We start from the raw sequence: 56108 nt of genomic DNA, 5'->3' as shown, positions 1-56108 counted from the left end.
CGCGCTCCATCTACGAGATCCCGGGCGCCAAGGACGTCGCCATCGAGTTCCGCTCCTTCTCCAAGACGGCGGGCTTCACGGGCACGCGCTGCGGCTACACGATTGTCCCGAAGACGGTCACGGGCCGCGCAGCAGATGGCTCGCGCGTGCCGTTCAACAAGCTCTGGAACCGCCGTCACACGACGAAGTTCAACGGCACGGCCTACATCGTCCAGCGCGGCGCTGCGGCCATCTACACGGAAGAGGGCCAGAAGCAGGTCAAAGAACTCGTTTCCTATTATATGGAGAACGCCCGCATCATCCGCGAGGGCCTCAAGGCAGTCGGCATCAAGGCCTACGGCGGCGTCAATGCCCCGTACATCTGGCTCAAGACGCCGGACAACATGAGCTCGTGGGACTTCTTCGACAAGCTCCTGCACGAAGTCAACATCGTCGGCACGCCGGGCGCAGGCTTCGGTCCGTGCGGCGAGGGCTACTTCCGCCTCACGGCCTTCGGCAGCCGCGAGAACACGGAGCGCGCCGTCGCCCGCTTCGCCAAGCTGAAATTCTGATTGGCTTTCCCAAAATAGCAAATCAATCGAAAGATAGGCTAGCCATCAATTGGCTAGCCTATCTTTCACTCCCCAGTTTCCGCTCACTTATAGATAATAGTCCGTCATCGGCATGCAACTGAGGCGGGCTATTCTGCCCACGGATTTTCCGGCGTTGCTTCAAGCTTCCAGCCAGCTTCAGCCATCAAGCTGCTGCCGCCGACATCAGCTTTGCGGATGGGTGCGGAAGCTACTGATTCCCCTTCACCCAACCATCAGCCAAACAACAAAAAGCGAGGTCACATGCACAGCATGTGGCCTCGCTTTTTATCTCTGTGATGTTTCGTGGTTCTCAATTCCCGAAGAGCGCCTTGGCAAAATCCTCGGCGTTGAACGGGCGCAGGTCCTCGACGCCCTCGCCGACGCCGATCCACTTGACCGGCATGGAGAGCTGGCTCTTGATGCCGATGACGACGCCGCCCTTGGCCGTGCCGTCGAGCTTCGTCAGCACGACGCCCGTGATTGGTGCGGCCTTCGTGAAGAGTTCGGCCTGGCTGATGGCGTTCTGGCCCGTCGTCGCATCGAGGACGAGCAGTGTCTCATGCGGCGCGCCCGGGATCTCGCGGCCGATGACGCGGTTGATCTTCTCGAGCTCCTGCATGAGGTTCGACTTCGTCTGCAGACGGCCCGCCGTGTCGATGATCAGCATATCGACCTTGCGTGCGACGGCCGCCTTGACGGCGTCGAAGGCAACGGCCGCCGGATCAGAGCCCTCTTCGTGCTTGATGACGGGCACGCCCGTGCGCTGGCCCCAGACCTCGAGCTGGTCGATTGCCGCCGCGCGGAAGGTGTCGGCCGCGGCGAGCAGGACTGATTTGCCCTGCCCTTTGTAGTAAGCGGCCAGCTTGCCGATTGTCGTCGTCTTGCCCGCACCGTTGACGCCGATGACGAGCAGGACAGTCGGGCCGTTCTCAGCGATGCGCGTCGTGTCCTCGCCGGCTGTCAGAATCTTGACGATCTCGTTCTGCAGGAAGGGCTTGAGGTCCTCCGGCGTGTTGATCTCCTTCTTCTTGATGCCCTTGCGCACGGCCGTCATGAGCTTGTCTGTCGTCTTGACGCCGACATCCGCCATGATGAGCGTCTCCTCAAGCTCGTCGAGCAGGTCCTCGTCGATGTCGGCATAGCCGACGATGATCTTCTCGATCTTGTTGGTCAGGTTCTCGCGGGTCTTGTTGAGCCCCTTCTTGAGGCGGTCAAAAAATCCCATGATGATTCCTCCTATCTCTATGATCTATGATTCATGATTCCTGTTGACGGGCTGCCTCACTTCTCGAGGGAGGCAGTGTCGAGCTCATCGAGCCGCACGGACAGCAGCCGCGAGACGCCCGTCTCCTCGACGGTCACGCCGTACATCGTGTCGGCAACCTCCATCGTCCCCTTGCGGTGTGTGACGACGATGAACTGCGTCTGCTCCGCGAATTCCTGCAGGAAGCGGCCGAAGCGCATGACATTCGCCTCGTCGAGCGGCGCGTCGATCTCGTCGAGCACCGAGAAGGGCGACGGCCGGTAGCGCAGGAAGGCGAAGAGCAGTGCGATGACGGTCAGCGCGCGCTCGCCGCCCGAGAGCGCGGCGAGGCTCTGCCGCTTTTTCTGCGGCAGGGTCACGAGGATGTCGATGCCCGTGTGGAGCACATCGTGCTCATCGAGCATCTTGAGCTCTGCCTTGCCGCCGCCGAAGAGTCGCACGAAGATCTCGCCGAAATAGCGCTGGATGTCCGCAAACGCTTCTTTGAACTGCTTCGTCATGGCTTCATCCATCTCCGCGAGGATGCGCCCGAGGTTTTCCTTTGCCTCGATGAGGTCGGCCGACTGCTTCTTCATGAAGTCGTGACGCTTCTGCAGGTTCTCGTACTCCTCGACGGCATTGGGGTTGACCGGGCCGAGAGCGTCCATCTCTTTCTTCAGGGACTGCATGCGGCTGCGCAGGTCCTGCGGCTCGATATCGAGCGCCTCTTCCAGGGCGCGCTCCGGCGTCAGGCCGAATTCGCGCAGGATGGCCTGCTGGCTGTCCTGCAAGGCCATCTGGATCTTGGCGGCCAGCACGTCGAGCTGGTGGACCTCCTCCTGCTTGCGGCTGCGCCTGCGCGCAAGCTCGCGCCCCTTCGCCTCGAGCTCCTGGCCTGCGGCCATCTTCTCCATGCGCATGCCATAGAGCCCGCGCTGCGCCTTCTGCGCTGCATCGAAGGAATCCTGCCAGTCCTGCGAGGTATGCTCGAGCTCCTGCAGGCGCTTTTGGCTTTCCTCAGCGCGCGCCTCGAGCTGCTGCTCTTCCTGCTCGAGCTCCGCGAGCGACTGCTCGCCGCGCTGCTTCTCCTGGCGGTAGAGCGCCATCTGCTCGGCACTGCGCTTCCACTCCTGCTCGAGCACGGCGCGCTGCAGGGCTTCTTCCTGCATGCACTTGCCGAGCGCTGCGGCGTCCTGCTCGGCATCCTCGAGGTCAAGGCGGCTCTCCTCGGCCTCTTTCTTCGCCGCTTCGAGCGCGTCTGCCAATGCCTTGACCGAGCGCGCCTGCAGGACGCGCTTGTTCTGGTTCTCGGCAAAGGTCGCCTGGCGCTCGGCGTCAGCCGCGAGGAGTTCCTGCACGGACTGCTCCTGCGCAGCGAAGTTCTCCTGCAGCCGCTCAAGGCTCACGCGCAGTTCCGCGCGTTCGACGCTCTTCTGCTGCACGAGGGCAAGTGCGTCTGCCTGGCCCTTCTCCGCCACGGCTGCACGCGCGGCGGCTTTTCTGACGGCCTGTTTCCCATCATCGAGCTCCTGCTGGCAGGCGATGAGCTTCTCGCGCAGAGCCTCGATCTCGCCGCTGCGATTGAGGAAACTCGCCTCTTTGCGCGCGCGGCCGCCGCCCGACAGCGAACCGCCCGGCGCGAGGAATTCGCCCGTCAGCGTCACGATGCGCAGGCGGTAGTCCTGCTTCTTGGCGAGGGCGAGCGCGTGGTCGAGCGTGTCGACGACGAGGATGCGAGCGAGCAGGAAGTCGGCCGCCTTGCGGCAGGAATCGTCGATCTCGACGAGCTCATTGGCCCAGCCGATTGCGCCCTCGCCGTTCTCGGCCTCCTTCTCGCGCTCCTTCGGATACTGCACGGAGAGCGTCGAGAGCGGCAGGAAGGTCACGCGGCCGAGGTGCTTGCGCTTGAGGAAGGCGATGGCTGCCTTAGCCGTCTCCGTGTCCTGCGTCACGATGTTCTGCTGGTTGCCGCCCAGGGCGACCTCGATGGCCGTCATGTAGGGCTGCGGGATCGTCAGGAGCTCCGCGATAGCGCCAGAGATGCCCTCATGCCAGGGCTCCTGGCTCTGCAGCACGGCCTTCGGCGCCTTGCCGAATCCCTCGTACTCCTCCTGCATGTGCTGCAGGAAGTCGATCTTCTCGTGCAGACTGCTCGCGCGCTGCACGCGCTTCTCCTGCTGTTCGCGGAGAGCCGACTGCTTGGCCTGCGCCTGCTGCTGCGCATGGCGCGCAGCCTGCTGGGCTTTGACGGCCGCCTGGAGCTCGCTTTCCTTCTTGGCGAGCGCGGCCGTCATCTCCGACTGCTGCACGCGCAGGGTGGACTGCTTCCGCTGTGCCGCGGCAATGGCCGCCTGGCGCTCCGCCTGCCCCTCGCTGCCCGCTTCGATATCGCGGTCGAGGATGGCGAGCGCCTGCTTGGCCGCGGAGAGCTCTTCCTGCTTCGCCTCGCGCTGCTTGCCGGATGCTTCGGCAGCCTTCTTGCGCTCTGCGACGATGGCCGCAATCTTTGCCGCGCGCTCCTGCTGGCTCTTCTCCCTCGCCTCAGCCTCGCCTAGCTTCCTCTTCTTCTCAGCGGCTTCACCCGAGAGACGGCCGATCTCGCGGACCGACTGCACGAGGGCTTCCTGCAGCTCCGCGCGCCGCGACTGGATGCGCTCCCTCGCCGCACCGCTCTGGCCCTGGCGCTCCTCGAGCGTCGCAATCTCGCGGCTGGCAGCCTCAAGCTTCTGGCGCAGCTTCTCGCTCTCTTCCGCGCCGTCTTTCATGCGCTGCTCGAGCTCGAGGATCTCCTTCTGCAGAGCCTCGCGCGCTGCTCCCGCCTGCTTGGCCGCCGTCTCGAGCGCAAGCGCCTCGTCGCGGGCCTTCCCGAGCTTCTCCTCGTTGGCGGCTTTGCGCTCCGCTTCGCGCTTTGCGCTGCGCGCGAACTTCGTGAGCTGGCAGCGGCGGTACTCCTCGTGCAGGGCATTGTACTGGCGCGTCTTCTCCGCATGGCGCGCGAGCGGCTCGAGCTGCGTCTCGATCTCCTGCATGATGTCCTGCACGCGCAGCAGGTTGTTCTCGGTATCCGTGAGCTTCCTCACCGTCTCGCGCTTGCGGTCGCGGAACTTCGTGATGCCGGCCGTCTCCTCGAAGAAGGCGCGGCGATCCTCCGGACGGCTGTTGAGGATATCCTCCATGCGGTTCTGGCCGATGATGCTCATGCCGTCGTGGCCGATGCCCGTGTCGGCGAAGAGCTGGTAGATATCCTTGAGGCGGCAGCGCGAACGGTTGATGAAGTACTCGCTCTCGCCACTGCGGTAGAGGCGGCGCGTCACCGCCACCTCGCGGAAATCGACGGGCAGCGTGCCGTCGTTGTCGAAGATCAGCGAGACTTCCGCAATGTTGAGCGGGCGCCTCTGCGCCGAGCCCGCGAAGATGATGTCCTCCGAGCGCGTGCCGCGCAGGTTGCGGATGTTCTGCTCGCCGAGCACCCAGCGCACGGCATCCGTGATGTTGCTCTTGCCGCTGCCGTTGGGGCCGACAATCGCCGTGATGCCGTGGTCGAATTCTATCGTGATCTTATCGGCAAAGGACTTGAATCCATATGCCTCAAGGCGTTTTAGCTGCAATCGTCACACCTGCCTGTCTGCGGCACCCGGGTCCTGGAACTTGCCCGCCGCTACATACTGCTTCATGAACGTCAGAAAATCCTTGTCGAGCGAGGAGAATACCTTATGGCTGCTCCAGTAGAGCGCCGTGCGCGCCGTCAGGCGCGGCGTGAGCGGCCGCCTGACGAACGAGTGCTCCCCCTTGAGCACGAAGTCCGGCAGGATGGAAATGCCCGTGCCGTTGGCCACGAGCTGCTTGATCGTCTTGAGCTGCATCGTCGTCAGCATGACGTCCGGCGTGAAGCCTGCCTCGATGCAGCGCGCGAAGATGGCCCGGTACTGGTACGTGCGCGGCTGCTGCAGGATGAAGCGCTCGCGCCGCAGGCTCTCGAAGGCGACTTCTTCCTTCTCCGCGAGCGGATGGCCCTGCGGCAGGCAGAGGCTCATCGCATCGTGCATGATGAGCAACTCATTGGCAAAGGACGTTTCCGGCTTGCCGAAGATCACGCCGAAGTCGAGATCGCCGATCTCCACGTGCTCGCGCACTTCATCGGAGTCGCCGAATTCCTGCACATCGAGCAGCGTATTCGGGAACGCCTCGCGGAACTCCTTGAAGAACTCCGGGAAAAGATACGCCTCGAACATCGGCGGCACGCCGAAGTGGACCGTGCCCGCACTGCCGACGCAGAAGCGCATCATGTCCTGCTTCGCGATCTCTGCGTCCTGCATGATGCGCCGCGCGTGAATCAGGAAGGCGCGGCCCGCATCCGTCAGCGTGACGTGCTTCTGGCTCCGGTCGATCAGCGTGAGCCCGAGCTCCGCCTCGAGGGCCTTGATGGCCTTCGTGACGGAAGGCTGCGAGACGTGTAGCACCTTCGCCGTGCGCGTGAAGTTCTCCAGCTCACTGATCGTACAAAAATATTCCAACTGCCGAAATTCCATTGTGATTCCCCCATCTTTGCAGACGATCCTCTCCTTCTCCTCCATCCCGAAAAGTCTGTGGAGCGGAGAACGCCTCAGGCGCGCTGCACGAGTTCCTGCAAGCGCTGATTCACGAGGTCGATCCACTCGCCGTGGAAGCCGACTTCCGTCAAGAGCTCCTCGAGCGACTCGATGCGCGGCTGGTCGAGGAACATCCGCACGCGGCTCTTCTCGATGCTGCGGTAGATGTAGTAATCCTCGGGGATCATGCCCGGCTTCGGGAAGATGACCGTGTACTCGTGGTACATCTTGTCGTTCATGGACTCGTAGACGCCCGTCGAGCGAGCGGCATACGCCTGCCACGTGTCCGGCAGGGAGGCAAGCAAGGCAGTGACCTCGCCCTTGATGGCTGCGACCGTATCCCCGTAGGCGGCGAGCAGCGCTTCCTCGGCAGACGTGTCCTGCAGCATGACGGCGCAGATGAGGTCGCGGACGGCGTTGAAGTCGCCGAGGCCGTACTGGAGGAATTCATCGGCGCTCTCGATACCCACGAGCCACTTCTTCAACGCCTCTTCCATCGCGGCGCGCGCCTTCGCGACGACGAGCTCATCCTCGCCGTGGAGCTGCAGTGCGAGGTTGCAGACGCGCTGACCGGCCGCATCGTCGTGCAGGATCTCCTTCTCCGCACAGTCGCGGCAGTAGCCGATGGCCTCGTTCGTGAACGGCTGCCCTTCCGCGATTTCCTCCATGGTCGGGAAGCGCTTGCCGAGCTTCTCGTAGATTGCGCGCTGCTCTTTGAGCTTTCCCTTCGAGAAATACGTCAACGGGCGCTCCTGGTAATCGACATGCGTGACCTTGCCACAGCCCGCGCAATGGTATTCCTTGTCCACGAGCTTGACCGCGATGTCGCGCTCCGGGCGCGGCTTGAAGAACTCGTAGGGAACAGTCTCCACGAAGGAATAATTGAAGATGTTGAGCAGATTGTCCGTAATGCGGGATGGTTCATTGGCCATGCAGTGACACTCCTATCTTGATACATGAATATGACATAAACAAAAAGCCTGGAAGGAAACCTTCCAGGCTGCATTTCATCTTGGAGGCGACACCCAGAATCGAACTGGGGATAAAGGTTTTGCAGACCTCGGCCTTACCACTTGGCTATGTCGCCAAAATAAAATGGAGCGGAAAACGAGGCTCGAACTCGCGACCCCCACCTTGGCAAGGTGGTGCTCTACCACTGAGCTATTTCCGCATGATATGAAATTGGAGGCGACACCCAGAATCGAACTGGGGATAGAGGTTTTGCAGACCTCGGCCTTACCACTTGGCTATGTCGCCGGAAAATGGAGCGGAAAACGAGGCTCGAACTCGCGACCCCCACCTTGGCAAGGTGGTGCTCTACCACTGAGCTATTTCCGCATGAATGGCGACCCGAATGGGACTTGAACCCATGACCTCCGCCGTGACAGGGCGGCATTCTAACCAACTAAACTACCGGGCCGTTCTTCTTTTGTGCCGCTGTGTTTCAGCGACATGTATTATTATACGGACGATGCCGCACATTGTCAACACCTTTTTGAAAAAAAGTTTTGGACGGGGAAAATCCCCGCCCATCCCTTTCGTTCTGCCCAAAAGTCACTCCGCCGAGTCGTCCTTCTCCTCGTTGAGGTCATTGTGCACCTCCGAGAATTGCATAGACCTTTGCAGACCTTATTTTATGGTGCAAATGCGTCCCGTCTATCCATATTATACACGAAAATCATAGGCCTGTAACATTTTCAGTACGATTTTAGTACGTTTGTCAGGCCGCCTCCGTCTGCGATACCGTCTTACTGAGTACGAGCTTGACGACGTAGACGCCCCCCTGCATGACAAGCGGCAGCACCACGCCGTCGCGAATCTTGCACCAGCCGGACTCTGACTTGGACTGCTCTTTCGTGGAATCGCAGAAGCTGTCCACCGCATTCTCAATCACGGGCACGACCTCGCTCAGCAGTGTAGATGTCACATGCTGCTTGACGTCTTCTGTCACGTCATCTACATGCAGCGCATTGACTACATTATCCCTCACATCTGTCCATTTCGACATATCAATCATCCTTTCTTTCATCGTCTCGGAAACAACAAAAAGTATACCAGAGCGCCATCATATGCCGCCCGCATCGAGTTTGATGCCCGTCCCAGCGCACAGCACGCGTCAATCCGTACTTGTGTACGCGCAGGACTTCGCCTTCGTCGGGCGACTGCCCCATCCACTCGTGGCGCTTATCCGTCAGCCAGCGGCCAAAAGCAGGTATGTCTTCGATCTTGATGAGACCTCGCCATTCTCCGCGGGCCGCTGAGCGCTCCATCTTCTCGCGCTCTTTTCGCGGAGCCTGCCTGACTCGACTCATGCGAGCGTCTGCTCGTAGTCTGTTACGCCGCGGGCAATCGCGCGGGCAAAGTCGTCCTGGCGGGTCGTGAGAAGTTCCTCATCTCTCTCATTGCTGATGAAGCCAAGCTCGACGAGCACGGCCGGCATCCCCGTATATTTAAGCACGAACAGTTCCGGATTCGCTTTCACGCCGCGGTCTACGCTGTTGAGCGCATCGACAATCTGGTCCTGTATACACGTTGCGAGCTTTTCGCCCTCGCCGCCATCCAGAGCATACGCAAAAGTCTCGGTACCACAAGCATCTTCCGCCTCGGCGCTATTGCAATGGATACTGACAAAAATGTCAGCGTCCCAGTCATTGGCCGTCTCTGTGACCGTAGGGCCCTGCCGATCTGCGTAGCGGCTACGCCCGATACTTGTCGGTGCAAGATTGTCGCTCTGCATCAGCTCGCACGTACAGCCAGCCGCCTCGAGATAATGCTTGACGAGTGCGCCGACGTGAGCTGCAACCTCGCACTCGCGCAGGCCCGTGCGCGGGCTGACTGCGCCGCTGTCGTAGTCGAGATCATGTCCAGGATTGATAAATACCTTCATTATACCCACCTCATTCTACGATCTGCCAGTCTTCTGCGAGCATGTCCGCCTGGGAAGCCAGCCAGCCAAACTGCACCCCGGACGTGCCGACAAATGCGATGGCGTGGTTGCCGATGGCATCATGCTCTGCATTGACTACATCGCCGCGCGTATTTTTATAGCTGATGCACGTAGCGAGTTCAATATACTGCCTCTTTCCGTTCCAGCCAGCTCGAGAACATTTACGCCCGAGCTTCATCGCTTCGATGGCTTCGCCAAAAGACAATCCTACCTTTTTTTCATAAGTCATTTCAATTCATCCTTTCCTATTTTTCCGGCACTCCATCAGAATGTGTGGGGAACTAACTCTTCCCATCCCTTATGACCATTGAAAAAGCATACATTTTCCTGTACGATATTTTCGGCTAAAAAACACATCGTACGGGGGAAATGTATGCTCACCAAAAAGATACTCAAATCAATCCTAAATGTCAAGCATACCGCTATAGATGACATGAAAATTTTGCCAGATGGAACAATTGTCATCAAGGCACATCCTACCAAAGACGAACAATGCCGTTGCGGCATATGTGGCAGAAAATCTGTCCACTATGACAATGGCCGCGGTGGCACCCGTTCTTGGCGGGCTTGCGACTGGAATACCCACAAAGTCTATATTGTAGCAGATATACATCGTGTCATGTGCCCCAAACATGGGGTCGTTACGGCATCTGTTCCTTGGGCAAGGCATAAGTCCCGTTTTACAAAGGAATTTGAGGAGCTGGCCACTTGGCTCTCCTTGTCCTGCACGAAAACCGCTGTTGCCTCTTTGCTCAGGATTTCTTGGAATACCATCGGCTCTATCATTAGCAGGATGCGGGCTGAACTTGATGCAAATCCAGCCGCACACTTCGTGGGACTTGTCCGCATAGGCGTTGACGAAACCAGCTACAAGAAGGGACACAAGTACATAACGGTGGTCATCAATCATGACACAGGTAAGGTTATCTGGGCTCATGAAGGACATGGCAAGACCATTTTCACCAAGTTCTTCAAGCTGCTGAGCAAAGAACAACTGGCCAATATACAGCTTGTATCTGGTGATGGTGCCAAATGGATTCAGGCATGCATCAACGATTTTTGTCCGGTAGCCAAGCGATGCATTGACCCGTTCCACGTTGTACAGTGGGCTACTGAAGCCCTTGACGAGGTGCGTCGTTTAGCATGGCGTGATGCCTTGAGGAATCCAGCAGATAAGACTCCGAAGAAACGCGGTCGTCCCAAGAAAGATACCACAGCCAAAGACTTGAAAGGCTCTCGGTTTGCTCTGGGAAAGGCTCCGGAGCATCTCACCAAGAAACAGCAAGCTCAGCTTGAATTCATTGCCAAGGCTGACAAGCGGCTGTATCGTGCCTATCTGCTAAAAGAGAAACTCCGTCTTGTTTTCCAGTGCGAGAATGTCGCTATCGCCAAGAAAGAACTGGACGGATGGATTAAATGGGCTCAGCACTGTCGCATCAATGTGTTTGTCGAGCTCCAACGGAAAATACGCCGTCACTACGATGCCATACTGGCAACAATGGAGCATCATCTGTCCAACGCCGTACTGGAGGCGACCAATCGGAAAATCAAGCTATCCGTTTACATGGCCTACGGATTTCGTAATATAGACAACATGATTGATATGATTATGCTCCGCTGCTCCGACATTGATGTAAGGTTACCATGGGATTATGAAGCTACTTAGCAGGCTGGGAATTTCTCCACACAAACTGATGATGCCTCATTTTTCCTACGGATTCCTATCTTTTCCTACATGTGGACACGCTGTGTAGGTATCACTTCACGCCTCCTCCATGCTCTACTGCGGTTCGGCCGAGATAGCCGATGAGCCCGCTCCCCAAAGTAGTCTGCAGCTCTGTACTGCCGCCAAAGAGGATGGCAGCGAGCAGGGCGATGACGAGGCCTGTGCCTACAATCATATCCGTTGTTACATGCATACACATCACCTCCCGAGCGCCCAGGTGAGGACGCTTGCAAAGATGCCGACGAGCGTTGTACTCATCCCGATTGTCCAGCAGACGTCTTTCTTAAATTCGTCGATGCGATGATGCGCGGACTTCGTCGAGTCGATTGCTGTAACGACATCCGGCGTCATCACATCAATCTTCTCTTTGAGTTCCTGCACAGACGCGACGAGGGCATCCACCTGCGTCTCGATTTTTGTCAGTCGTTCTAGTAGATTCATGTCCAATCTCCATATTCCTTCCATCTGCTTTTCTCCCGTATCGGCGGGGGCCGTTCCCTCGTGTCCATGCTTACTCCCTATACATCTTCAGCGCATCGCGGGCAACCTTAAGCTGCTGCTTGTTGATCTTGTCGACGGCATCTTGGTCGCCGTTCTGAATGGCCGCCCGCTCTTTCTTGTTGAGGTCGCTCATCTGCTTCTGCGCATGGTTCATGAGCTTGTGGTTGTACTCGGTCTTGGCCGTTGGATGGCCCTTCGTATTCTTCTCCCCGTAGTAATTCGATTCAGCCTTATCCATATGATCATAGAAATCTTGGATGGACTGCGGCGCGCTGTACGGGTCGACTGTCAGGGACTTGAGAGGATTGAGGTTGCGGCCCTTGCGTCCGGCCAGCGCGTCGATGAAGTTGTTGCCCTGTGTCCAGGCACCCGCCGCAAGATTCTGGCCGAGGTTGTCGACCTTGCGCGGCGACAAGCCGAAATGTTCGCCGATAAACTTCGCCACCTCCGACGTTGTCGGCCCATACTGCTGCTCTTCCGGCAGCTTCGCTTCGCGTTGCGGCACGATAGACCGCTCACGGAAGAAGCTGTAGTTCGCCTGCCATTCGTAGACCGCCTGGATGAGCGGCGGCAAGGAGACTGGGTTGAATCCCTCGAGAAAGCCTTTGGCCCATTCCTTCATGCCCTTGCCCGTTTTATCCTTGCCCTTGACCATATCGGCAATGCGCTCCGGCAAAGAGCCGAAGAGGAAGCCGGGACCAAAGGGCTTCGGATAGCGAACCCATCCCGTTTTGGACACCCATTTCGGCACGGGGATATTCCAGAACATATTCTTCTCGTATGGCATCATCTCATCGTACTCGGCGGCCGTTTGGTCGTTCGACTGGATGAGCGCGTAGAGCGCCAGGCTACCCATGATCATCGGCGCGGACCGCTTCATCATGCGCGCCGGATTCTCCCGGAAGCGCTCCATAAAAATGACCGGATCCTGGATAACGGCATTAAAGAAAGGCACGTATCGATTCCACTTGCGCCCCTTGCGCCCTGCACGCCCGAAGTCAAGCGTTGACTCGCGCGCCTCCATCGTTGCCTCGGTGATTGTCGCGCCGTGCTTTCGCGCCCGTCCATAAAGGCCCATGCGCGTACTCTGCTCAATGAACTCAGAGAGTGCAGGCAGGGACACAGCCGGATTGATGGCCTTGAAGATCTTGCTTCGCATTCCCTTCTTGGCATACGCCTTGGCGAGCTCCGGCACCATCGTCCTGCTGTCATGCGTGATGGCCGACATCAGCGCGCCCGACGTCACGAACTCATGGTACATGTCATCCTTGCGCAGGAGGTGCAGCATGCCCTTCGCCATATCATAGAAAGGCTTGTATCCGTACCTGGAATACAGGTATGCCGTCAGCTGGTCGCGCCCGAGGTTCTTCGCGAGAAAGGCAGGGTTGTAGACGACTGCGCCCGAACGCATCACGTTGGCTGGCATCTTCAAAAGAAGATGTGTCAGATTATCCATGCCGTCTGGCTTCAGGCTCTGCATCGCCTGATAGATTTCCGGCGTCGTGTCATACGTGACCTGCTCGCCGTGCTGCCAGACGTTAAAGGACGAGTCCTTCGGCTTTGCACTACCGCTGACTTTCTCGATGACGCCGCCCGTGCCGTAGAGCTCAGAGTGTGCGACGAATTTCTGCGCGACTTTATTGCGCTCGACCGCGATGAGCGACCGTGCGATATTCTGCGGGATGGTCTGCAAAGGATCCTTGACATCGCGCACAGAGCCCTCGTCCGTCAGCTTCTTGAGGTTGTTCGAGACATTGATAAAACCGTCCGACGAGCCGAACCCAAGCGAGGCACTGGCATCATCTTCGAAGGTTCGAGCCAGGCTGACATAATGCTTGTGGTCAGCCAGCAGTTTTGCGTAAAGCTTATCTGAGAGCATCCCTTCGTGGTGCATGATGGCCAGGATATTACGGTTCAGGTCATAGATATCCTGCGCCGCATCCTTGAGCCCCTGCGGCGCGCCATCGACGAATTGCTTATACTCGTCATAGCTGCGCGGCATCTGGTAATTCCTGCGTCCCTTGGCTTTCAGGTCATGCACTTCCATAAAGCGGCGGGCAATCAAGTAAGCACTGAGCGCTTCTTGATAATCCTTGAAGTTGTTCTTCTTCAAGAATTCTTTGTCGGACTTCTCGAGTTTCTGGATTTTCTCGAGTACCATCGGGAAGGTGACCGCCTTCTTGAGTACACCACCATAAATCTTATTGAGTGCCTTCGTCACGGCCTCGGCATCTTCGCCCGTCAGGAGCTGCATAGCTGCGCTGGCACCGCGGTCCTTGGCGATGCGGGCATACGTGTAGGCCGATTCCTCCGGCTGGAGCTTGCGTCCGATAATTCGCTCGACCATCTGCTCCGCTTTCTTGATGCCCCACTTGTCATCGACCCAGTTGATCATGATGTTGTCGATGGCCTTCTGTATCTTCTCGCGGATGGTAGGCGGCTTGTCTCTGTGGATTGTACTGAGGATCTGCGCGCCGAGCGGCTGCTTGTAGTAGACCTCCATCATCTCGCGCATCTCCCGGACGCGGGCGGCGAGATCCTTGTTCCTCCCTACTTCCTTCTCCCAAAAGTCGTAGAACGTCGGGAAGTCCGCCTTTGCCTCCGTGCGGTCATGCATGTATTCCTTGAGGAATTCCGCGATGCCTTCAGGCTGCAGCTCATCGAGACGGTAGTGGTTGAGGAAGCCGTCCGGATACTTGCGGTCCAGCACACGCTTGAATTCTGCATCATACGTATGACCTGCCTTATCCGTGAGGCCGAGCAGCAGGTCAATCTTGTGGCCGATCTCGTGCCACATCGTATCGAATTGACCATACTGCGCTGTGCGAGCCACATCCGCGCCGCGGTCATACTGGCCGTTTAGCCCTCTGCCCGTGCGCCCCGTGCGGATCGTGCCGAAGAGTTCCCGCGCGCGCTCGAAGATTTCCTCGCGCGTCACGCGGTCACCCTTGAAATGACCTGTCGGCTTTTTCGGGCCTAGTGTAGCAGTAGGCAGCCGGCCTTCGCGGTCCGGCACAGGTGCAGGCCGCTCGCCAGGCTTGAGTTTGACCGGCGCATTGGACTCGCCCTGGATGAGCGGATTCTCGTTTACTTCAGCGGACTTTCGTGGTATATTGGAGTTGGAAGATGGCTTTCTCGTTGGAGCCTGGTTCGCGGGTCTTTCCCCATCTTCCAGGGCCATCGAGGGAACGTCCAGGCGCGTTCTTAACTTCGATGGCCTTTCTAATTCCATATCCGTAAGTTCGACCGTATAGAGATGATTTTTATCATCTCTTATTTTGCGTACAGTCAATTTTACGATGCTTCCGTTTTTGCGTATGGCTTGGAATCGTGCGATTCCTTCGATATTTGGCCTGCCACGCCTATCCGCATGTTCCATGAGAAGGGTAGCTTGTTCAAACAGTCTCGGTGCTTCTAGCACAGTCTGGAAATGTTCCTCTGCGCTAAAGCCATTCCGTATAGATTTTGCCAATGCTTTGAAGGACACCATCTTACCGGCATCCCGTTTGCCGAGCACCGCGCGCATTCCTGTTTCTCTATTCTCGAATTCCTGCCCTTTGTACCTGTCGCGGACTTCTCTCCGGATAGCCTTTGCGGTCCCCGTCGTCCAGCCTCTCGGTTTTCTCGTCCGCACCTCGTAGCCATGAATGACCTGATTATCATCCTCGCTGGTATACGTCTTTTCTAAAGGACGTGTTGCTCTTTCCCCAGGACCGATCCTTCTCTCACCCTGCACCAGAGTGCCTGCATCCGCCTGATCCATCGCGCGGTCGAAGCTCTCCTCGGGATGCTCGCGCATGTAGTCGCGCAGGACGCGCATGTGGCTGAGTTCCCGGTCGAGCGTGTCAAACTCCTCGATATCGTGCAGGCGATCCTCTGCGAGGAAGGGCAGGTCGGCCTTTGTCGGCTTGCGGCCCAGCTGCTTGTAGGCATCCTGATACCACTGCGGATTGTTGCTCTGTGCCCAGCGGCCGTTGATGTTGCCGCGGTCATCCGTCGTGTAACCGATGTCCACGCCCTTGCCGCCCGGATTCTCCTGCATGAGGCGGACTTCTTCGTCGATCATGCGCTGGCGCTCTTTCTCGAGCGATGCGATGTAGTTGTCGAGGTCGAGCGCATCCTGCGCAGTTTTGCCCTCGCCCCACTTGATTTTCGCGGGTGCATTGGCGTTCTGCAAGTCTTCCGTCTCAGCCTTCGCGCGGGCGGCCTCAGCTTCGCCTGTGCGTCCCTGCACGCCCTCGTCATCCGTATAGATAGGATTACCCTCGACGTCGCGGAGAGGCCCCTCATCGTCCGGCTCAGCGGCCGAGCTCCTGGAGCTGTCATCGTCATCGAGCCACGACGAATCCTCTGCCGCACTGCTGCGTCCGCGGCGGATATTGGAGAGCGGCGTGCCGTCGTCCGAAATGTGGAAGTTGTAGCCCGTCGTGTTCTCCGTCCAGTTCGAGCGGTCGAATTCGTCGTAAGTCTTGAAGCCGAGCTCGTGGCATTTCTCCGTGAACTTCGCGCGGAAGTCCGGATCCGTCAGGCGGTCGTTGACGATGTCCGCCGCCTTGCCTGCCGCATGGTTCGGGTCGCTGTGCGTGCCGTCACGCATCGACGAGATATCGAGATGCTCACCGCCCGTCTGCTCGGCATACCACTTATCGAGCAGGCGAAGCTTGGCTTCCGTGCCCTCGTCAAATCCCTCGTGATTGACCCCGGGCTCGAGCGTATACTCTGCCGTCTCCGGCACGACGTAGCCGCCATCGCCGCCGCGGCCTGGCTGATAGTCCGGCTGGCCCATGACGTGTTCCAGATATTGCGGATCACCGCCGCCATTGTAGTCGCGGATGGCCGCATTGTAGTCGCCGCCGTCCTGATCCAGCATCGTGCGCAGGTACTTGGCCCCAGCATAGATGGACTGGCGCGGGTCGCTCACATCGTCATAGCCCATTGCCCGGCCCGTGCTGTCAAGTACCTGCATGACATTGGAGTCCAGCTCGCCGTGGTGGCTCTCCTGCTGGGCCATCTTGTGCAGGATGACAGGGTCGAGGTCATACTGCGCCGCCGCATCGTCAATCCAGGCATCAATGTCCCCGTGGCCTGTATCGATGCGGGCCGCACCGCCGCCATCATAGCCGCCCGACTCAGCCGCCGCATCGTCTGCTTCCTGGACAATGTCCTCAGCTGACTCGACGGGTGGCGGCGTCGTATCGACATCCTCATCCGCTGTCTCCCAGACATTCTTCACGCGGTTCTTCAGGCTTTCGGCACCGCGACCCACGGCACGTGCACCGTGATAGCCGCCCTCGGCCAGTGTGGCTGGCATGAGCACACGGTCCCAGAGATTAGCCGGATGCGCCTTGATGTCCTCGATGAGCTGCCCCGGATTGCTGACATCCGTGATGAGCTGATTGAGCGGCTGCACAACCATACCCTGCACGACCGCGCCAAGGCCGCCCTCGCCCTGACCGCCGTCCTCGCCTGTGCCGTGACCGAGGTACATGTCGGCCGTGTCAGAGATCATCTTCGGCGCAAAGACGGCACCGGCGATGGCCCGGATGGGTGCAGGCACGAGCGGCGTCATGGCCACCATGCCGGCAGGCCGCGCGACATCGCTGTAGACATCCCAGAGATTCTGCCCGGCCTTGTCATCGAGCTGCTGGAGCTGCTGCAGGCTCGTAGCCGTAAGCTCGTCATAGACCGTGCCTGCCAGCTTCGTGACATCCTGATAGAGTCCCTGCCCCCATTCATCGACATCCCGGCGCAAGTTCGCCTGGAAGGTATCCTGCGGCTGATTGTTCAGATCATACGACGGGTCATTGAGTCGCGCAAGAATCGCATCTTCATTCGTCTGCAGAGCATCTGCGGCGCTGTTATCGCCATTCTCCGCCTGTGCCGCCGACTCCGGCGTAATGTTGCCATCGTCGTCCGTTACATTGTTGAGAATCTCATGGTACGTTGTGTTGTTGTAGTGGTCGGCAATGGCATCACCGATATCCCCGACCGTCTGTGATTCGCCTTTTGCATAGTCCATCTGCATCTGACTCTGGTCCTGCTGCACACCGCCGACAAGTGTCAGGATGTCATGCAGGTCCTGGCCCAGGCCAGCCATAACACCAGCCACTGCATCAGCCGTGCTACCCGAATCATCCGCATCATCTGAGCCGCTGAGGTCCATGTCGGCAGAATCCGGCACGTCCTTCGTCGATTTCAAGAAGCCACGGACTGATGGATCGCTGTCCGTCCCGAGAAAATTATTGACTGCTTCATCTGCCATAGTTCAATCTCCTATCATTCGGGAGCGTCATCGCCCCAAACATTGTGGTAGTATTCGATGGCCGAGGGCGGCAGGTAGGCGTCTGCCTGCTCCTCGCTCATACCGGCGTTCAAGAGCTGCTCTTTGACCTGCGTAGGCGTCTGCCCCTGTGCCAGCATATCCGTTACCTTCGACTCGACCTTCTTCGAGTTGAAGTTCGCGCCGCCGGACTTTGACGATCCTCTACCACCGCCACTACTGCTCCGTGTCGGCCGATTCTCCGTTGCGACGTTATGCCGGTGCGTTTCACCTTCTGTGACGCCATTATGGCGGATACGTTCAAGGATATCTGCCTCCTTAAGATTAACGTCCTGCTGTTCCTTCCAGGTCGGTGTCTTGACCTCTTTCATGATCGGCACCGCATAGATAGGCTTGCCGTTCTCGTCGACGCCGAAGCTGCCGCCATTCTTTTTGACAGCTACCCAGCTCGTGTAGCCGCCCTGGTTCGATTTCGTGACCGACACCTCGCCCATCTTCTGGAGCTGCGTCAGGAGCGACGTGTCGAATTCTGGCTGGCCCATCTGCTTGGCGGCGATATTGTAGTCCGTCATCATGCGGCCCGCCTGCATAAAGACCTTCGGGTCGTTGAGGTTGTCCGCGTTCTGCGCAAGGAAATTGTCGATGGGCACGCGGGCCTGTGCCATTGTCGCACCGCAGAACGCATTGAGACGGTCCTGGATAGCCGAGTCGATGAGCCCTTCGGCCATCTGCGCCCCGCGGACGCCGTAGCGGCGCAGCGCCGCCTGCATGGCCTTTGCCTTGAGATCCGCCGCGCGCTCCTTGACCTCCTGAAAAGACGCGGCCCGCGCTTTGCCCGTGTAGCCGTACTGCTCGAGCCCCGTCTTGAAGCGCCCTGTGCGCGCGCTGTAAGCGTTATCCGCTTCTGCGCGGCCCTGCGCGTAGTCGAGGTTGGCCTTGACGCGCGCCTTCTCATCGCCGCCCGTGTAGGTATTGCCCGCGAACCACTCCGGATGCTCCTTCTGGTTCTTGGCAAATTCATCATACTGCGACTGGAGCTTCGCCTTCGTCGCCGCGGATGGCTGCTGTGCCGCGTTCGTCAGATTCGTCGCCGCCTGGATAAGCGACTGGCTCCCCGGGGCCATCTTCTGGATGGGCGTCAGCTCGAAGGCCGGCGTGTTCTTGTGGAGCCAGTCCGGGTTCGGCAGCTGTCCGCTGACCTGCATCGACTGGACCGCTCCCCGCATCGCCTTATCGCCATACTGCTCCGGCGGCACGTCGACCTTCTCATAGACCGGCTCCGTCATCTTGTCGAGGCCCTGCTTCATCTCCGGCGACGAAGCATAGCCGATGGCCCCCTCATACGCCTGCTTCTGCCAGTACGCCCCGAGAATATCCGCGAGCGCCTGCACCGGGCCGTAGTTGCCGCCGTTCATCTGCGCGCCAATCGTGCCAGGCATGCCCCGCATGAAGTTCTGACTCCCGTCGGCCCAGCCGCCCGTCCAGTAGTTGTTTCCTGTCCCTGCCATCACTTCATCGCCCCCTTCATCCAGTACGAGCCGAGGACCTGCGCCAGCGCGCCGAGCGGCGAGCCGTTATTTTGCGCGAGACCCTGCTCCGCCATGAGGTACGGCAGCGCCTTGAGGTAGCCAGGCTGCATTTGCGGATTAGCCTGCTGGTTCGCCGCGGCAGGATTCTGCACCATATTCTGCGCCGCCTGCAGGAGCGAGAGCGGTGCCTGCTGATTGAACATCGATACCATTTAATCACCCATCCCTTCTGCCGCCACATCATTGGCAAAGAAGATATTGCACTCCGCCGGGCCCTCGAGCGTCAGATCATACACGAGCTCCTTGCGTCCTGTGTCCATCTCTACGCCAAGTACCTCAACCGGATTGCCCTGGAAGACGACCGCCCGCGGATGATGCGCGCTGTCGATGCTGGCGAAGTGCTTGCCGTCATAGTAGCGCTGTCTCGCCGTCGTGTGCCATACCGTGCCGTCGCCGAAGTACACATCCACAATATCGCGCAGATGGCCGCCCGTGACCGAGGCCACACGCTTCGGTACCACATCGCCCTCCGTATCAAGAGAGAGGACCATATCGCCGGGCTGTATGTCGCGGATTGCCGTGTATCCCTCTGGCGTCGTGACGAGCGTCTCGCCCGTGAAGCAGAGGATAAACGCCGTGCCGAGCGTGCCAATCGTCGACCAGATGCCGCTCGAGCCGTTGCTCGTCGTCGTAGACGTACTGCCCGTGCCCATGCGGCCCGAGTACATCGTGTTGTACATATTGCCGGCAGGATTGGCCAGCGCCGCCGCATAGTCAAAGAGGCTGTTCGTCGGCGTCTCCGAAGCCTGCTGGGCGAGCTGATTGCCTGCCAGGATCTGATTGGCATTGGACGCCGTACTGCCGAGCAGGCCCGAGTACGTGCCGAGATCCGACGTGTACGACTTGGCCAGCTGACTCGCCGCATCCTCCGAGATATCATCGAGTGCCTTGCTCATGACCGAGCTGTTGATCACACCGCGCCCCGCCAGATTGTTGACCGAGCTGCCGACCGTCGCCTGCAGGTCATCATTGAGCGCCTTGCGCCGCGCCTCAGCAAACTGGCTCGGCAGGTTGCCGGCCAGCAGGTCATTGTAACCGCCCGACACGCGGCCCATCGTGCCGTTGTAGTCTCCCGCCAGCCTCGTCCAGTCTGGGTTGTACTGGCGGTCAATCGACTGTAGTGCCCTGCTCATGATACCGCCAGCGCCATTTAGGCCACTCTTCGCATAATTCATGAGCCCGTTCTCGAGGTACGATTCATTCCACGTTTGCCCCGGGATCACGCGGCTTGTCGTCGTCTTACTGCCGCCGCCACCTTTTTTCATACGCGGGCGGCCCTTCATCAAGATCGGATTGATGGGCATGCCGAAGCAGTCAAGTTCGATTCCCTTCCACATCATTCAAAACCTCCGTAAACGCCCAGTACCACTTTCCATTGGCCCCGCGCGTGCTGTACTTCAAATCCAGATGCGCCTTCGAGAGCCGAGCATAAGCCTTCGCCGGATGGAACGTCTGCGTCGTCACCTCATGGCACCCCATACGCCGCGCTATCTCCCGCGCCCGACGAAAGAGATACTGGTAGTCATCCGTGGCAAAGTGGTCAATGTACAGCACCCCGCCGGGGAATACCTTGTAATAGAAGAACCCATGCTCCGGCTCGAAGTAAAGCGACGCCCCCTCGATGGGGTCCGCAGGTTCAGCGTGCGCTTCGTACCATGATTTCCATTCATCAAAAGTTTGCATATCATCACCTGAAAATTTGTGTCACCTTCTTATTTTATTTACTCTCTTTATCTATTACTTGGACAATCTATAAATTTAGAAAATCCCGCAATATATGTTGTTACATTACTCATTGTTCCCCATCTATTGATTTGTACTACCCCGCCTGCTGCGTCTACCACATTTATTAGTGTTGATATATTAGCAGCAGATACTGAAAACGACGAGAATATTGAGGACTGTTTTACTACCAGTGCTTTCCCTGTATCATGAATGTTTAGACGATCTATACATACATTAGAAGCTAACATTAATATCCCTCTTGTGTTTGCTGTGTATGTAATAGGACTACCATTATATTCACAGTTTCCAATATAGCCTTGGGAATTTTCAATCCTTATACTAATATCTTTTAAGGCATTTATTGTTACTTTAGTAACCTTGAAATGAGTATTATAAAATTCTAAATCTCTACTTATAAAATTTGTAATACCTATTTCGACATATTTAAAATTATAAAATTGAGCTGTCCCAATCGTTACATTTTCCCCTACAATCCTTATTGGATTATTTCTTCCAGAACTATAAATAAAATATTCATAAGTTCCATCCGCTAAATGAAAAACTGGCAGAATATTTTTGTGGTCAGGAATGGCACATAAAGCATGACGTAATGTCTTAAAAGGCTTACTTTGTGTACCATCGGGTTTTTTTTCCGTTGTTGCCGGGTCTACATAAACATCCACTGTTGTTGGGGTAAATGAATTTTGCGGTTCATATATACTAACATCAGAACAATCATTTAATCCCACCCCATCAGAAATGTATTTTGCATTTCCCTTCATTAGATAGCCAATTTTACAGCCTAGAGCTGCTAACTGCGTTTGTACGCCCCCTTTACTAAGATAATCCCCACCGTTTAAACTAACACCATGTTCAAAACACAAATTACATAATGCAATTTGTGGAGATATTTTTTTTAGGTAATAAAAATTTCCACTTCCTTCTGCCGACACCCCGTGATGTGGAACTTTTAATAAATCTATTTTTTCGTATTTTCCAATACTATAAAGATAATGTTCTGTACCATATCCGTCCCCAGTATACAAAACTTTTACATTTCCATGCCTAACTAACGCATATACACTTCTGTTATTTAGATCATTACCGTGATACTTTTGGTCGGCAGGTGACATATTATATAATTCGATCAAAACATTTCTATCTAATTCAAAAGTCATATTATCATTTATCTCAAATGTTTTTGCATTTTCCAACCACGATTTTACTAATGCATATCCAGATTCTGATTCTGCTATTGTCTTTGGTGGAATCATCCATATAGTTTTAGAGAAATCAACATTTGACTGATTGATAAATTGCTGAATATTTGCGTAATGATCCTCGTGATAATGTGTAAGTAAAAATATGTCTATTTGTTTAATTCCATTTTCTATGCAATATTCTAGTATTACATTTGCATCATCTACATTCCCCGCATCAATCATCATGGTTTTATGAGTAGTTTTTATTAATTCACAATCTCCATGATGTTCATAACTCTCTGTCCTTGGAAACAGAAATTCAACATTTCCTGACATATTCCATCTTCTAATATCCCATTCAAAACCATTCGCCGCATTAGCCGCAATAGTGACATTGCAAACGCTAATCCCACCTGTCGGCAACGCTGGCACTACAGGAGTAGCACTAGCCGTACCTGTAACCTTTGCCACCGCACCAGTAGAATCAATATAGACAAGGTCAATGCGCGGATTTGTGCCGTCTGCATTATTCAGTGTGATATTCGTTGCAGACATCTCTTTGCGCGTTCCGTCAGATAAATGCACCACGCCTGCGCCGACTGTTACTGTAAGTCCGCTAATGCTAGGTTCACAGCCACTTACTATGCCGTAGCCGGTGGATTCGGCGAGGGCTTTGGTGAGGCTGGACTTCTGGATGTCGATGGCTTTCATCTCGTCGCCATTGTACTCGCCGAGCATCTTGTCGCCGTCCATGATCATGAGGTTCTTGCCCGTGCCGACGGTGCCCTTGTTCTCGGCATGCCAAGTACCATCGCTCGTGCGGTAGACGGGAATCTGGCCGTCCTGCAGGTCTTCTGGAGCAAAGGTCTTGCCGGCCATCTTGCGGGCGTTGCCGAGGATATCGGCGTTGAGCTTGCCATTGACATCGGCGCGGATGAGCTTGCCTGCCGTGCCGTTATCGGCTACGTCCGACTCCGTGAGGAAGGCATCGTCCGTGCTGCTGCGGAAGCCGAGATTCTGCTTCAGGTCGCCAAGCAGGACCCAGCCCGTCGTCGCGTCCTTGCGTGCATAGATCTTATCGCCGTCCACCTTGAACTGGCGCGGGCAATTCGTGATTGTATCCGTATCTTTGTCATAGACGAGGCGGTCCTCATCCGCAAGGTCGAGCCCCATCTGGATGGCCTTGTCCGCAATCTTCGCCGCATTGCCGAGGATATCCGCATTGAGTTTGCCGCTGGCGTCCGCGCGGATGAGCTTGCCCGCCGTGCCGCTGTCCGCCACATCCGATTCATGCATGAAGGCATCCGAGGCAGACGTGCGGAAACCGAAGTTCTCCTGGACATCGCCGAGCAGGATCCAGTCCGTGTTGGCCTGATTGCGGATGTAGAGCTTATTGTCATCGACCTTGAGCTGGTACGCCTCCGGGTTCTGCGTCAGCGTGCCGCCCGTCGGAGAGCGAAGCTCATTGAGCGCCGAGAAGATATAGGCCACCGTCTTCATGTACTTCTGCGCAAAATCGTCCACTGTATCACCGCCATAGCGGTAGTCCAGCTGGGTAGGGTCTTCATATTTACTCATCGTCTTATACCTCCGAGATATCGAAAGAAATGCCATTGAAAAGCGTCATGCCGCCCGCGCCATACCCGCCGACCTTAACACTACGCAAGCGGTTGACACAGCGCGTCTCAGCGCGATAGCAGTTGAGGCTCTTGATGTAAGTATCATTCTTGTAGATATAATCCCAGTCCTCAAAAATCTCGTCGCTGTTGATGTAGAGCCGCTTGCCGCGCGGCCGTGCGATTGGGACGCGGCTATGGTAGATCTGGCCATAGTTGTGCCAGACGTAGCGCGACGAGTCCGGCAGCATGCCGAAGAGCGTCACACCGCCGACGCGAAATCGTTCCTCTGCGTAGTACGAGAAGTATGGCGTGATGTCCGCCCGCACGCGTTTGATCAGGTAATCGTTCTGCGGGACGAGCGTCCGCCCCTGGAACGACCACTTCATCTCCTCGCCGTCATCCGTCATGTGCGTGCCGTTGAGCCGGTAGACGCCATGCTCCTTGAGGATGTAGACTTCGTCGCCGACGTACTGGGCATCCATCACGACAGAATTGTACTGCCGTTCAAAGAAGCCCCCTCCATTTGCATCCAAGAAATAGAAGGAGAGCAGCTTGCCGTTGAGCATCCAGACCTGGTTCAGCGGCGCAATGTACCGGAGCCGTATCGCCCCCATCGCCCGCACATCGCCCGATATCTTGCGCGACACCTCGGTAGCCATCATATCGCCATAGCTGTCCGTCACAGTGATGGACTGGAGCATGTTGAGCCCCAGTGCGAGAACCGTATTGCCGAGCGACACACAGCAGCCCTCTCCCTTGCAGCCAATCGTCCGGCCAATCTCCGAGAGCACCCAGTTCGGGAACTTCCCTGCGAGATGGTAGGCGTGCTGGTTGCTCTTGAAAATGATCGTATCTGACGACAGTGTGCAGACGCCCGTGATCTTGCCGCCATCCTTGTAGCCGACCTGCAGCCACTGCGAACTGCTGTTATCGTCACTCGTCTGCGTCCAGCCGTGCTCATCGCCGACCGCCGAGCAGTGAAGCTCATCTTCATAGTAGACCCAGACACGCCCATCCTTGACGAAGACGCCATGACATTCGGCCGGCGTCTTGTCGCTTGCATTGGACTCATCGCGCGCAATCGTCTCCAACGTGCCGCTGTGGTAATACTGCAAAGGGCCGCCGCTGGCAATCAGCACGCCATCCTCCCAGGCCGCATGTGAGACGGCATCCTTGCCCGTCAGCACACCGACCTGTGCCACCGTCTTGCCGTCCGTCGTCATGCTGTAGACCTTCTGTTCCGCATCCGTCAGAAGGAAGATGCCCTCGATGGCATCATAGATGAGGTACTGGAAAGACTTCGCGTCATCCGCGTAGACCTTATCCGTGCCGCAGCATGTCTTGAGTAGCCCCGTACTCTTGTCGATCTCGACATTGACCGCCCGGGCAAGCTCATTCATCGCAATCCTCTCGGCCGCATTCGTCGTGTTGAGGCCGCCCGAGAAGTCGCGGTATTCGATTGTCTGGACATTCGCGTGTTTGTTGCTCAGCCGCATCTACATCACCCCGCCCATCCGCTCGAGAGCGCCTGCTGGATCTCCGTCTGGATACCCGTATCCTGCGAGATATCGAACTCATTCTCATCCGACAGCATCTTGGCCGCAATCTTGAGCGTCAGCCTATTGAGCAGACTCAGCCGGAACGGCATCACACCGCCCAGCACTACATCCTTCGGCAGCACATAATAGCGAAGATACTGCACATCCTGACCGCTCAGCATATGGACCATGCCGCCCGTGACGCGGACCGGATACAGCCCCGCCGTTTTGAAGAATCCCTCCGGCACCGCATCGCCTTCGCGGAAGTCCCCTTCCTCAATCAGGCCCGGATAGTGGCCAGCAATGAGTGTAGTGGCCAGCTCATGCGCCGCAAGATTGATGGCAAACACACAGTCCGCATCGTCATAGTCCTCGGTCACATCGTGCGTCATCGCACGGATGCGCCAGATTGCTTCCTTCACCTGCACCTATACCACCTCCGCCCAGCTGTGTGCATCGGGAATCTGCGAGTAGGCCATGTTGCCAACAAGCTTCAAGACGCCGTCCGAGATAAGCTGCAGGACATCCGTGTCCTGCTGGCTGCCCGCCTGCAAGAGCAGAACGACCGCCTTCTTGATGAGAGTCTTGAAGAAGGGCGGCAGGTCCATTTCCTGCTCGAGGTCGTCCATCGTGAGCTCCGCGAAGAAGGGCTTATAGTCCATCGTGACGGCCTTGCTCTTTGTGTATAGCTTCGAGCCGACAATCCGATACGTATGCTCTGTGAGGTCCTGCCCTTTCGCCCGTGCCCGCATGACGCGCCCGTCCGCATCGTAGGCATTCATAAGCTGCAAGAAATCCACCGGCAAAAGGTATCCATCATCTGTGCCCGCCCTCTGCAGCTCCGCCCGCTTATCAAGCAGGCTGCTCGTCTGCTCGGCGAGGATGCTGTAAATATAAGCCGCCGTCTCATTGAGGGCCTGCAGGATGTCGTAGTCGCTATAGTGCGCAGCATCCATGTCCTTGATTTCTGGAGCCATGCGGACTGCCAGGATAATATCGTTTGGCGTCATCTCAAACACCTCCCGAGCATGCCTTGAAGAGATCCGGGTAACGCCGGATCATGCGGTCGCGGGCGGCTGCGTCATGCACATCGAGGTAAGCCCTGGCATCCGCATCGTGCTGGATATCGGCCAGAATGCGCACCGTGCCCATGTCGATATGCGCTACACGGCGGAAGCAGCGCGTCGGGTCAAAGCCGTCCGTCTTGCGGTCCTCATAATTCTGCCGCAGGACATCGTCATCGCATCCCGTCTTGATGATATGGTCCCGCCCATCCCGCCGGACAAAGTACGTCTTCTCCGTGTCGCCGGCATCTGTGAGGTCATATACCTTCTCACTCATCCTGCTCACCTCCTAAAAAGAGGGCGGTTCCCCCACCCTCTTGGACTATCCTTACGCACCGATTGTGATGATGGCCTGGCCGGACTCGCCGCGCAGTTCCAGCGTCATCTCGCCCGTGATCACGCCAGCCTTGCCGTCGCTGTCATCCGGCAGCATCTTCTTTACGAAGGGGCGCAGCCAAGCGACCGCAAGATAAGACGGGTCCAGGACAAACATCGTCTTGTCATCGAGGAAGCGCGAGGCGACAATCTCAATGCGGCCGAAGTCCGTGTCGACGACATCGATGGCCTCGACGACCTTCTTCTTCGCCGCGTCAATGTTCTTCGTGTTCGACGTCGTGAGCGCCGAGACGGCGCGCTTATTCGTGCCCGACACGATGAGCTTCGACGGCGTGCCGCCATGCTCCCAAGCGGCCTGCAGCGCGTCCGTGATGACCTTCATCGTGACCTTGGTATCCGTCTCGACATTCGTCGTGACGAGACCAGGAATGCCCGCAAACGTGCGCGCCACAGTCTTGGAGCCCGCCGCATCTGTCTTCTGCGTCGTGATGGCAAGCTCCAGGTCCTTGCCGAGTTCCTTTATCGCCTTGAGCATCTGATAGGCCAGCTCATCCGATACGCCCGCCTTGTCGACGGCCTGCTGCGTCGCCGTGACCGAGTAGCCGCGCTTCATGATCTGCGTGTGATTGCCCTTGCGCGTGCGCGCCGGAGCATCCGTAGCCACATCCTTCTCGCCCTCGATGTGGGCGTTCACAGCGGCCGCCGCCAGCTCATCCTCTGGGAATTCGTGGTACGTTGCCTTCGCCTTCGTCTTGCCGATCATCGTCGTGATAGGCGTGTCCGACGGCGAAATATTGGTGATGACGTCCGTGAGGTCCTCGCGGTTCGTCGGCTCATCATATGTATATCTAGCCATTGTCTTTTCTCCTTACATGAATCCCGCCCGCCTGAGAGCGGCAATCTGTGATTTCGTATCAAGGCCCCGGAGCTTGCGCGCATTGAATGGCTCACGCGTCTTGCCCGCAGCCTGGCCAGGCGTCTCCGTCTTCGGTGGCTCTGGCTTCGTAGTCGGCGTGGTTGGCGTCGCCGATGCCGGGGCCTTTGCCTTCATCAGCTCGGATCGCACGTAGTCCCAATGCTCCCGCAGGATCTTCGTATCGGCCGTCGTGGCCTGATTGTTGTAGAAACGCTGCTTCGCCTGGGCGATGGCCATCGCCTTCTGTGCGCCCTCTGGAGAGGACTGCCCGAGCTTGAACAGATAAACATCGTAGTTGTTGTCGATTTCTGGCGTCATCGGGTCGGCCTGCGCCTTCGCTACGAAGTTACGCACCTCTTCGATGACCGCACTCTGGGTGGCCTGCTGAGAGGCCTGCTGCTGAGAATTGCGGACGATGACACGCTGCAGAGCAAAGTTGTGTTCCGGGTCGAACTGGTTGAACTCGCCCGGCGCGATACCGAGATCCTTCTCTGCCTGTGCGACGGCGGCCTTGTAGTCACTTGAGACGCCTTGCTCCGGATTGGCCTTTTCGGCTTCCGGCTCCTGCGTCCCCTGCTTGACCTTGAGGGCGGCCATCATGGCATCGACCTGCCGACGCTCATCGGCCAAGGCCTGCGTCTTACGCGTATAATCCGCCTGCCTCTGGTATCCGTTCTTGAGTTCCGACAGCTTGACCTTGACCGGCTCGCCATCCACAGTGATCTCATACTCCGGGTCGTCCTCGACAGGGGCCTCTTTGGCCTGTCCTGCCTGCTCGCCCTTCTGCTTCTGTTCAGGCTTCTCGTCATGATCAAGGTAGCCACGCTGGCGCAAGTACGCCAGCTGGTCGCCAGCAGACATCTCGCCGAGCGACTGGAAATCAAGTTCGCTGTCCTCGTGGGCTGCAGCGTCCTCAGCTTTTTCCTGCGCTCCCTGCTCCGTCTGCGCATCCTGCTTCTCATCGGTCGCCGTTTCCTGCGCCTGCTGTGTCTCGTCCATCGTGGGTGTGGTGGACTGTTCGATGACTTGGTCCATGCTCTCCATGCTCATTCTCCTTTATTGTCTACATCTTCCGGCTCTGCCGCGGGTTCTTTCTGTACACCCGCAAGCTTCTCGAGTTCCCGGATTCTTTCTTCGAGCTTCCCGACTCTATCCTCGAGCTTCCTGCGGTCTTTCTGGACGACCTTCATTTCCTCACTCATGCCCTCAAGGGCCTGATTCGTGAGAGCCAGCTGCTCACTCAGTACCGTGATGAGCGTGCGCTTATTGCCGTCCAGCACCTCGCAGAGCTTGAATCCTTTCCAAAGTCCCATGATCATTCTCCTTCTTCCGCCCGCTGATGCTCCGCGATGCGCCCTGCCTGGACGTCACGGACAAATTCATCTTCAATAGCTTGATACGCCTGGAGCTCCGCCACCAGCTTGCGCTCCATTTCCGTATTGCTGGGCTTGCTGAGCCGCTCCAAAGCCTGCTCCCGCTTGCGCTTGAGCATCGGGCGGAGACATGCCAGGGCGGCCTCCGCTTCCCTGCCCACCGCGATCAGGCGGCTGCGCTCCAATCCTTGCTCCATTCCATCGTCCTCCTCTGCTTGCATCGGCCTTGGCCTGTGCATCGGCGGCACCGCTCAGGACCTTCTGCGCCGTCTGCTCCGTGAACATATCCGGCGTGACTTCGAAGCCGAGCTTCTGCCAGAACTGCATCTGTACCTGCCACGGCGCATCCGTGATGGCCGAGCGGATCGTCGTCTTGCTGTCCTCGCCCGCAGTCTCCTGCTCGCCCTGCTGCGGCATCTGCGCCGCCATCTGCGATGGGTCGATGAGGAAGTCGTCGACATTCTTGAAGCCGACCTCCTCGATGATGCGCTTGGCGAGATTGTACCACTGCTGTGGCCCCGAGAGCCCGACCTCCGCCAGCTGCGTCGAGAGTTCTCGAACAAGCTGCAAGTTCTGCAGATTCGTCTGCTTGGCACCCGCGCCCATGCCCGCATTGACGAGCAGGTCGAAGGAGCCATCAAGGTCGCTCGGGTCGATAGTCAGTGGGCCATTTGTCAAGCGGATGACCGTCTCCTGATTGACGAAGAGCTGATTCAGCTTGATCAGGAAGCGGAAGAGCTCCGTCATGCCCGTCTCCGCGAAGATACGGGCGATGAGTTCGAGGCGCTGATTGCTCTGCTGGGTGATGATGCTGATGCCCGTCGCCGTCTTGTTGAGGCTGTTGCTGTCGAGACCCTGATTGTACTTCGTGATGCCCGTGCGGTTCTCTTTGACCGTGTCAAGATACTCGAGCATGTTGAAGGTCCAGGGCTGCAGCTGGGCAGCAGGCAAGGGCTGAACAGCCTCATTGACATTGCCCTTGACGCGGATGAACTGCGCATTGTCGAGCACATCATTGATATCGACAAGAGCTGCTGGGTCGATGGCCATCTTGCTGTCATTGCCCTGCGCCAGATTGTAGATCATCTGCCGGATGATGGCTGTCTTGCTGTGTTGCACCTGCGCTATGAGGTCCGTGAATCCGGACTCTGGCCAGATGTGATGTGGGTCAACGCGCGGCGAAAGCACGAAGAACGGATTGCGCTCGTAGGTATTCTCTTCGATGCGCAGGATGATGCCATTCGACACCGTCACAATCATCGGCACAAGACGCGCATCCGGGTCGTCGCTCATATTGAGCCTCACATAACACTCATAGAGCTCGACCTTCTGCCGCCCGCTGTCCGTTTTGTTCGGTTGCTCGTCGATGTCGTCATTGTTCTGGATATCCAGATTCGTGTAGTGCGGAGTGACGGCCTTCTCGGCCAGCTCCTCCACATGATCATAGAGCCCCGCCTCAGCCTGCATGCGCAAGTAGTCCAGCGAGACGATCTTGCGATGGGCCACAAAATCGGCATCCTCGAGCCGGGTCGCGTCGGGCGAGAAGCGGAACTCGCTCGCCAGGACATTCATAATGCGCGGCTGATTCTTGGCGAGTTCCCTGCTCCGGTATGTCACATCGATGCCGCCCGTCGGGCTTGCCTCCACCTTCTCCACCTGGATTCCCATTTGCTCCGCCTGCGGGCGGTACGTCGCATAGGCCTCTGCGTCCATTGTGACCGTCTTCTCGGCGTCTTTATACTCGCGGTCCCAGTCCACCTTGATAATGCCAAGGTTCGTGATCAGCGCATCCTTGGCCCAGCGGTAGAACGTCATGAAAAACTTGTTTTGCTGCAGCTCGTAATTGATGAGCTCCTGCATGGCCTCCGCCCGCTTATCATCCGCATCCGTGCCATCAGCGCCCTGGACTGTCACGACGTCCGTACTGCCGAAGAATGTCTTCATCAGCACCGGCATCGTACTCTCGATCGTGTCCTGCACATCCGTGCTGACAATCTCACAGCGCTGAGAGAGCCGCGGGAACATCGTGCGATAGTATCCCTTGTCCGCCTTAAAGATGGCATAGCGCTCCATCACAGCGGGCTCGACCGTATCCTCGTAGTAGGCATTGGCCGCATCGATATCCTGCTTGAGCTTGCTGACGATGCTGTCGCGTTTCGCTTCTGTTATCTTCAATCCCTCTCACCTCACATAGCGCCCGCCAAGGGCATCTTCACACGACTGCCGGCTGACGCATGCCAGCCCATCTCGCGGAACAAGGAATAGCGCAGAGCATCGATTAGATGGTTGTCACGGTCGACCGGCCGCGGCAGCACATTGCCATCCTTGTCCTCATCCCACTTGTAGACCGTCAGCTCATTGACAAGCTCCGGCAGATTCTCATTGACGACGATGCGGAGCTTCTGCAGCCATTGGATGCCGAAGTTCACGCTATCCCTGCCCTTCTCCGTCGGGATGGCCGTCACACCGTACTGGCGCAGCTCCGCGATGCTCTTCGGCTCCGCAGAGTCACAGACCACGACTTCCTGCCCGCATAGATTCACGACCTCCGCCGCCAGCAGGTCATTCGTCAGCCCGCGCAGATACCGCGCATCGATGATGTAGAGCGTGTTCGCCCGCTCATCATAGTGGCTGCGGATGAGGGCGGCAGGATCATCCGCAAAGCCGAAGTCCAGGCCATTTTGGAATGTGTCGAACCGCGAAGCATCGATGGGCTCCACATGCCAGTTCTTGAAGATGACCTTACCGAGTACGCCCCAGTTACCGTTCGTATAGACATCGCGGAAATACGGGTCGCGCTCCTGCTCCAGCTCGCGCCGGTCGCCATCTGTCAGGAAGATATTGTCGCGGTACGTCGTCTTGAGGATGGATAGCACATCGCTCTTGTAGCTCGTCCTGCTCCCATCCCAGCGCCCTTCGAAGTATTCCTTGTAGATCCAGTGCGTCTGGTAGACCGGATTGAACGAGAGGATGATGCGCTTCTCGACGATGGAGATACCACGCAGGCGCTTGCGGAGCTGCTTGATATCCCCATAGTCCGCCTCCGTCGCTTCCTCAATCCAGATGTCCGTAATGACGCCCTTGGCCGGCGTGATGGACTTGACCTTCTCCACATCATCGAGGCCAGCGAACATAATCTGAAAGCCGTTCGGCCCCGTGATAACCATCTCACTCTTATTCTCATGAAAGAGCTTCCCCGCCTTGAAGAAGTGGATGGCCTTCGTGATCTCGTTGTAGACCGACTTGCGGACCGTCCTCGCGACCTTGCGGACAATCAAGTAGTTATGCCCACCGTGGAGCATATCCCAGATGCACCGCTGTGCAAGGAAGTAACTCTTGCCCGAAGACGAGCCGCCGTAGAAGATCTGCAAGTACGTCGTATCATCGAGGTAAGGCAGATAAACAGGATTGAAGCACTTCGAACTGACCTTGACATTAATCTTCATCGAGCTTCACCTCGATCATCAGCCCATCGCCGCCCGCGCCAGTTTCACCGATGGCCGTTTTGGCAACCGCCTGCAGGTCCTTGAGCGCCCTGGCAAGAGTCGCAAGATCAGACGGACGCGAGGCATCTGCCAGCATAGCCTTCGCCTTCGCGATACCGTCGCGCGAAATATTGAAACATTCAAGGTCATACCGTGCCGATTCATCGGACAATGTCTCAGCTTTTTTGCTTTCGCGTTTTTTGCCCACCTTGTTGGCAAACCTTTCGCGCTTTACCGGCCACTGTCCACGGCTGCACTGACGGCCGACCGTCGACAGCGAGAAACCGTACTTCGCAACCAAGTCATTGAGAGACGGGTACTCGATATCGCCCTTCTCGCCGACAACGCCCTCGATATACTCCTGAGCAATCTTTCTCCAATCATACTTCGACACAGTATCACCTACCTTTCTTTCACCCGGCCCGGAGAGGAGGAAGCCCCGGACCGGTCTAATTAAGCCACACTCCCCGAAAAACCAGACAAAAAAGAGAGAGGGCTCGGGGAACCTTCCTACAAAAAAGGCCCCGCCATACGGCGAGGTCTTCGGCAGTAGAAAGTGCGATGTTGTCTCGCTATACTCAGTATAACGAAAAAGCACGCGAAAAATTTGCTGCAAATTTACAGAATGCGCAAAATCCCGAGTTGCACAGCGGCCAGCGCCGTCGACATCCGGAAATCATCGAGTAGTGCATAGTAGCTGCGCTCGCTGATGTTGAGAGCCATCGATGTCTTGATGTAGCGCTCGCAAGCTTTATAGCGACGATCCACCAGCGTCCGGCGCAGCTCATCACTCGACGAGTAGGACGCCAAGATGGCCCGCAGCCACTTCTCCGGATGCGGAACCGTATAGCCATCCCTGCAGGTCAGGCTCTCCATTTCCTTAGCGCTCATCCCTTCCTGCGCATGGTAGTCAAGTACGCCCTTATCAATCTCCGGCCAATGGCGCAGTACTTTGTCGACCTTGGCAATCATCTCCTGCTGTTTCATATCCCTAAGCCCTTCTATTATCCTATCATCACTGCGCCCCGATATCACGCATAAACTAAAAATCAAGAACGCCACCGAGCCTCCAGCAAAGAGGCCCGCCACAAAAATCAATACCATCATGCCTCGGCTGCCCTCTCTTTCTTGAGTGCCTCCAGCACGATCAGCAGCGCACAGTCAAGCTTCTCGTCCGTATCGACCTTCACCGGACAACCCAGACAAGCGCACTCCGTATACTTCTGGCAGTACCGCCTCGTCAGCTCGATATATTTCTCAGTGTCCATCTTTCTGCGCTCCCTTCTTCTTTGCATCCAGCGCCCTGAATGCCCGATCAATCGATTTGGTCATGCTCCAGCCAATCTCTTCTTCGATGGCGTCATTGATGTCAGATGACCGGACCTTGCCGTCGTGCAAGCCGTCCTGATACGCGACGAACTGCTCAACAAAGCGCTCGAGGCGCGTGGCTCCAAACGGCTTGCCGAGGCCGCCATCTCTCAGAAAGCCGATGACGGACGCGAATGCATCGGCAACGCCAGTTGCATACGCTTCGGATGGCTTCTGGATGTCCCGCCGCAGCTTCTTGTAGATCCTGTCGGCAGTCTGCTCCTCAGCCGCCACCTGCATGGCCGTGAGTGTCTTCTGTATCGTCTCGACGTCTGCTCCCGGCAACGCCCGGTTCAGCTTCCGCCTCATTTTCCTTGCTGTACTCATTTTTACTCCCTACCTATATCCTTGTATGCGTTTTGCTATAGATGCCTGCTCTAGCGTGTCTCAGGCGCTCAGAACGGCACTTCCTCATCTGGAATATACTGCCCGCCCGGATTGGAATTGGCGAACAGGTTCAGCTCTTGGCCGATGTCATCCGCGATCAGGCGATGCTTGTAGTATTTCTTGCCATCCTTCTCCCACTTGTCCAACGTGATATGGCCGGTCACGATGACCTTGTCCTTGTCATGCAGCTGGCCGTCCCATGCCTGCGCCAGACGGTCGAAAGCCGTCACATCGATGCCGCCATACGTCGCCTTGCCATCCTTACCATTGCCCTGGTAGTACGACAGGCGGAACGTCAGCACCGCCATGCCAGACTTCGCCACACGGCTCTCCGGCTGGAAGACCGTGCCTGTCAACGTCACATGATTCATGATTCCTTACTCCTTCCTGCTTCCCACTCGCGGAAAAGCTCAAACCAATCGGCTGCATCCATCGTGATCTTCCAGCGCGTGTGGTTACGTCGATGGGCCACGATGGGCAGGCTGCCGTCATGCTTCGCCTCGGCATCGCGCCGAGCCTGGTCGAGAGCATCGTCGATATTCAGGTGCTCGACGCGCTTGACCTCGATGTGGATGCCAGGCAGGCCGACACAGTCCGCCGCGTCACCTGTATTCCCACAATACTGCGCCGTCCGACGCACTTCGAAGCCATTCGCCCGGCAAAGCCTAGCAAACTCTAGTTCCCCGGCCTTGCCCTTGGCCCTGCTGTTGGTCATGCTCTCACCTTCCTCTGGCTGGATCCGCTAAATATCAAGCACTGCGAGGTGTTGCGCAGCCGGTCCATGATGCGGCCGGAGTATGTTCCGGCCAGTTCTTCCTTGCTGAGGTTCGTCGTCACGATGATCGGCAGCATCTTGTTGTAACGCTCGGTGATGATGCTGTCGACTTTGCTGAGTACCCAGCCTTGGTCGATATTCTCACTGCCGAGGTCATCGAGGATCAGTAGAGGCGTCGAGCGGATGCGGCGCTCATACCGTGCCCATTCCTCTTTGTTGAGGGCTCTCATCGTGAAGAGGTTATCGATGAGCGAGCACATCGGCACCATGAGGCAGCCCCCGTCCTGCACGCGCATCCAGTGTCGCATCACGGCCACGGCCATCGTCGTCTTGAGCGTGCCATAGTTGCCCGCGAGGATGAGGCCATAGCCGCGCTTGACGTTCTGCTTGATGTCATCGGCGTAGGCCTTCACGGCCTTGTAGTTCTGCCGGATATCCCAATCGGGCGGCAGGCCACGGCGCTCGATGCTCTCGAACGTGATGTCCTGATAGCGCTTGCCGATGCCCGCAAACTCAAGCGCCTTGATGTGCTTCTCCTGCTCGCGTGTATCAATCCCAGCCTGACTTCTCGTTGGCCCACTTGCGTCGCTCGGCCTCTGGGTCAAAGCGGAGCGCTTTCTTGCGATGTCGACCAGTAGTCTTTGCAGGTCTGGGTCCATCTGCTTTTCCATGTCCATGTTCCTCCTCCGGATCGTCATATCCGTTCTGCTCCCAGCTCTTCAGGATGCCCTCGATATACCCCATGCTGCGGCGGCCTCGATAATCCGCCCGGTCGATGGCCTTAAGCAGGGCATCTTTGCCGTAGTGGTCTAGGCAGTCCGAAAGGCGCTCCAGATCTGCCGGGCTCGGTACGGGTCGGATGCTCTTCTCGTAGACCTCGACCACCTGCCGGAAGGTCTCCTCTTGGGGTGGCGCTGTAGTAGAAGAGATATGTTTACTGTTTATACTGTTTATGTAGGGTTCAAAATTTGTACCCTTGGAGCCCTCTATAGGTTCATTTTTTGTACCCATAGGGTTCAAATTTTGTACCCTTGTATCAGCTATGGGTTCAAATTTTGTACCCTTGGAGGGTTCTATGGGTTCATTTTTTGTACCCTTGGCATCGTCCTCGTAAAGCTTCGGGAGGTGATACCGCATCTTTCTCTTGTGGCCTAAGTCGATTGATTCGATAAAGCCTTTGCTTTCCAGTGACCGCCTTGTGCTGATGATTGTCACCTTGCTCTTGATACCAGCCTCGCGCATAATCTGGGAATTGGCTACCTCGAACCAATCCGGCCATTTGAGTTGATTTGCGACGAAGAACAAGCAAAGATACATCGCCTGTTCCCTCGCATTCAGAACGCCCACCCGCCTCACACCAAATGCGTTCAACTGCTTGACATAATTCATAAGAATCACCTCTTGAACTTCAGCCGCTTGCAAAGGGCTTCGTCCAATTTGACTTTTTCAAGATGATATTTCGCGATGAACTCGCTCTCCGGCATGGCATGCAGCTCCGTGTGATGCACGCGGCACAGCGGCAGAACTTCGCGTCCAAGCTGGTGGACCTTCGTGCGATCCACGCCCGCGCCGATGCGCGAGCCCTCGCAGTGATGGATATCAGCAGGCTTGCCGCACACGGCGCACTTGCGATGCATCGTACAAGCGTACATGTACTTGCTGACATCCTCGCACTGCTCAATCAGCGGCACTTTTGTCGGGATATCGTTCGCGATAACGAACGACACCAGATAGTCTATAAAAGCCCGCGCAGTCGTAACGGAACAATCTGAGAGGGAAAACAACCGGCGCTCCATCGACTCCATCCGTTTGAGCATGAAGTCCATTTTCATTGTCGCCTTCATCTCTTCCAGTGCATCGCCATCGCGATAGCCGTTGACATACTCGGATATCTCTCCGAGGATTGCATACACCTTCCGGCGTTGCTCTGGCGAGATTCGCCGCCCGTCTGGCAGGATGATCTCAACACGCTTATATTGGCGTAGCAGAGCGCGGTCGAGGTCGGGCAGGCCAGCCGTGATGACTGCCGTCCCGTCCTCTCTCACGTCCTGTATCTCGCCGAGGACATGCTCCTGAATCATTTGCCGCCGCCCATCTGTTCAGCAATCCACGCTTCGAGGTTCGCTGCCAGCTTACTGAGTTCGCCGGTCGAGAGGTCGCGACTGTTCGTTTTACCGAACTTCACGCCGCAGAGCGCAGAGACTTCCTCGCCCGACGCGCCGACGCGCTGCATCTCTTTCGAGAGTGCGTGCATAGCTTTGCTTCTAAGGTCATCATTTGCCGAACCCTTAGAAGGATATGCGTTGCGCGTTGAACGCGCTCTTGCGGCGTTCTGCGAAGTCTCAGCAGCATATCCGCGCCGAGCATACTTGCTATCGCTCGCGCCGTTACCGATGAGACCGCGATAAACGTCAGCCGCGAGGCCAATCATTTTTGCCGCCGTGCCGAGCGCGTCCGTCGTTGCCATCTTGAACGCCTCGTCGTTGCCATGAATACCATTCTTGTCCTTCTTGACGAGATAGTCGCCGCCCCATCCCGGAATTGGTGCGCTCCACTCGTCGCCGTGCTTGATGTAGAGGTTGACGAGGACGAACACCATCGTCTCGCCGGTGCTGACTGACTGTGTCTTCGTGTCAGCAATCTCGAACCGCCAGCCGCAGCCGCAAGGCCCGAGCGCCGCCGTAAGCGCCTCGTAGCGCCACTGCGGATTGATGTCGCTCTTGCCTTTAAGTGCGCCGTACATGATAGGTTTCAGTGCATCATTAGGTGGTGTCTGCAACTGCTCGTACAAATCCATGTTTGCCATAACAATCACCTCACATGTTACTTGATCTGGATGTTCTGCTTCTCGACAATGGTCACGCCGTCGATGACGGCACCACCCTTGAGCGCCTTCTTGAGCCCAACTTTATCAATCTTCGGTGCCTGCTCCACAAGGAACTCGTCTGGCACGGACGCCCCTTCGGCGACTTCCACCGCCTCGCTCTTTCTGTAGCTGATTGCCACCTTCGGCGTGCTGAACTTGCGTCCTGCGAGGTAGTCGCCGAGATACTTCGTGAGGCCGTTCGCCTTGTTCTCGCGAACCTTGCGGCGCTGTGCCAGTGCCTTTTCTTCGGCCTTGATTGCCTCAGCCTCGGCCTTGGATTCTTTGATGCCCATTGCAATGCCCTCGATCGCTTCGTCGCGGTACTCTTCGAGATACGCTTTCAGTTCTGCGTCGATGACGTTGCCGTCCTCGTCCATGCACGTCTCGATTGCTTTGTCGTAGTCAAACAGATTACTCATGATGATTTTCTCCTTCTCAATCAGAACAAAAGTTTCTCGTAATTCGCGAGCCGGAAGTTGGACTTTACAGCCCTGCGTGTGTTATCATATTCAACAGAGATGGTTATGCGCTTCGGAGCTTCTTGCTTGGTCGGCTGACGCCTCGTGCCGCGCATCCATTTCCCTTCTTCTGCCGTACTCATGTCGTTGCAAACGCAATCCTCATGAGTACAGCGGAAGCAATCTAGCGGGGATTTAGCCCCGCAGGACAACACCCTCATACAATCATCTCCTTACGCCGTCCGGGCATCCCGGGCGGCTTTTGCTTTTACCTCGTCAACCATTGCGAGCTTCTTCCGCATGTTTTCGGGGTTAAATCCACTGAGCATGAACTTGAATCCGCCTTCATACGGGATGATTTCCCCCGTCTGGTTGTCGACTTTGAAACTCCATGTGTCGACGAACCCAAACATATCGATGAACATGAGTTCGTGATAAGTCACATCATTGAACTCCTGAACATCATCCCCGGCGTATTGCAGATCGTCGGGAAAGTAATTTTTAAACGCCCCATTTTTCCTAGCGAACTCAACAACGTCAACTTCTTTCATTTTCGCTCCTCCTCTCTCACGGTCTAGGGGCAATGGCGCCGATCATGACGCCGAAGAACTGAATGAGAAGGGTGACCGTGCCGATGCCCATGAACGCCATGAGGACGGCCTCGCCGAACTTCTCGAACTTCTCTTTGAGTTTCTTCGTAGAGCGTCCAGCTTTGATACAGCGGCCATCCTCGTCATACTTTGCAATCATCATTCATGCACCATACCTTTCCTCGAAATATCTGCGGCTGATTCTGCCGCGGATGAACAAGAACCCCTTCTTCTCAAGTTCCCGGTTAAGCTCTGCAATGATCTGGTACGCTTTCGACCGCGAGCAGTTGAAGAGCTTCATGACATCCGCGACGTACAAGAACGTTGGCTCACTTCTCGCCATCTCGCTCACCACCTCCCCTTTTAAACCATCACGCGCGTCAGGCCCTTCTCGACGGCCCACCGCGCGAGCTCGTCCTCGGCCTCCTGTTTATTCGCAAACCAAGGCAGGACGTGCGCCTGGTGCCATCTCTCACCCGGCTTGCGGCGCATCACGATGAACACGTAGTCTCCTAACCCCGACCGGACGGCGTATTGCCAGCCGCGCTTGCTGCTGTATACCTTCATACTCTCTCACCTCAATTCAGCACCTTTACCATTCTTTTCATTCTATGCTTGATCATGCTGGCGACGTGACGGAGCACTTCTCCCGGCTCATCGCCCATAAGCTCGGCCTCGCGAATGATGGCTTCTGCCACCATGGCGAAGACTGCGCTAGGCGATGCGTTCGTGTCGACAATGAAGTGCTTCGCATAGCGCTCACCGTGCTCTACTGAAGCTGCCGCAACGAAGTACTCGTGGTACTTCTTGCCCGCCAACGTCTTGAGAATTGCAGCCGCTTCATGGACGGATTTCTCGGTGTCTTCGTATCTTTTCATGATAATCACCTCATACCATCCAGACATTTCTCGCCCGCATGATTTTTCGTGCTCTTGCAATCATGCGCAGGCGACCAGCGATAAACGCAGTACCCGTATCCCATTCCACCCAGTCGAAGAATCTGTCGATTGCAGGACCGTTCTCTTTCCAGAAGGTGCCGTTATATCTCCTCCATGCTTTCATCAATGCTCACCTCTACATATAGTGCTTTGTTTGATTTATAAAACAAGATATAGTATAATGAAATCATCTTGTGTAGAAAGAAGGTGATTTCATGCCGAAGTCCAATGCCAGCAAAGTGACCTCTGCTCGTGCCGCAAGCGCAGCCTCGAAAACCTTGCGCAGTGGCCGTAGCAGTAAGGCCGCGAAGACGGCGGCCGCCAGTGCCCTTTCCCAGCGTCCTTCTCGCAAGGGCCGCAAGTAGTTCTTACACATCAACCCTCTAAATAGGATGTTCGCAGCATCCTATTTTTTTGTTGCGAAAAAGATGCGGCTGACGTCGTCCATCGTCAAGGGGATGTACTCCATCATCTTGTGGATCTGCGAGATGGTGAAGTCTCCGTCCTTCATGTGAAGATAAAACGTAGAGCGAACCATGCCGAGAGCTCGGCTCACGTCTTCCTGCGTCCGGTTGTGGTACTTCATGCAGGCCCGGAGCATCTGCATATCGGTCTTCATGCCACTCACCTCAGTTCAGCGCCTTGCGCAGGAATTTATTGACGAAGTAAATCTGCCCCTTACCGGTGACCTTTGGCGTCTTGCTGACTGTCGTGTGGCCGTCTGCGTGAGTGACAACCGTTTCTTTCACGCGGAACAGCTTCATTTCCATGGCTTTCTGCGTCGGCATATTCCAGTCAAGTCCCTTGCGCTTAATGAGATATCCTTTCTCGCGCAGCCATGCGAAGAGGCGTTTCTGCCCGATATCATGCCCGTTCTGCTTGATGAGCTTCGCGAGGTCGCCGATGAGGATATCCGTTTTGCTGACGCTCACTGCATCCGCAAAGATTTCCTTCGGGCGCATCTCCTCGATGCGCTTGTCCTTCTCGGCAAGCAGCTTCTGCGCGGCGAGAAGCCCCTGTGCCATCTGCTCAGCCGGAGACTGCGGGACGTGGTAGCCGCCCGTCTTGCGGATTGCCGGGATGACCTCGTGCGTGATCCAGCGCTTGAACGCCTTCGCCTCTGGCTTGCGGCTGCCGAGCACCAACGAATAGAGGCCCGGCTCGTTGACACCGTTGACCGGCTTGCCATTGCTGGCACCCTCGATTGAAACGAGGGTGCGCTCATCGTCATCAAGTCTGTTGAGCGCGTCACTAGGATTGCCAATATCAAGAGCGTGACAAACATCTGCCGCCACAAACCACGGTTCTCCATCGATGACGGTCGTGCGTACCCGACCGAACTCAGGATTTTCGAAAATCTTCACATCGTTCATGAATGTTCCTCCTCTTTACATTTCACTTGTATTTCCGTCATTTTTCTTTAAAAAATTGAGGTTGATGCTAAGCAGCTTGGCAAGTTTCGACATGAGCTTCAAGCTGGGATTGTAACGCCCGCGTTCTACATCGGCATAGTATGCACGAGATACGCCAACACTTTTGGCAACCTCAGTCTGGGTCAAGCGCTTGCTCTTCCTAGCGTCGCGAAGAGTTTCCGCGATTTTATCCATTATGTCGCCTCCCTTCGTTAAAGTTTCAGCAAACTTCTACTGGTATTTCCGTCTGCTCTTATAATATACAGTATTTCCGTCACCATGTCAACAGTATTTCCGTCATTTTTGTATAGTTTTTCCGTCAAGATACTATTATAATGTAAGTATCGACGGAATTACCATACAATAGTAAGGAGGGATACTGATGACTAGTATTGGAATGAAGATTCGCAATGCAAGGAAAGATGCGGGACTGACACAAGCGGAGCTTGCAAAGAAAACCAGCCTGTCACGGTCTTACATAGGAGACATTGAAAAAGACCGCTACAATCCAAGCGTCGCGACGCTACGGGCTATAGCAGATGCTACTGGCGTACCTGTCGAGTCCATCTTAGGGAACGCCGTTCAGCCGCCCGCGCATCCTGTCGTGCAAGGCGACCCGGTCAGCGAGCTCTTCGACAATCCGGAGATCCGCAGCCTTGCCCGCCGCAACTTCAAGGGCTTAAGCCCCGAAGAAGCAAAGGCAAAGCAGAAGGATGTCATGCGTGTAGTGAGGGCCCTTTTCGATGATGAAGACTAAACGTAAACGAAACCTACCCGCCAAGCCAGACTGGTACTTTGTTGATGCGCGCGTCGAAGACTTCTGGGCCGCCGTGGACTTCGAGCCGCCACTCAACCTGCTGGACATCTTCCGCGCAGGCGGTTGCACCGTCAAGACCTACCAAGAACTTTCGCAAAAATTAGATATTTCCGTGGACGAAGTCGCGGCGCGCTTCGGATCAGATGATGGCTGCCTCTTCTACGACGCGCGTCATGACCGCTATCGCCTTGCTTATGATTGCAGTACACGTCCACGCACGCGCTGGACGCTCGCGCACGAGCTCGGCCACATCGTTCTCAGACACCTCGAGGACTTCCCGGAGACCAGCATCACAAGGACGCAGTCGCCCGTGCTCCTGGACATCCTCGACAAAGAGGCCGACAAATTCGCCGGTGATATCCTCGCCCCCGCTCCCCTGCTGATTGGACTGGCCGAGAGCTCACACCTGCACACGAAAGAATTCTACTATGCCCTTTCGCGCGACCTCTTCGGTCTGAGCATCCAGGCTGCACACTACCGTGCGCGCTTCATCTACCGCTACCGCGACAAGATCACCAAGCATTGGACAGACGCCAAGCCCGCCGTCTACCAAAAACACATGAACAAATTCCTCGCCCTGTACGGCGGCCTCGGCCCCGATACCCTCGCCGGACGCTACTGGATGGAGAAGTATATCAAAGAGTATCAGCGCTACGAAGAGCCAGAGCGATGCCCAGCCGCATCAGGGGAATGAAAAAAGGAGATAGCCATCGTCATGACTCATTCATCAAAAATTATCCTCATCCTTTCTGTCGCTCTTGTCGCGCTTAGCTTCATGCTATACCGACAACAGGAACAGATTGATACCATGCAGGCAAGAATCTTGCAGCTACAAGATTCTACGACCCACATGCAGGACAAGCTGGAAGAGTTGCAAGATCAAATTGACGAGCTGGATGATGAGTTTCATCCAGATTCAGCAGTCCAGAAATTTCTAAACAACATGAACTGAGACTTGCCCATAGATGCGCTGAAAAACTGGGAGTGGATGAATATGTATAAACAGGTTCTAGCCAGCATACTGCTTTGCGTCAGCATCATATTCGCCACACCTGTCACACTGGCAGATGATACGAATCTAGGCAGTAGTACTCCTTCTCTTTCAGGCAACATAGTTCAAGAGAATATATCCGAAAACAACACTACTATCCATGGCGAAAATAATGATTCATCGGGCAATACTTTCGTTCCAGGGCATGGTAACGTCAGTATGGGAAACACCTATATAGGTGGCAGCAACAACACATCACACGGAAATACCTACATACAGGGAGATAACAATGTAAGCATTGGTAATACTCATATAGCCGGCTCCAATAACGTAGCCGAGGGAAACACCTATGTGGGTGGTAGTAACAACACGCATATCGGTGAAACCACGGTCGGAGCGGATAACAAGTATTCATCCAACAGGACCTATCATGGTGCCTCGAATCGGTCTTACAATTCAAGCCAACCATCTTTATCTGACATAATCGTCAAGATCATCTGTGCTCTTTTCCTCTTGATGATGCTTGCCCCCATCGTAATAAATGTCGGTTCATTTATAATCGACGCCATGCGAGCACTGGCCAGGTATGCCATCGATAAATATGAGGGGTACCGAGAAAGAAAAAAGTATACTCCTCTTGAAGGTGAGCCGAGCAAAAAGGAAACTGCGCCTCCACCTGCCGAGCCACCAGCTCCGCCTGCTGAGCCAGCACCGCCCCAACCTGTTCCACCTTCATCGTCTCCGCCCCCAAAGTTCCACGAAGGGATATTTGTTTCCGTAGAATTCCGAAAGGGCGGCAAAGCATACGACTACTTCCTGGGAAGGCACACGAACGTGAACATAGGAGATAAGGTAGAGGTGTACGTACATGACCGAAGATCTCATCGCTTGAAAAAGAAAAAAGCGCGTGTAGTCTATATAAGCGAGCCGGGAGAAATATCGCCCTACGCACGTTCGGAAATCAGTAGAAAACTTTGATGCAATCTGTTGTGGAAGAAGTCCATACCATAACCATAGTCTAGAAGGGAGCTGTATCAGCATGAAAAAAGTATATCTTACCCTGTGTCTGCTTGTACTGATGGTTCTTTCTGTTGGTTGTACACCCGCTTTTGCAGCGAGCTGGTATTATGTTGGGAATAGTAACAATGGAACAGAATCCGTCTACATCGATAATTCATCTGTCATAAAAAATAATCGCAAGGCTATCGTTTGGGTTAAATGGATTACTTCAGAAAACAAGAAGTCCTTGCAAAGAGTGTATTATACGCGCAGACCAAAAACATTCACCATATTATCTTTTACAACTTATGATGCCGATGGGAATGTAATAGATAATGTAGATATTCCTTCTTACGCACAAAGAAGTAGGGCCATTCGCCCCGGTACCATGGGTGAATCAATCTGGTATTGTATCTGGCCATACTGACAATAAAAAAAAAGAGCAGGGCGCCTTCTCATGACTCCTGCTCTTTCTGCCGCATCAGCCGTGGCCGCTCCTGCTCTTCATCTGCGCGATGGATGCGCGCATGGCGTGAGCAGGTACACCGTTTTGGATAACTGTATGCTTTTATTATACCACATCGTGAACGCCCACGGAATGGGGAAAGGACGTGACTTCTATGCCCGCCTACAAGAATGGCGCAGGCCGCTGGTACTGCGCCTTCTACTATAAAGACTGGACCGGCAAACGCCGGAAGAAGAAAAAAGAGAGCTTCGCCACGAAGCGTGAGGCGCTTGAGTGGGAGCGGGAATTTTTGGATAAGTACGCTGGCACGCCAGAGATAACATTCACCGTGCTTGCCAATGCATACCTCGAGAGCGCCAAGCTGCGCCTCAAGCCGCAGACGTACTACACGAAGCGCAATATCACCCGCAACCATCTTCTCCCCTTCTTCGGCGACATGATCATCGGCACTATCGACCGCCGCGTCATCAACCGCTGGCGCGAGGAGCTGCTGCGTGCCGGTTACAAGACGACCTACCTGCGCACGATCCACGCGCAGCTCTCGAGCATCCTCAACTACGCGATGGAATACTACGGCCTGCCCAGCAACCCGTCCGAAGATGTCGGCGGTTTCTCGAAGCACACCATCGAGAAGATGGATTTCTGGACACTCGAGGAATTTCAGCGCTTCGCCATGTCCGCCCTGCAGCTTCCCCATCACATCATGGCCTTCTACTTGCTTTTCTGGACAGGCATGCGCGTCGGCGAGATGCTGGCGCTCACCTGGGATGACGTCGACTTTAAGACCAATTCTATCTCGATCACCAAGACTCTGTACCGCCTGCAGAAAACATCCTACGTCAGTACGACGAAGACCATCTCCGGCGACCGCACCATCATCATGCCGCGCTTCATCGCCGAGATGCTGCAGGACTACCGGCACCTGTCCGCCTATACGAGCGAAGAGCACATCATCCCCATCACCCGCGCCGCTCTACTCAAGAAGCTCCATGAAGGCGCAAGAAAGGCTGGCGTGAAAGAGATCCGCATCCATGATCTGCGTCACTCTCACGCCAGCCTTCTCATCAAAGCCCATTGCACGCCAGTCGAAGTAGCCGACCGGCTTGGCCACAAGGACCCATCCATCACCCTCAAGATCTACAGCCACATGTATGCAGCCCAGAGGACGAAGATTGCCGATATGCTCGATGATATGCGGAAGTAGTACGGTTTTAGTACGCTTCCGCCATCACCATCGTCACAAAGCCTTATTCTACAGGGCCTTTGTCCAAATCATCATGTACCTCGCTGAAGTAGATGACTGTCACCGTATCCTCCATGAGGATGCGGCGCTTGTAGATGCGCTCGAAGTCGGCGATGAGCTCTTCGCGCGAATTGATCTCGGGGTTCTGGTGGCCGAGGTCGGCGCTCGTCAGCGTGCCCATCGTCTTGACGCGGACCTTGTCGAGGTAGGCCGTGTAGATACGGTGCTTCGGCTCGCCCTTCTTGCCCGAGGTGATCCAGACAATGGAGCCCTCCGGATAGAGCTTGCTGACATCGCCGAGGCGCACGGTGCAGTTCTTCGTGCGCTCCATGATCATCTTCTTGTGCTTGGCCGCCTGGAAATTCAACGCCATCATGATAAAGCATCTCCTATCTGAAATTCTCATCTATAATACATTATACACATCATATGCATTTACCTTGCTTTCTATATTCTCCCCTCTGCCCCGATAATCCTGCTGCTATTTGCGAAAAAACAGAAAGCACACACTCCTCCGCGCCGCTGCAGTCCACGATTCACGGACATTCCCGCGAATTTTCATGCGCCAGCGTGGAAAATGTGCTAGAATAGAGCCATCTTTACCAAATGATTGGAGGTTTCACCATGAAAAAAACAGTTCACATCCTCACGCTCGTCTGCGCGCTCTTCCTGATGAGCTGCAGCGCAGCCTTTGCCGCACCGCAGCAGGAAACGCCGCGCCCGACGCTCTCGGTCGACGGCCAGGGCACGGGCACGGCGGCGCCGGACATGGCGACCGTCACGATTGGCGTGACGACGCAGGGCAAGGATGCAGCCAAGGCGCAGAACGACAATGCCTGGGTGTCGAACCAGATCCAGGCCGCCGTCCGCGGCCTCGGCATCGCAGAGAAGGACATCCAGACGCGCAACTACTCCTTCTACCCGAACTACAGCACGGACAAAGACCGCCGCAATGAAGTCACGGGCTACACGGTCAACAACTCCGTCATTGTCGTCGTGCGCGACATCAAGCTGACGGGCAAGGTCATCGACGCTGCCCTGAATAACGGTGCCAACGAGATCAACTCGCTCGACTTCTCAGCAAGCGACACGAAGGCTGTCCGCAAGGTCGCCCTGCTGAACGCCGTCCAGGATGCGCGCGACAAAGCGGACATCATCGCCAAGGGCCTCGGCAAGCGCATCGTCGGCATCCAGAATGTCAGCGAGAGCACGGGCTACATCGAGACGCGCCGCTTCGGGGCCAACATGCTCATGGCCGATGCGAAGAGCGCCGCCACCCCGATCGCACCGGGCAGCCTTTCTCTGACGGCCAACGTCCACGTCGATTTCATCCTCGGCGACTGACAGCGGCCCGCGCGGCATGAAGACTCATGAAGACTAAGGATCAAAAGGAGTTTTTTTCGTTTGAACGAGCAAGAATCCACGGCAGCAGCTCCCGTAAAGAAGCGGAAGCCTCGCCTGCCTGCCATCGAATACATCCGCGGCATCGCCATGATGGGGGTCATCGCCATCCATGTCGGTTCACAGTACCTCATGAACCAGACGGCCAACATCCACCTGATCGCCCTGCTGGAAGTGGCCTCGCGCTTCAGCGTGCCCATTTTCTTCTTCATCTCGGCCTTCGGGCTCTTCTACAACCTCAACATCGATGAACCGCTCGATTACAGGGCCTTCATGAAGAAGCGCTTCCGCACGGTCCTCGTGCCGTACCTCGTCTGGTCCGCCTTCTACCTCCTGCACGATGGCCTCTTCTACGGCGTCGGCTTCCCCGACCCGCTGCACCTCCTGAGCATCCTGTTCTTCGGCACGGCGAAATACCAGCTCTACTTCCTCGTGATTCTGATCTGGTTCTACCTGCTCATGCCGCTCTGGATTGCCATCGTGCGGCGCGCAGGCAAGGTCAGCCTGATCCTGCTCTTCGCCGCGCAGCTGGGCTTTGACTACTGGTCGAGCTTCTCTGTCGCGTTCAACACATTCGTCTACGCGCTGCCCGACCATTCCTTTCTCAAGCCGTTCCTCATGTACCGCCTGAACTACTGGGTCGTGCACTACGTCTTCATCTTCGTGCTCGGCGGCTATCTCGCGGTGCACATCAAAGGATTCCAACGCTTCATGCAGGATAACAGGCGCGCCATCACGGTGTTCTTCTGGGCATCGCTCATCTGGCTCCTGGCCTACTACTACCAGCTGATCGTCGAGACGGGCTACACGCCGCTCGAGGCCATCAACACGGCCCATCAGCTGAGCCCGGCGGGCCTCTTCTACACACTGGCCAGTTCGGTCTTCTTCTTCACGATCTTCACGTACCAGAAGTACCCCTCCTGGCTCAATCCTGTCCTGCACCAGCTCGGACGCCACTCCTACTTCGCCTACCTCGTCCACCCGCTCTTCATCACCTACGCAGCCACGCTGCTCCAGAAGAGCGGCCACCTCATGACGGCCCCTGTCGCGATCCTCTTCTACTTCGCGATCCTCGGGCTCTCCATTGCGGCAGCGGCCATCTGCCGCAAGCTCGGCGAGCGCCTGCCCATCCTCAACGAATGGACCATCGGCGTCTACCCGCGCAAGAAATGACAAGCAAGCAAAAAATCCTGTCCACACCGCAAGCCGCGATGTGGGCAGGATTTTTCTATCTGGATACTGCTTCAGGCGCGGACCTTCTTGAAGAACTGGCTGTCCGCCGTGTCGGTCAAGCGCAGGTCGTAGCCGAGTGCGACCATCTCGCGCATCTTGATGAGCATGAGGTTGATGTTGCAGCGCAGTCGCTTCGAGATGGTCTCCATATCCTCGCCCGCGCGCACGAGACGGTATACCTCGTCGTTGTCGAGCAGGAGATGCGAGGCAAAGGCATTCGCCTCGTACTCCGTGCGGCTGCTCATGCGGAAGAGCTCGAATTCCTGCAGGCCCGTCTTCGCGAGCTCACGGTGCAGCTGGTCATGGCCGATCTCATGCGCGAGCACCATCGGCAGCCAGTCCTCGTCAAGGCGGCTGTTGAGGAAGATGAAACGGTGGTGCCAGCGGTTGAAGTACATGCCGAGCAGGTCCTTGTAATCATCGGCGAATTCGACATGGATGCCGAGCTCCTGCGCGAGCGCCATCATCGCGTGGCTGGCACTCGGCTGGATGCGCCGCACGGCCTCATAGAGCTGTATCGAATCCATCCCATCACTTCCTGTACTTCTTCGGCGTGTATTTCTGGTTGTCTTCCTTGGCCAGCCAGTAGGCCTTCTCGAGCGAGCGCATGACGGCCTCGCGGTCCTGGTCAGAGAGCTCGCCGCCCGCGAACATGCCCGCCAGCTGGCTCACAAGTTCCTGTGCCTGCGCCATGCCGCGGCTGCCGTACTGCTCGTGCGCCGCATCGAGGAACATCTCCCGGTCCGTATAGAGATATGCGACATCGACCTCGAAGAAGTCCGCGAGGACCTGGTACATCTCCTTCTTCTTTGGGTAGCGCTCCCCCGACTCATAGCCGCTGTACGTCTGGCGCGTGATGCCGCAGGCCGCTGCCACATCCTTCTGCGTGAGCTTGCGCGCCCGGCGCAGCTGCAGCAGTCTATCACAGAATTTCACGATCGTTCCCTCTCTTTTCCATCGTATCATCGTAAATCGTCATCTTCATTTTAACATCGGTCCGTTTTGCGGGCAAGCGCAGCGCTCAGCAAAAGCCTTCTCAGGCAATGTGGCGATGCGCTTCAGACCAGCGGACAGTGACCGGCTCCTGATCGCGCTCCACCGGCCGATGGTCGGCATAGCGGCTGGCCGGACACACCGCGCGCTCCCTGACCGTCAGGTAGACGAGTGTCAGAAGGTTCACGAGCGGCAGGCACTGGCCGATGAGCAGCAGCCTGCTCGCGCGGCAGTCGTTGCAGCGCCAGAGCGTGACGAGCAGCAAGAGGAGCGCAAACGGCGCCGTGAACTCCAGGGAGTCCAGCACGCCAATCTGGTGGCCAAAGCAGAACGGGATGCCGCTGCCGAGTATGGCAAAAAGCCCCATGATGAGCCCCGTCGGTTCCATGACGTACGGCGAGACAGTCTCATACTCCCAGGCCGCATAGTAGAGCGGCACCGAAAGGTAGAGCAGGATACTCACCAGGACAAAGGGCAGGCGCCCGATCCTTCTGGATAAGATATGCATGAAGAAGACCCCCTATCGACAGGCAGTGCGCACAAGACGCCCCGCCTTTATCTTTGACAAATGTAAAACTCATGTTTCAATATTAACATATGTAAGCGTTTTTGTCAAAGTCAGAGCGGATATGTCAAAGATAATAGAAAACAGGCCTGCGCAAGCACAGACCTGTCTGTCAGAAGAGACGGGGGCTCAGAGGTTCTCGAGCAGCCGGATCTCGTTCTTCATGATGTAGTTCTTCTTGTCCGGCATCCTGCCGTTGACGAGATACTCAAAGGCGATGTTGATGGCCATGCGCCCCTGGCGCGTCGGATGCTGGTAGAGGATAGCCTTGACGATGCCCTTGCGCATCATCTCGACCGTCGAGGGCACACTATCGAAGGCAATCGTCAGGGGACGCTCCTGCTCCGGCAGCTGCATGATGGCGCGGCAGGCGCCGTAGACGCCGCCCGCGAGCAGGAACATTGCCGAGATCTCTCGGTGGTCGTCGAGCAGGTGCTTCGTCCGCTCGTACGAGCAGATCTCATCATCGCCGTTCTCGATGATGTCCACGATCGAGAAGCCCGGGGTCTTTTCCATGCGGTGCTGGAAGCCCTCCAGCCTCTCGCAGTGACCGAGGACCTGGCGGCTGCCCATGACGATGCCGACTTTCGCCTTGCCGCCAAGCAGAGCGTCTAGCAAGGCGCAGGCTGTCTCGCCGCCGTTGAAGTAATCGCTGCCGACGTAGCAGTGGCGCTTGGAACTCTTGATGTCGTTGACGATCGTCACGACGAAGATGCCCGCATCGACGAGTTCATCGATGGCCTTGGCGATGCGCACATCGTCGATGGGGCTGATGATCAGCGCATTGACCTTTCCCTTCATCTGCTCCATAAGGTGCAGCTGCTTGTCGACATCGTAGCCCTTCATCGGGTAATAGCGGACGGTCAGGCCGTAGATGGCATACGAAGATGCCGCGCGGTCCATGCCATGAATGACATCGTTGAAGAAGGCATTGCCCTCCGACGGCAGCAGAACGCCGATGACGGGGTGATTCTTGCGCGCCGCCAGCGCCTTGCCCGCAGGATTCGGCTCGTAGCCGAGCTGCTCCGCCATCTTCTTGATCATCGCCGCCGTCTCCGCATTGACTCTGCCGCGGCCATTCAAGGCGCGGTCTACCGTCCCGCGCGAGACACCGCAGAGTTCTGCTATCTTTTTCATGGTAACCATGTTTTTTCCTCCAATAATTCACTTCCTCTATTGTAGCAGATTTACACATGGATGGCGATGGTACCAGACAAAAAGAAAAGCCGCATCGCCATGCGATGCAGCTTCCCGGGGTTCATTCAACCATTCTGTACCGTTCTGTAGAGGATCAGAGCGTGAGATTCTCGCCCTTTAGGCCGATGAAGGCGCCGTCCTTATCGAGGCCACTCTCTTCGTGAGCGATCAGCCACTTGTTGACCGCGAACAGCAGGCGGTCCTCCCCCTCTTTGGCAATGGGGTTCTTGAGTGCCTCATTCGTGCCGCGCGGCAGGGCGACACCGCAGCGGAACTCCTGGCCATCGATGCCGCACGGAGCGAAGTGGAGCGTCGTCGCGTAGAGCTCGACAGCTGTGCCAGCCGGCACAAAGAAACACTCGACCTTGCTCGTCTCATACGTCAGCGTCTCCGGGTCAATATCCTGCTGGCGGCCGACCATCAGCACGAGATCCGTCGCCGCGATGTCGATCTCCGACGAGCGATGATACTCGAGCGCATTGAGGGCCTCGTTGTGGCCGCTGCAGTGACCAAGTTCCGTCGGCATCTCGCCGTACGTCTTTTCCGTCAGCTCCTTGAAGAGCGGCAGCGCCTCGAACGATGCGACAGATGGCTCGTAGACCGCCCCCTCTGCCGGGATCTCAATCTTCTTCAGTGCCTCGCAGAACTCCTCCGTCTCAAGCGGCAGGACGCGTCCATACGGGCGGAATGCTTCTTCCGTTACAGATTTCATCGTATCTCTCTCCTTTGAATGTATCTACTAGACCGTATCGTCACATCATTCATTTTATAGAATGATGCAGCGTCGAAAAAGGACATCTGTCCCAATCCCATCAGCCAATCAGCAGCCGATGTCGCGCAGCTTCTTGCCGGACATGAGGTTCTTCTCAATCTGCTCGAGCGTGACGTTCTTCGTCTCCGGGACAAAGGCCATCGTCAGCACGATGAAGAAGCCGTTGAGGAAGGCGTAGAGCCAGAAGGTATGTGCCGAGCCGAGCGTATCGACGAGCGAGAGGAACGTCGCACCGACGATAGCGCAGGTGATCCAGTTCGTCATCGTCGAGCAGGCAATGCCGAACTCGCGGCTCTTGAGCGGCTGGATTTCCGAGCAGAGGACCCAGACAATCGGGCCTGCGCTCATGCCGAAACCTGCAATGCTGACCATCGTCATGACGGCAGCGAAGTACGATACCCAAGCCGGTGCCGTGCCGGATTCCAGCATGGACATGCAGACACCGACAGCAGCCATCGAGAGTGCCATGACACCAAAGCCAATCTTCAACGCCGGCTTGCGGCCGGATTTATCGACCATGCCGATGGCGATGAACGTGGAGAGCGTGAAGACGATACCGTTGAGGACCGTGCCGATCATCTGGTCTTCCGTGCTCGAGAAGCCCGCAAGGCTCAGGATCTTCGGCGAATAGTACATGATGACATTGAAGCCTGTGAACTGCTGCATGGCCTGCAGGAGTACGCCGAGGAAGACGGCGCGGCGGACGTTCTTGTTGGTCTTGAAGAGATGCCAACCAGCCTGCTTGACCTTGAGGGCATCCTTGATGTCAGCGAGTTCTTCTTCGGCAATCTTGGCACTGGCGTGCAGGGAATTGAGTACTTTCGAAGCTTCTGCGAAGCGGCCTTTCGTCGCGAGCCAGCGCGGGCTGTCCGGCAGGCGCGAGACCGTCAGGATGAGGATGATGGCCGGAATGGCGATGACCGTCAGCATCATGCGCCAGTCGCCCGTGTAGCTGAAGGCCGTATCCGAGAGGAAGGCGGCCAGGATGCCGACCGTGACCATGAGCTGATAGCCCGAGATGACCTTGCCGCGCGCATCCTTATCCGACATCTCCGCGAGGTACAGCGGTGCCGTGTAGGAGGCGATGCCGACCGAGAGGCCGAGGATCAGACGGAAGCCGATGAGCATCGAGGCATTTGCCGCCATGCCAGAGCCGATGCAGCCGACGATGAACAGAGAAGCGCCGATGATCAGGCTCTTCTTGCGGCCGATGCCGCGGGCAAGGAACGAAGCAATGATTGCACCTGTCGCAGCGCCGACCATCATCGAGCTGACGACCCATTCCTGTTCCTGGCTCGAGAGCCCCCATTCCTGGCTGATGAACGGCAGTGCGCCCGAGATGACGCCTTGGTCAAGGCCGAAGAGCAGGCCGGCCATGCCAGCCGCGAAGTAAATGCATTTGCGAACCCATGATGCGCGCTTCTGTGCATCAGTTTCCATCTTGTTATCCATGATTCCCTCCGTCATTCTATACACTCCTTTATCCTATACACCATCTATCTCATAGAGCAGCCAAATCCTCGTAGCAATCCTTGAGCTTCTGATAGAGCTTCTGATAGAGCGCGTGACCCGTCTCGTAGTAGGCATGCGCTGCGGCATCGGGCTGGCACCAGGTGTCCTGCTCGATGAACTCTTTGCAGGCTGTCTGCACATCGGGGAAGATGCCTGCGCCTACGCCTGCGAGGATGGCAACGCCGAGGGCTGGGCCTTCCTGCGCCTTGATCGTCTTGACTTCGCAGCCGTACATATCCGCGAGCATCTGGCGCCAGACGCGGCTCTTGCCGCCGCCGCCGCAGGCCATCATCTCCTTGACATTGACCTTCATCTCGCGCAGGATGTCGAAGCAGTCGAGCAGCGAGTAACTGACGCCTTCCATGACGGCGCGCAGCATGTCGGCCTTCGTGTGGATGGCCGAGAGGCCGAAGAAGACGCCGCGGCAGTTCGGGTTGAGGTGCGGCGTGCGCTCGCCCATCAGGTACGGCAGGTAGATCAGGCGGCGGCTGCCGATTGGCACCTTCTCGACATCCTGGTTGATGAGGTCGTAGGAGTCGCAGCCGAGGCGCACGGCCTTGTCTTTGTAACCTTCCGCGAGGTTGTCGCGAAACCAGCGCAACGAGAGGCCCGCCGCCTGCGTGACGCCCATGACGTGCCAGCAGCCCGGCACGGCGCAGCAGAAGGTGTGCACACGGCCCTGCGGGTCGATGCGCGGCTCGCTCGTATGCGCGAAGACGACGCCGCTCGTGCCGATTGTCGTGAAGGCCCGCCCGTCAAAGACGATGCCCGTGCCGACAGCTGCCGCTGCGTTGTCACCGGCACCGCCGACAACGACAGTATCTACTGACAAGCCCGTCTTTTCCGAAAATTCTTTGCTGATCGTACCCGTAACCTCCGGGGACTCATAGACTTTCGGCAGCAGCGCCTTGTCGATCTCGAGCTTCTCGAGCACTTCATCCGACCAGCAGCGATGTGGGATATCGAGGAGCTGCATGCCGCTCGCGTCGGAGACCTCCGTCGCGTACTCGCCCGTCATGCGGAAGCGGATGTAATCCTTCGGCAAGAGGATGTGACGGCAGCGGCGGTAGTTCTCCGCCTCGTGGTTGCGGACCCAGAGAATCTTCGAGGCCGTGAAACCCGTCAACGCCGGATTCGCCGTGATCTCGATGAGGCGCTTGCGGCCGACGCGCTCCGTGATTTCCTCGCATTCCTTGCCCGTGCGCTGGTCGCACCATATGATGGACGGGCGGATGACCTCGTTCTTCTCGTCGAGCATGACGAGGCCATGCATCTGCCCCGAGAGGCCGATGCCCTTGATGTCCTCCGGCGCAACACCTGAGTCCTTGACGACCTTGCGGATCGTCACCAACACCGCATTGTACCAGTCGAGCGGCTCCTGCTCTGCCCAGCCATTCTGTGGCTGGTAGAGTGGATATTCCTGAGAAGCCGACGTGACGACATGACACCGTTCATCAAATAAGACCGTCTTCGTCGCCGAAGTGCCGATGTCAATACCGATCAGATAACGCATGATTCCTTCCTCCTTGGTGCCCGCCTTTGTTTTGCGTGCACATGAACGCTTTTCACGTACTCAATATAGCACAATAAAAACCACTCGTCAATACGATAATTCAATTTTTATTTCATCGCAATGTGTGTAATTTCCTCGCATATCCATTCGTTATACCTCTCAAATTCATGATTTCACCGCTCTATATTGGCGCTTATATGGAAGAAAAACGCATTTCAGCTGCAAACCTGGCAAAAATAAAATAAAAATCGAATCAAACAATTGACAAGCCAGAAAAGAGGTGCTATTCTAATAACCGTGATGAGCGTGCACATGCACGCCAATAAAACGACAAGCAACGGCGCGGGGCACTCCCCAGAGCCACCGCAGCCCAATCTGTATCAAAGGAGCGTTTCACCATGAACATGAGCAACATCCCGGATCTCAAATGCGGCATCATCTCGGTCAGCCGCGACTGCTTCATCATCTCCCTCTCGGAGAACCGCCGTCAGGCCATCGTCTCGGCCTACGAGAAGAAATACGGCAACCTCTATGAAGTGAAGAAGACCGTCGAGAACGAGAAGGACATGCTGGCCGCTGTCAAAGAAGCAAAGGACGCCGGCTGCAATGCCCTCGTCGTCTTCCTCGGCAACTTCGGTCCGGAGACGCCGGAGACGCTGATCGCGCGCGAGTTCGACGGCCCGGTCATGTATGTGGCCGCAGCTGAAGAGACGGGCAAGAACCTCATCAACGGCCGCGGCGATGCTTACTGCGGCATGCTCAACTGCTCCTACAACCTCGGCCTGCGCCACCTCAAGGCATTCATCCCCGAGTATCCGGTCGGCACGGCGGAAGAGCTCGCCGATATGATCGCCGAGTTCCAGCCGGTCGCACGCACGCTGCTCGGCCTCAAGGACCTCAAGATCAT

General features: G+C 56.6%; 64 protein-coding genes and 5 tRNA genes (2 of these 69 cut by a window edge). 11 read left to right on the top strand and 58 right to left on the bottom strand.

What is annotated here, in order from left to right; all coding sequences use genetic code 11:
- Nucleotides 1-551, top strand: the end of a protein-coding gene (locus QDI87_RS00855) for an LL-diaminopimelate aminotransferase (protein WP_036375371.1). 682 nt of this gene lie to the left of the window's left edge; the window shows 551 of its 1233 coding nt (coding positions 683-1233); its start codon lies beyond the left edge, outside the window; the stop codon is at nt 549-551.
- Between the two features lie 331 nt (nt 552-882).
- On the opposite strand, the gene ftsY is transcribed toward QDI87_RS00855, so the two are convergent.
- The 13 genes from ftsY to QDI87_RS00790 all read right to left on the bottom strand — a co-directional run bounded on the left by ftsY (nt 883) and on the right by QDI87_RS00790 (nt 9580).
- Entirely contained in the window at nt 883-1797 is a 915-nt protein-coding gene (ftsY, locus tag QDI87_RS00850) for a signal recognition particle-docking protein FtsY (protein ID WP_036375368.1), read from the bottom strand.
- A gap of 56 nt (nt 1798-1853) precedes the next feature.
- Nucleotides 1854-5423: a chromosome segregation protein SMC gene (gene smc / locus QDI87_RS00845; protein WP_036375365.1), complete on the bottom strand. Its 3570-nt coding sequence runs from the start codon at nt 5421-5423 to the stop codon at nt 1854-1856.
- Between the two features lie 3 nt (nt 5424-5426).
- The gene (locus QDI87_RS00840) at nt 5427-6344 is read right to left on the bottom strand and encodes a LysR family transcriptional regulator (RefSeq protein ID WP_036375361.1); all 918 of its coding nucleotides are present in this window, start codon (nt 6342-6344) and stop codon (nt 5427-5429) included.
- Between the two features lie 74 nt (nt 6345-6418).
- Nucleotides 6419-7336 (bottom strand): hypothetical protein, encoded by a 918-nt coding sequence (locus QDI87_RS00835; RefSeq protein ID WP_036375358.1) that lies wholly within the window; start codon nt 7334-7336, stop codon nt 6419-6421.
- A gap of 81 nt (nt 7337-7417) precedes the next feature.
- Nucleotides 7418-7491, bottom strand: a tRNA-Cys gene (locus QDI87_RS00830).
- Nucleotides 7492-7500: 9 nt separating this feature from the next.
- A tRNA-Gly gene (locus QDI87_RS00825) sits at nt 7501-7575 on the bottom strand.
- Between the two features lie 12 nt (nt 7576-7587).
- A tRNA-Cys gene (locus QDI87_RS00820) sits at nt 7588-7661 on the bottom strand.
- A gap of 6 nt (nt 7662-7667) precedes the next feature.
- Nucleotides 7668-7742 (bottom strand) — tRNA-Gly (locus QDI87_RS00815).
- A 5-nt stretch (nt 7743-7747) separates the two neighbouring features.
- Nucleotides 7748-7824 (bottom strand) — tRNA-Asp (locus QDI87_RS00810).
- A gap of 300 nt (nt 7825-8124) precedes the next feature.
- Nucleotides 8125-8412: a hypothetical protein gene (locus tag QDI87_RS00805; RefSeq protein WP_278741984.1), complete on the bottom strand. Its 288-nt coding sequence runs from the start codon at nt 8410-8412 to the stop codon at nt 8125-8127.
- A gap of 1 nt (nt 8413) precedes the next feature.
- Nucleotides 8414-8716, bottom strand: coding sequence for a hypothetical protein (locus tag QDI87_RS00800; RefSeq protein WP_278741983.1), 303 nt, complete (start codon nt 8714-8716; stop codon nt 8414-8416).
- Nucleotides 8713-9291 carry an N-acetylmuramoyl-L-alanine amidase family protein gene (locus QDI87_RS00795; RefSeq protein WP_278741982.1) on the bottom strand — a complete coding sequence of 193 codons (579 nt, stop codon included), beginning with the start codon at nt 9289-9291 and terminating at the stop codon, nt 8713-8715. Before QDI87_RS00795 ends, QDI87_RS00800 begins: the two co-directional genes overlap by 4 nt.
- Nucleotides 9292-9301: 10 nt before the next feature.
- Nucleotides 9302-9580 carry a DUF2829 domain-containing protein gene (locus QDI87_RS00790; protein ID WP_278741981.1) on the bottom strand — a complete coding sequence of 93 codons (279 nt, stop codon included), beginning with the start codon at nt 9578-9580 and terminating at the stop codon, nt 9302-9304.
- A gap of 144 nt (nt 9581-9724) precedes the next feature.
- Here QDI87_RS00790 and QDI87_RS00785 point away from each other — a divergent pair, with 144 nt between their 5' ends.
- Nucleotides 9725-11017, top strand: coding sequence for an ISL3 family transposase (locus QDI87_RS00785; RefSeq protein WP_072003553.1), 1293 nt, complete (start codon nt 9725-9727; stop codon nt 11015-11017).
- 91 nt (nt 11018-11108) lie between these two features.
- Here the strand turns inward: QDI87_RS00785 and QDI87_RS00780 are convergent, their stop codons facing one another.
- The 37 genes from QDI87_RS00780 to QDI87_RS00600 form a co-directional block, all read right to left on the bottom strand.
- Nucleotides 11109-11270 (bottom strand): hypothetical protein, encoded by a 162-nt coding sequence (locus QDI87_RS00780; protein WP_278741980.1) that lies wholly within the window; start codon nt 11268-11270, stop codon nt 11109-11111.
- A 5-nt stretch (nt 11271-11275) separates the two neighbouring features.
- The gene (locus QDI87_RS00775) at nt 11276-11518 is read right to left on the bottom strand and encodes a hypothetical protein (RefSeq protein WP_278741979.1); all 243 of its coding nucleotides are present in this window, start codon (nt 11516-11518) and stop codon (nt 11276-11278) included.
- A 70-nt stretch (nt 11519-11588) separates the two neighbouring features.
- Nucleotides 11589-17840 carry an LPD38 domain-containing protein gene (locus QDI87_RS00770; protein ID WP_278741978.1) on the bottom strand — a complete coding sequence of 2084 codons (6252 nt, stop codon included), beginning with the start codon at nt 17838-17840 and terminating at the stop codon, nt 11589-11591.
- A 14-nt stretch (nt 17841-17854) separates the two neighbouring features.
- Nucleotides 17855-19366 (bottom strand): hypothetical protein, encoded by a 1512-nt coding sequence (locus tag QDI87_RS00765; RefSeq protein WP_278741977.1) that lies wholly within the window; start codon nt 19364-19366, stop codon nt 17855-17857.
- Nucleotides 19366-19599 (bottom strand): hypothetical protein, encoded by a 234-nt coding sequence (locus QDI87_RS00760; protein WP_278741976.1) that lies wholly within the window; start codon nt 19597-19599, stop codon nt 19366-19368. Before QDI87_RS00760 ends, QDI87_RS00765 begins: the two co-directional genes overlap by 1 nt.
- Nucleotides 19600-20787, bottom strand: a complete 1188-nt coding sequence (locus QDI87_RS00755; RefSeq protein ID WP_278741975.1) for a Hint domain-containing protein — start codon at nt 20785-20787, stop codon at nt 19600-19602.
- Nucleotides 20762-21130: a hypothetical protein gene (locus QDI87_RS00750; protein ID WP_278741974.1), complete on the bottom strand. Its 369-nt coding sequence runs from the start codon at nt 21128-21130 to the stop codon at nt 20762-20764. The genes QDI87_RS00755 and QDI87_RS00750 overlap by 26 nt, the downstream gene beginning before the upstream one ends.
- 47 nt (nt 21131-21177) lie before the next feature.
- Nucleotides 21178-23952 carry a ComEC/Rec2 family competence protein gene (locus QDI87_RS00745; protein ID WP_278741973.1) on the bottom strand — a complete coding sequence of 925 codons (2775 nt, stop codon included), beginning with the start codon at nt 23950-23952 and terminating at the stop codon, nt 21178-21180.
- 4 nt (nt 23953-23956) lie between these two features.
- Nucleotides 23957-25489 (bottom strand): hypothetical protein, encoded by a 1533-nt coding sequence (locus QDI87_RS00740; protein WP_278741972.1) that lies wholly within the window; start codon nt 25487-25489, stop codon nt 23957-23959.
- Nucleotides 25490-25494: 5 nt separating this feature from the next.
- Nucleotides 25495-25959, bottom strand: coding sequence for a hypothetical protein (locus QDI87_RS00735; protein WP_278741971.1), 465 nt, complete (start codon nt 25957-25959; stop codon nt 25495-25497).
- Entirely contained in the window at nt 25960-26541 is a 582-nt protein-coding gene (locus QDI87_RS00730) for a hypothetical protein (protein ID WP_278741970.1), read from the bottom strand.
- A gap of 1 nt (nt 26542) precedes the next feature.
- Nucleotides 26543-26872, bottom strand: a complete 330-nt coding sequence (locus QDI87_RS00725; protein ID WP_278741969.1) for a hypothetical protein — start codon at nt 26870-26872, stop codon at nt 26543-26545.
- A gap of 51 nt (nt 26873-26923) precedes the next feature.
- Complete coding sequence (locus QDI87_RS00720) at nt 26924-27787, bottom strand: SU10 major capsid protein (RefSeq protein ID WP_278741968.1); 864 nt, start codon at nt 27785-27787, stop codon at nt 26924-26926.
- A 12-nt stretch (nt 27788-27799) separates the two neighbouring features.
- Entirely contained in the window at nt 27800-28891 is a 1092-nt protein-coding gene (locus QDI87_RS00715) for a hypothetical protein (RefSeq protein WP_278741967.1), read from the bottom strand.
- Between the two features lie 2 nt (nt 28892-28893).
- A complete protein-coding gene (locus tag QDI87_RS00710) occupies nt 28894-29160 on the bottom strand; it encodes a hypothetical protein (RefSeq protein WP_278741966.1) in 267 nt (88 codons plus the stop codon).
- Nucleotides 29161-29232: 72 nt separating this feature from the next.
- A complete protein-coding gene (locus QDI87_RS00705) occupies nt 29233-31395 on the bottom strand; it encodes a portal protein (protein WP_278741965.1) in 2163 nt (720 codons plus the stop codon).
- An 11-nt stretch (nt 31396-31406) separates the two neighbouring features.
- Nucleotides 31407-32666, bottom strand: coding sequence for a PBSX family phage terminase large subunit (locus QDI87_RS00700; RefSeq protein ID WP_278741964.1), 1260 nt, complete (start codon nt 32664-32666; stop codon nt 31407-31409).
- Nucleotides 32656-33099: a hypothetical protein gene (locus QDI87_RS00695; protein WP_278741963.1), complete on the bottom strand. Its 444-nt coding sequence runs from the start codon at nt 33097-33099 to the stop codon at nt 32656-32658. The genes QDI87_RS00700 and QDI87_RS00695 overlap by 11 nt, the downstream gene beginning before the upstream one ends.
- Nucleotides 33100-33323: 224 nt before the next feature.
- Nucleotides 33324-33812, bottom strand: coding sequence for a hypothetical protein (locus tag QDI87_RS00690; protein WP_278741962.1), 489 nt, complete (start codon nt 33810-33812; stop codon nt 33324-33326).
- Nucleotides 33809-33973: a hypothetical protein gene (locus QDI87_RS00685; protein ID WP_278741961.1), complete on the bottom strand. Its 165-nt coding sequence runs from the start codon at nt 33971-33973 to the stop codon at nt 33809-33811. Before QDI87_RS00685 ends, QDI87_RS00690 begins: the two co-directional genes overlap by 4 nt.
- On the bottom strand, nt 33963-34382 hold the full coding sequence (locus tag QDI87_RS00680) for a hypothetical protein (protein WP_278741960.1): 420 nt from the start codon (nt 34380-34382) through the stop codon (nt 33963-33965). Before QDI87_RS00680 ends, QDI87_RS00685 begins: the two co-directional genes overlap by 11 nt.
- 86 nt (nt 34383-34468) lie before the next feature.
- Nucleotides 34469-34831 carry a single-stranded DNA-binding protein gene (locus QDI87_RS00675; RefSeq protein WP_278741959.1) on the bottom strand — a complete coding sequence of 121 codons (363 nt, stop codon included), beginning with the start codon at nt 34829-34831 and terminating at the stop codon, nt 34469-34471.
- Complete coding sequence (locus QDI87_RS00670; protein WP_278741958.1) at nt 34828-35175, bottom strand: hypothetical protein; 348 nt, start codon at nt 35173-35175, stop codon at nt 34828-34830. Before QDI87_RS00670 ends, QDI87_RS00675 begins: the two co-directional genes overlap by 4 nt.
- Entirely contained in the window at nt 35172-35840 is a 669-nt protein-coding gene (locus tag QDI87_RS00665; RefSeq protein WP_278741957.1) for an ATP-binding protein, read from the bottom strand. Before QDI87_RS00665 ends, QDI87_RS00670 begins: the two co-directional genes overlap by 4 nt.
- Nucleotides 35785-36624: a DnaD domain protein gene (locus QDI87_RS00660; RefSeq protein WP_278741956.1), complete on the bottom strand. Its 840-nt coding sequence runs from the start codon at nt 36622-36624 to the stop codon at nt 35785-35787. Before QDI87_RS00660 ends, QDI87_RS00665 begins: the two co-directional genes overlap by 56 nt.
- A 5-nt stretch (nt 36625-36629) precedes the next feature.
- Nucleotides 36630-37316, bottom strand: a complete 687-nt coding sequence (locus QDI87_RS00655; RefSeq protein ID WP_278741955.1) for a putative HNHc nuclease — start codon at nt 37314-37316, stop codon at nt 36630-36632.
- Nucleotides 37313-37978: a hypothetical protein gene (locus tag QDI87_RS00650; RefSeq protein WP_278741954.1), complete on the bottom strand. Its 666-nt coding sequence runs from the start codon at nt 37976-37978 to the stop codon at nt 37313-37315. The genes QDI87_RS00655 and QDI87_RS00650 overlap by 4 nt, the downstream gene beginning before the upstream one ends.
- An 80-nt stretch (nt 37979-38058) precedes the next feature.
- Nucleotides 38059-38520, bottom strand: a complete 462-nt coding sequence (locus QDI87_RS00645) for a siphovirus Gp157 family protein (RefSeq protein WP_278741953.1) — start codon at nt 38518-38520, stop codon at nt 38059-38061.
- 272 nt (nt 38521-38792) lie between these two features.
- Complete coding sequence (locus QDI87_RS00640; protein ID WP_278741952.1) at nt 38793-39110, bottom strand: hypothetical protein; 318 nt, start codon at nt 39108-39110, stop codon at nt 38793-38795.
- 16 nt (nt 39111-39126) lie between these two features.
- Nucleotides 39127-39312, bottom strand: coding sequence for a hypothetical protein (locus QDI87_RS00635; protein WP_278741951.1), 186 nt, complete (start codon nt 39310-39312; stop codon nt 39127-39129).
- Complete coding sequence (locus tag QDI87_RS00630; RefSeq protein WP_278743395.1) at nt 39313-39492, bottom strand: hypothetical protein; 180 nt, start codon at nt 39490-39492, stop codon at nt 39313-39315.
- Nucleotides 39493-39512: 20 nt separating this feature from the next.
- A complete protein-coding gene (locus QDI87_RS00625; RefSeq protein WP_278741950.1) occupies nt 39513-39653 on the bottom strand; it encodes a hypothetical protein in 141 nt (46 codons plus the stop codon).
- Nucleotides 39654-39727: 74 nt separating this feature from the next.
- Entirely contained in the window at nt 39728-40027 is a 300-nt protein-coding gene (locus tag QDI87_RS00620) for a hypothetical protein (RefSeq protein WP_278741949.1), read from the bottom strand.
- Between the two features lie 10 nt (nt 40028-40037).
- Complete coding sequence (locus QDI87_RS00615; RefSeq protein ID WP_278741948.1) at nt 40038-40214, bottom strand: hypothetical protein; 177 nt, start codon at nt 40212-40214, stop codon at nt 40038-40040.
- A 279-nt stretch (nt 40215-40493) separates the two neighbouring features.
- On the bottom strand, nt 40494-40706 hold the full coding sequence (locus QDI87_RS00610; protein ID WP_226868237.1) for a hypothetical protein: 213 nt from the start codon (nt 40704-40706) through the stop codon (nt 40494-40496).
- Between the two features lie 10 nt (nt 40707-40716).
- Nucleotides 40717-41460: a phage antirepressor gene (locus tag QDI87_RS00605; RefSeq protein ID WP_278741947.1), complete on the bottom strand. Its 744-nt coding sequence runs from the start codon at nt 41458-41460 to the stop codon at nt 40717-40719.
- Nucleotides 41461-41475: 15 nt separating this feature from the next.
- Complete coding sequence (locus QDI87_RS00600; RefSeq protein ID WP_278741946.1) at nt 41476-41694, bottom strand: helix-turn-helix transcriptional regulator; 219 nt, start codon at nt 41692-41694, stop codon at nt 41476-41478.
- Nucleotides 41695-41881: 187 nt separating this feature from the next.
- Here QDI87_RS00600 and QDI87_RS00595 point away from each other — a divergent pair, with 187 nt between their 5' ends.
- The 6 genes from QDI87_RS00595 (at nt 41882) to QDI87_RS00570 (ending at nt 45976) form a co-directional block, all read left to right on the top strand.
- Nucleotides 41882-42256, top strand: a complete 375-nt coding sequence (locus tag QDI87_RS00595) for a helix-turn-helix transcriptional regulator (protein ID WP_278741945.1) — start codon at nt 41882-41884, stop codon at nt 42254-42256.
- Nucleotides 42243-43010 carry an ImmA/IrrE family metallo-endopeptidase gene (locus tag QDI87_RS00590; RefSeq protein ID WP_278741944.1) on the top strand — a complete coding sequence of 256 codons (768 nt, stop codon included), beginning with the start codon at nt 42243-42245 and terminating at the stop codon, nt 43008-43010. The genes QDI87_RS00595 and QDI87_RS00590 overlap by 14 nt, the downstream gene beginning before the upstream one ends.
- Before the next feature lie 21 nt (nt 43011-43031).
- Nucleotides 43032-43268, top strand: coding sequence for a hypothetical protein (locus QDI87_RS00585; RefSeq protein WP_278741942.1), 237 nt, complete (start codon nt 43032-43034; stop codon nt 43266-43268).
- A gap of 42 nt (nt 43269-43310) precedes the next feature.
- The gene (locus tag QDI87_RS00580; protein WP_278741941.1) at nt 43311-44285 is read left to right on the top strand and encodes a hypothetical protein; all 975 of its coding nucleotides are present in this window, start codon (nt 43311-43313) and stop codon (nt 44283-44285) included.
- A gap of 61 nt (nt 44286-44346) precedes the next feature.
- Nucleotides 44347-44733, top strand: coding sequence for a hypothetical protein (locus tag QDI87_RS00575; protein ID WP_278741940.1), 387 nt, complete (start codon nt 44347-44349; stop codon nt 44731-44733).
- Nucleotides 44734-44926: 193 nt separating this feature from the next.
- Complete coding sequence (locus tag QDI87_RS00570; protein ID WP_278741939.1) at nt 44927-45976, top strand: site-specific integrase; 1050 nt, start codon at nt 44927-44929, stop codon at nt 45974-45976.
- A 43-nt stretch (nt 45977-46019) separates the two neighbouring features.
- On the opposite strand, the gene QDI87_RS00565 is transcribed toward QDI87_RS00570, so the two are convergent.
- The gene (locus tag QDI87_RS00565; RefSeq protein WP_278741938.1) at nt 46020-46391 is read right to left on the bottom strand and encodes an ASCH domain-containing protein; all 372 of its coding nucleotides are present in this window, start codon (nt 46389-46391) and stop codon (nt 46020-46022) included.
- 248 nt (nt 46392-46639) lie between these two features.
- On the opposite strand from QDI87_RS00565, the gene QDI87_RS00560 reads away from it, so the two are divergent.
- Nucleotides 46640-47359, top strand: a complete 720-nt coding sequence (locus QDI87_RS00560) for an SIMPL domain-containing protein (protein ID WP_278741937.1) — start codon at nt 46640-46642, stop codon at nt 47357-47359.
- A gap of 60 nt (nt 47360-47419) precedes the next feature.
- On the top strand, nt 47420-48589 hold the full coding sequence (locus tag QDI87_RS00555) for an acyltransferase (protein ID WP_278741936.1): 1170 nt from the start codon (nt 47420-47422) through the stop codon (nt 48587-48589).
- A gap of 71 nt (nt 48590-48660) precedes the next feature.
- Here QDI87_RS00555 and QDI87_RS00550 read toward each other — a convergent pair whose 3' ends face one another.
- The 7 genes from QDI87_RS00550 to xylB all read right to left on the bottom strand — a co-directional run bounded on the left by QDI87_RS00550 (nt 48661) and on the right by xylB (nt 55201).
- Nucleotides 48661-49176 carry an ImmA/IrrE family metallo-endopeptidase gene (locus QDI87_RS00550; RefSeq protein WP_226868547.1) on the bottom strand — a complete coding sequence of 172 codons (516 nt, stop codon included), beginning with the start codon at nt 49174-49176 and terminating at the stop codon, nt 48661-48663.
- A gap of 4 nt (nt 49177-49180) precedes the next feature.
- Nucleotides 49181-49585, bottom strand: a complete 405-nt coding sequence (locus QDI87_RS00545; RefSeq protein ID WP_036375347.1) for a helix-turn-helix domain-containing protein — start codon at nt 49583-49585, stop codon at nt 49181-49183.
- Nucleotides 49586-49685: 100 nt separating this feature from the next.
- Complete coding sequence (locus QDI87_RS00540) at nt 49686-50150, bottom strand: hypothetical protein (RefSeq protein ID WP_278741934.1); 465 nt, start codon at nt 50148-50150, stop codon at nt 49686-49688.
- Between the two features lie 186 nt (nt 50151-50336).
- The gene (locus QDI87_RS00535; RefSeq protein WP_278741933.1) at nt 50337-51353 is read right to left on the bottom strand and encodes a LacI family DNA-binding transcriptional regulator; all 1017 of its coding nucleotides are present in this window, start codon (nt 51351-51353) and stop codon (nt 50337-50339) included.
- A gap of 145 nt (nt 51354-51498) precedes the next feature.
- Nucleotides 51499-52116: a DUF4867 family protein gene (locus QDI87_RS00530; protein WP_278741932.1), complete on the bottom strand. Its 618-nt coding sequence runs from the start codon at nt 52114-52116 to the stop codon at nt 51499-51501.
- A 108-nt stretch (nt 52117-52224) separates the two neighbouring features.
- On the bottom strand, nt 52225-53643 hold the full coding sequence (locus QDI87_RS00525; RefSeq protein ID WP_278741931.1) for a sugar porter family MFS transporter: 1419 nt from the start codon (nt 53641-53643) through the stop codon (nt 52225-52227).
- Nucleotides 53644-53677: 34 nt separating this feature from the next.
- The gene (gene xylB, locus QDI87_RS00520) at nt 53678-55201 is read right to left on the bottom strand and encodes a xylulokinase (protein ID WP_278741930.1); all 1524 of its coding nucleotides are present in this window, start codon (nt 55199-55201) and stop codon (nt 53678-53680) included.
- Nucleotides 55202-55599: 398 nt separating this feature from the next.
- On the opposite strand from xylB, the gene QDI87_RS00515 reads away from it, so the two are divergent.
- Nucleotides 55600-56108, top strand: the 5' portion of a protein-coding gene (locus tag QDI87_RS00515) for an L-fucose/L-arabinose isomerase family protein (protein ID WP_278741929.1). 985 nt of this gene lie beyond the right edge of the window; 509 of the gene's 1494 nt are visible here — the first part of the coding sequence; the start codon lies at nt 55600-55602; the stop codon falls past the right edge of the window.

Origin of the sequence: Mitsuokella jalaludinii (assembly GCF_928722185.1) — a bacterium.
Lineage (GTDB): Bacteria > Bacillota > Negativicutes > Selenomonadales > Selenomonadaceae > Mitsuokella > Mitsuokella jalaludinii.
This window is presented reverse-complemented; position numbering and strand designations above follow the sequence as displayed.

Bases quoted from the DNA above. Each gene is read 5' to 3' on its own strand.
- ftsY (WP_036375368.1), bottom strand. From the start codon at position 1,797: ATGGGATTTTTTGACCGCCTCAAGAAGGGGCTCAACAAGACCCGCGAG.
- QDI87_RS00840 (WP_036375361.1), bottom strand. From the start codon at position 6,344: ATGGAATTTCGGCAGTTGGAATATTTTTGTACGATCAGTGAGCTGGAG.
- QDI87_RS00835 (WP_036375358.1), bottom strand. From the start codon at position 7,336: ATGGCCAATGAACCATCCCGCATTACGGACAATCTGCTCAACATCTTC.
- QDI87_RS00805 (WP_278741984.1), bottom strand. From the start codon at position 8,412: ATGTCGAAATGGACAGATGTGAGGGATAATGTAGTCAATGCGCTGCAT.
- QDI87_RS00800 (WP_278741983.1), bottom strand. From the start codon at position 8,716: ATGAGTCGAGTCAGGCAGGCTCCGCGAAAAGAGCGCGAGAAGATGGAG.
- QDI87_RS00795 (WP_278741982.1), bottom strand. From the start codon at position 9,291: ATGAAGGTATTTATCAATCCTGGACATGATCTCGACTACGACAGCGGC.
- QDI87_RS00790 (WP_278741981.1), bottom strand. From the start codon at position 9,580: ATGACTTATGAAAAAAAGGTAGGATTGTCTTTTGGCGAAGCCATCGAA.
- QDI87_RS00785 (WP_072003553.1), top strand. From the start codon at position 9,725: ATGCTCACCAAAAAGATACTCAAATCAATCCTAAATGTCAAGCATACC.
- QDI87_RS00780 (WP_278741980.1), bottom strand. From the start codon at position 11,270: ATGCATGTAACAACGGATATGATTGTAGGCACAGGCCTCGTCATCGCC.
- QDI87_RS00775 (WP_278741979.1), bottom strand. From the start codon at position 11,518: ATGAATCTACTAGAACGACTGACAAAAATCGAGACGCAGGTGGATGCC.
- QDI87_RS00770 (WP_278741978.1), bottom strand. From the start codon at position 17,840: ATGGCAGATGAAGCAGTCAATAATTTTCTCGGGACGGACAGCGATCCA.
- QDI87_RS00765 (WP_278741977.1), bottom strand. From the start codon at position 19,366: ATGGCAGGGACAGGAAACAACTACTGGACGGGCGGCTGGGCCGACGGG.
- QDI87_RS00760 (WP_278741976.1), bottom strand. From the start codon at position 19,599: ATGGTATCGATGTTCAATCAGCAGGCACCGCTCTCGCTCCTGCAGGCG.
- QDI87_RS00755 (WP_278741975.1), bottom strand. From the start codon at position 20,787: ATGATGTGGAAGGGAATCGAACTTGACTGCTTCGGCATGCCCATCAAT.
- QDI87_RS00750 (WP_278741974.1), bottom strand. From the start codon at position 21,130: ATGCAAACTTTTGATGAATGGAAATCATGGTACGAAGCGCACGCTGAA.
- QDI87_RS00745 (WP_278741973.1), bottom strand. From the start codon at position 23,952: ATGAGTAAATATGAAGACCCTACCCAGCTGGACTACCGCTATGGCGGT.
- QDI87_RS00740 (WP_278741972.1), bottom strand. From the start codon at position 25,489: ATGCGGCTGAGCAACAAACACGCGAATGTCCAGACAATCGAATACCGC.
- QDI87_RS00730 (WP_278741970.1), bottom strand. From the start codon at position 26,541: ATGACGCCAAACGATATTATCCTGGCAGTCCGCATGGCTCCAGAAATC.
- QDI87_RS00725 (WP_278741969.1), bottom strand. From the start codon at position 26,872: ATGAGTGAGAAGGTATATGACCTCACAGATGCCGGCGACACGGAGAAG.
- QDI87_RS00720 (WP_278741968.1), bottom strand. From the start codon at position 27,787: ATGGCTAGATATACATATGATGAGCCGACGAACCGCGAGGACCTCACG.
- QDI87_RS00715 (WP_278741967.1), bottom strand. From the start codon at position 28,891: ATGGAGAGCATGGACCAAGTCATCGAACAGTCCACCACACCCACGATG.
- QDI87_RS00710 (WP_278741966.1), bottom strand. From the start codon at position 29,160: ATGGGACTTTGGAAAGGATTCAAGCTCTGCGAGGTGCTGGACGGCAAT.
- QDI87_RS00700 (WP_278741964.1), bottom strand. From the start codon at position 32,666: ATGAAGATTAATGTCAAGGTCAGTTCGAAGTGCTTCAATCCTGTTTAT.
- QDI87_RS00690 (WP_278741962.1), bottom strand. From the start codon at position 33,812: ATGATGGTATTGATTTTTGTGGCGGGCCTCTTTGCTGGAGGCTCGGTG.
- QDI87_RS00685 (WP_278741961.1), bottom strand. From the start codon at position 33,973: ATGGACACTGAGAAATATATCGAGCTGACGAGGCGGTACTGCCAGAAG.
- QDI87_RS00680 (WP_278741960.1), bottom strand. From the start codon at position 34,382: ATGAGGCGGAAGCTGAACCGGGCGTTGCCGGGAGCAGACGTCGAGACG.
- QDI87_RS00675 (WP_278741959.1), bottom strand. From the start codon at position 34,831: ATGAATCATGTGACGTTGACAGGCACGGTCTTCCAGCCGGAGAGCCGT.
- QDI87_RS00670 (WP_278741958.1), bottom strand. From the start codon at position 35,175: ATGACCAACAGCAGGGCCAAGGGCAAGGCCGGGGAACTAGAGTTTGCT.
- QDI87_RS00660 (WP_278741956.1), bottom strand. From the start codon at position 36,624: ATGAATTATGTCAAGCAGTTGAACGCATTTGGTGTGAGGCGGGTGGGC.
- QDI87_RS00655 (WP_278741955.1), bottom strand. From the start codon at position 37,316: ATGATTCAGGAGCATGTCCTCGGCGAGATACAGGACGTGAGAGAGGAC.
- QDI87_RS00650 (WP_278741954.1), bottom strand. From the start codon at position 37,978: ATGTACGGCGCACTTAAAGGCAAGAGCGACATCAATCCGCAGTGGCGC.
- QDI87_RS00645 (WP_278741953.1), bottom strand. From the start codon at position 38,520: ATGAGTAATCTGTTTGACTACGACAAAGCAATCGAGACGTGCATGGAC.
- QDI87_RS00640 (WP_278741952.1), bottom strand. From the start codon at position 39,110: ATGAAAGAAGTTGACGTTGTTGAGTTCGCTAGGAAAAATGGGGCGTTT.
- QDI87_RS00635 (WP_278741951.1), bottom strand. From the start codon at position 39,312: ATGATGATTGCAAAGTATGACGAGGATGGCCGCTGTATCAAAGCTGGA.
- QDI87_RS00630 (WP_278743395.1), bottom strand. From the start codon at position 39,492: ATGGCGAGAAGTGAGCCAACGTTCTTGTACGTCGCGGATGTCATGAAG.
- QDI87_RS00620 (WP_278741949.1), bottom strand. From the start codon at position 40,027: ATGAAAAGATACGAAGACACCGAGAAATCCGTCCATGAAGCGGCTGCA.
- QDI87_RS00610 (WP_226868237.1), bottom strand. From the start codon at position 40,706: ATGAAGACCGATATGCAGATGCTCCGGGCCTGCATGAAGTACCACAAC.
- QDI87_RS00605 (WP_278741947.1), bottom strand. From the start codon at position 41,460: ATGAACGATGTGAAGATTTTCGAAAATCCTGAGTTCGGTCGGGTACGC.
- QDI87_RS00600 (WP_278741946.1), bottom strand. From the start codon at position 41,694: ATGGATAAAATCGCGGAAACTCTTCGCGACGCTAGGAAGAGCAAGCGC.
- QDI87_RS00595 (WP_278741945.1), top strand. From the start codon at position 41,882: ATGACTAGTATTGGAATGAAGATTCGCAATGCAAGGAAAGATGCGGGA.
- QDI87_RS00590 (WP_278741944.1), top strand. From the start codon at position 42,243: ATGATGAAGACTAAACGTAAACGAAACCTACCCGCCAAGCCAGACTGG.
- QDI87_RS00585 (WP_278741942.1), top strand. From the start codon at position 43,032: ATGACTCATTCATCAAAAATTATCCTCATCCTTTCTGTCGCTCTTGTC.
- QDI87_RS00580 (WP_278741941.1), top strand. From the start codon at position 43,311: ATGTATAAACAGGTTCTAGCCAGCATACTGCTTTGCGTCAGCATCATA.
- QDI87_RS00575 (WP_278741940.1), top strand. From the start codon at position 44,347: ATGAAAAAAGTATATCTTACCCTGTGTCTGCTTGTACTGATGGTTCTT.
- QDI87_RS00570 (WP_278741939.1), top strand. From the start codon at position 44,927: ATGCCCGCCTACAAGAATGGCGCAGGCCGCTGGTACTGCGCCTTCTAC.
- QDI87_RS00565 (WP_278741938.1), bottom strand. From the start codon at position 46,391: ATGATGGCGTTGAATTTCCAGGCGGCCAAGCACAAGAAGATGATCATG.
- QDI87_RS00560 (WP_278741937.1), top strand. From the start codon at position 46,640: ATGAAAAAAACAGTTCACATCCTCACGCTCGTCTGCGCGCTCTTCCTG.
- QDI87_RS00550 (WP_226868547.1), bottom strand. From the start codon at position 49,176: ATGGATTCGATACAGCTCTATGAGGCCGTGCGGCGCATCCAGCCGAGT.
- QDI87_RS00540 (WP_278741934.1), bottom strand. From the start codon at position 50,150: ATGCATATCTTATCCAGAAGGATCGGGCGCCTGCCCTTTGTCCTGGTG.
- QDI87_RS00535 (WP_278741933.1), bottom strand. From the start codon at position 51,353: ATGGTTACCATGAAAAAGATAGCAGAACTCTGCGGTGTCTCGCGCGGG.
- QDI87_RS00530 (WP_278741932.1), bottom strand. From the start codon at position 52,116: ATGAAATCTGTAACGGAAGAAGCATTCCGCCCGTATGGACGCGTCCTG.
- QDI87_RS00525 (WP_278741931.1), bottom strand. From the start codon at position 53,643: ATGACGGAGGGAATCATGGATAACAAGATGGAAACTGATGCACAGAAG.
- xylB (WP_278741930.1), bottom strand. From the start codon at position 55,201: ATGCGTTATCTGATCGGTATTGACATCGGCACTTCGGCGACGAAGACG.